This window comes from Vibrio sp. Vb1574 (assembly GCF_033338675.1).
Genome location: NZ_JAWOTC010000005.1, coordinates 173,015 through 230,685, shown reverse-complemented (window position 1 = coordinate 230,685; position 57,671 = coordinate 173,015). Strand labels below are relative to the sequence as shown.

The following is a 57,671-nucleotide window of genomic DNA, read 5'->3' as shown; positions in this document are numbered from 1 at the left end:
CGCCTTCTTGAATTTCGTATGGAATATCCATCGATTCAAGAGACTGCTTCAATGCTTCTTCAGATTGATCCCAGATTTCATCTGAACCTACACGTTTCTCTGGACGAGTAGACAGTTTCACTACGATGTTGTCGAAACCAAATGTTTGGTACGTATCGTACACCATCTTGATACAGTTTGTTACTTCTTCTTGAATTTGGCTCTCAGTACAGAAAATGTGAGCGTCATCCTGAGTAAAGCCACGTACACGCATAATACCGTGTAGTGCACCAGATGGTTCGTTACGGTGACATGAGCCAAACTCAGCCATACGTAGCGGTAAGTCGCGGTACGATTTTAGACCTTGGTTGAAGATCTGTACGTGACCTGGACAGTTCATTGGCTTAATCGCGTATTCACGGTTCTCAGAAGAAGTTGTGAACATTGCATCAGCGTATTTGTCCCAGTGCCCAGAGCGTTCCCAAAGAACACGGTCCATCATAAGTGGACCTTTCACTTCTTGGTAACCGTACTCATCTAGCTTAGCGCGGATGAATACTTCTAGATCACGGAAGATAGACCAACCATTGTGATGCCAGAACACCATACCCGGTGCTTCTTGCTGCATGTGGAATAGGTCGAGTTGCTTACCAATCTTACGGTGATCACGCTTCGCCGCTTCTTCTAGGCGAGTTAGGTGCGCTTTCAGTGCTTTCTTGTCGTGGAAAGCCGTACCGTAGATACGTTGAAGCATTTTGTTGTCGCTGTTACCACGCCAGTAAGCACCTGCAACATTCAGCAAAGTGAAGTGTTGACAGAAGCTCATGTTAGGAACGTGAGGACCACGACACATGTCGATGTATTCTTCATGGTGGTAAAGGCCTGGACGATCATCACGAGATACGTTTTCGTCTAGGATTTCCACTTTGTATGGTTCGCCACGTGATTCAAACGTATCACGCGCTTCCTGCCAGCTTACTTTTTTCTTAACCACTTCGTACTTGGTTTTCGCTAGCTCTTTCATACGCTTTTCAATCTTTTCAAGATCTTCTTGCGTTAGAGATTCGTCTAAGTCGATATCGTAGTAGAAGCCATTGTCGATGGTTGGACCGATCGCCATTTTAGCTTGAGGGTAAAGCTGCTTAAGAGCGTGACCAAGAAGGTGAGCACAAGAGTGACGAACGATTTCTAGACCGTCTACTTCATCTTTAACTGTGATGATTTCAAGGCTTGCGTCTTCTTCAATTAGATCACACGCATCAACGCGGTTACCGTTTACACGACCAGCGATAGTTGCTTTTGCAAGACCAGGACCGATCGATTGCGCAACTTCCATAGTAGAAACTGGGTTGTCAAATTGACGCTGACTGCCGTCAGGAAGAGTAATAATAGGCATGCTATGTCCTTTACAGTGGTGTTGCACACCAAGCAACACATGTTATTCAAATTAGAAGCTATTTGTTGAAAATAGTTGAGAGTCAATAAAGGCCTCTCGGTAACACGAATACCGGACCGTTATCGAAAATGGGATTGTACCTAGCTCACATTTAGAATGCAAAGCGCGATTTTGTTTTGTCATAAGAACTTAACCGCAGACCCGTCACGACAATCTGATCATGCTTTTTTAAGAGACCGCATAGCTGATGAATGGAATTGCCCCTCAATGAACTTACACAACAAATTACAATATCCCCTATTACGTGTGAACCGATACAAAGCCTAACACGCTGGGCGAGAGCTCAACGTGCGATTTAGGTATATAGTTGTTTTATAGAGTAGTTTGTATGTAGGTATTCATCATGGTCTATTTCAAATCGCGCTTTATGGTGCTTCTAAGCACCTCGATATGTTCTTTGCAAGCCTTCGCATCAAATGACTTATATGGCCCGCTGCGTTCTTACGCACAATCCCCAATGCAAGTGGTTAGTCACACCAACATACTGCGTTCAGGACATAGTCTGCCCTATGGTTTTGTCGAAGCCTATGGTTCAGGAACCGTGGCAAGTGTTTGGGCTCATACTGATGAATACGCACTGGATTATTACCACAATCAAATCGAATTAGGCAGCAAATGGCAAGTCAGCAACCGTTGGCAGTTGGAGCTCAACTATCGATGGGTCTTTGCCGCTGACAACCATTTAGATGGACTGACGAAAAGCTTCCATAAACTTTTCGGTATCGGACAAAATGGGCGGGATAAAGTAGACAGAGATCGTTTTTACATTTCAATGCCGCAATATGATGTGCTTGAAGATGATTTCGAAGGACAAACACTGGCCAATAACCTATCTACTTACTTACAGTATCAAGTGTTCCAAAATGAACATCACGGCCTATCGATTGGCGGCAGTTTGTATTTTAACGATGTGGCTCACGGCACTTTTCAAGGTAGCAGTTTCGAGCAAGGCTTCCAATTAAACTACAGCTACTTAAGTGATGCTCATGCATTTTATTCGATGATTGGCATGACTTTTCGCTCGGATGACCGTGCCTTGCTCGATCTGCCCTATCGACATAATACGATTGCCATTGCGGGTGGGTACCGTTATGCCTTAGAAGATAACCATCACCTGATGTTGGAATATCATTGGTATCAAGGGTCAACAGAAGGACCCACAGAGTTTGCTGATGCCTCTAATGAACTGGTATTGGGCTATCGATATCTAATGGAAAATTCAGCGCTTGAGTTTTTAGCCGTAGAGAACGCAAGAAACATGGATAACAGTACCGATATCGCTTTCACAATAGGATATCGGTACATATTTTCATCAAGGTGATGAGAGCTATAGATTTAGCGTTGGTGCAACTGCGGCTGCGACTTGAGCATCGGTTGCATTGATCGGCAACGTAAACGAGCGATATTGGTCACCAGCCAAGCTGAGCGAACGGTCAATCTCTGCCAAACAATGCATGACCTGCCCTTCCAGAATAAAAGAGAGCTCAATTTCTTTTGATGAGATAAAGCCGCTGTTACGGAACTCTAGCTCTTGATAAATACCAGAGCGAGAGGCAAACGAGCCACCGCGCAAAAAGCCTTTTTCAACATCGGCTTTAACCATAGTGAAGCCAGCTTGCTCGATCGCTTGAATAACCCGAGATGCTACTGGTAGTGGTTTCACTTCAATATAGTCACGGTCACGCGGATCAATTGCAAAATCAATATCTAACGTCGTCTCGACCCAAACATGACATTGATTCTTAAGTGCGCTAACCGCAGTAATTGGTGTTTCGTCATGCAGTTTTAGCTCAAACGGAACCTGCTTTTCTTCATTAGGTTGAATCACAAAAGGGTCAACTGCTTTCAATTGATCGATAGTGAAGGTTTGATAACTTACGCTATCATCCACTTCGACTTTCATTTCCGTGTTCAATTTAATCGTAATAGCATCAATTTGTTGTTCGACGTCTCCGCCTTTGACATGAACATGCCCTTTCAGCGTCGCTCCTTGAAACACGCTCATTTCGTCCAAAATGGTATCTACTTTTGCAGAGCCGATCCCCAGTGATGCTTTCAATTTTTTAAACATACTTTTCCTTTTTTAACGACTTTTCTTCTAATAATCGTTTGTTTACACAATTGTTTTCTGCTGTGCAAGCAATAGACCACAAGAAAATGTTTGAATTCAATCATCAATCCAAATAATGCTCAACAGCAAGAGTCATTCAGCTCTGCAATAGGATTGTTCGGTCACTAAGCGGTACATTCGTCGAGAAATGTTTGCAATTTGTACCTAAATTAAGCAGTATTTGTATAGTCAAATAAAGGGAAATCATTATGTCTGCACCACTCTACATTCAAATTAAACAATTTATCCTGGATAAAATTGATGCTGGAGAGTGGGTAGTTGGTCATCGCATCGCCACCGAGATTGAGCTTACCGAGCAATTTGGTGTCAGTAGAATGACAGTGAACAAAGCAATTCGGGATTTAGTAAATGAGGGCCGATTACAACGTCGCCCACGCTTAGGCACGTTCGTGTGTGATCCTGGTGAAAAGTCAGAATCTCCCCTGCTAGACATTCGAAACATTGCCGAAGAAGTCAGCGATAGAGGGCGAAAGTATGGCAGTAAAGTGCTCAAACAGATTGCCATAAAAGCAGATGACAACATTGCGATAAAACTCGGCGTTATGCTAGGCACGACAGTGTTTTACAGTGAAATTATTCACTATGAAGACCAAACGCCGATTCAATTGGAGCTCCGCTGGGTGAATAGCCAATATGCCCCGAGTTATTTAAATCAAGACTTCACACAAATCACTCCAAATCAATACCTGTCAGATAATTGCCCACTCAGCGCGATAGAACATACTGTAGAGGCAATTGTGCCTGAAAGCCGTATTAAGCAAGACTTAAAAATGCAAGCCAATGAGCCTTGCCTTCTCTTGAATCGCAGAACGTGGAGCCAAGATAAGTTAGTCAGTACCGCCCTACTTTATCACCCTGGTAACAAATATAAGCTGAGCTCAAAAGTGCTCATTTAAGGGCAAGATTGGTCCTCTAGATCTACGTTTTGATCACATTTTAGCAACATCAATCTTGTCAGTGTTCTTATTTTGCTCTATTTATTTGTATATACATTTAATGATACAAATAAACACAGGGACACAAACATGGATTTGCTGATTGAAAACGCACGTCTGGTCACCATGCAGTCGAGAGAGCGCGGTTATCTGCCAACGTCTCCTGCTCGTATTGGCATTCAATCTGGAAAAATCGTTGCGATCAGCACCTGTGCAATTGGTGAAGACGAACCGCAAACCGAGTCTCTGCTGTCTGCCCAACATTACGCTCAGAGTATCGACCTTCAAGGCAAGTTAGTTCTGCCAGGTTTGATCGACTGCCACACTCATCTTATTTACGCGGGCAATCGTGCCAACGAATTTGAAATGCGCTTAAGCGGCGTGCCATATCAAGAAATTTCCAAACAAGGCGGTGGGATACTTTCAACGGTGCATGCGACGCGTTCAGCAACCGAAGCGCAGTTAGTTGAGTTAGCGTTGCCACGTTTAGACGGGCTACTCGCGAGCGGCGTCACTTCTGTCGAAGTGAAATCAGGCTACGGATTGACACTGAATGATGAAGTAAAAATGCTCCGTGCAGCCAAAATGCTTGAACAAGAGCGCAAAGTTAAAATCACGACTACACTTCTCGCCGCTCACGCCATTCCGCCAGAGTTCCAAGGTCGTGCAGATGATTATATTGAGCACATTTGTCAGGACATAATCCCTGTTGTCGCAAAGGAAGAATTAGCTACGAGTGTCGATGTTTTTTGTGAATCGATTGGTTTCAATCTTGAACAAACAGAAAAAGTGTTTGTAGCTGCAAAACGCCACGGCTTAAAGGTTAAAGGGCATACTGAGCAACTTTCTAATCTCGGTGGTACAGCTCTCACTGCGCAATACAACGGTCTGTCAGCGGATCACATCGAGTTTTTAGATGAGCAAGGTGTTAAAGCACTTGCTCGATCAAACACCGTCGCCACTCTATTGCCTGGCGCTTTTTATTTTCTAAGAGAAACTCAGTTACCACCGATTGAGTTGTTGAGAGAGCATAACGTGCCGATGGCAATTGCTACGGACGTCAACCCAGGTACATCACCATTTTCTGATCTCACACTCATGCTGAATATGGCGTGCACGCTATTTCGCCTTACACCGCAAGAAGCACTGCGTGGTGTAACGCAACATGCAGCCAAAGCTCTGGGTTATCAAAACTCACGTGGCGAAATCAAAGTAGGGTTTGATGCGGACTTCTCTATATGGGATATCGAAAGCCCTGCGGATTTAAGCTATCAAGTCGGAGCAAAACGTCTGGTAGGTCGTATAGTAAATGGTGAATACATTTCACACGGAGGCCAATAATATGTCTCAATTCGACCTACACTCTCCCCTATTTCATTGGCAAGGCCGTCATGATGCCGAGGACGGCAAGCTTGGTCAGCGAATTCATCACGTTGTTCAACGCCAAAAAGCAGATGAGTTGAGTGCCGTTGCGCATGGCGTCTCATTACTCGGTTTTGCTACCGACGCTGGCGTTGCGAGAAACAAAGGACGCATTGGCGCGAAAAAAGCGCCAGACTTAATCCGACGAGCACTCGCTAATTTAGCATGGCACCAAGACGCCCCACTATATGACTTAGGTACTGTGGTGTGTGAAGACGACTTACTGGAAGAGAGCCAAGCTCTATGTGCAGCAACCATTTCAAGCGCACTGCCCCATACGCCAGTCATCGTGCTGGGTGGTGGGCATGAGATTGCATGGGCCTCCTTTTCCGGCTTAGCGGGGTATTTTAAAGAGCACTATCCAGAGAAGAAACCTAAAATCGGCATTATCAATTTCGATGCGCATTTCGATTTGCGCGCATTTGAGAGTAACCTCGCCGACATAAGACCGAGCTCTGGTACACCCTTCAACCAAATTCATCATTTTTGTCAACGTAACGATTGGGACTTTCATTACGCTTGTATTGGTGTAAGCCGTAGTAGCAACACTAAAGCGCTATTTGAAAAAGCAGATGCGTTAAATGTTTGGTATGTAGAGGACAATCAGCTCTGCTACTTAAACCACAGTTATCACTTAACTCAGCTTCAGCATTTTATTGACGACTGTGACTACCTCTATTTGACTATTGATCTGGATGTATTCCCTGCTGCAACCGCACCTGGAGTCAGCGCACCAGCAGCTCGGGGAGTGAGTTACGACACAATTGCCCCCTTTTTAGATCGAATTCTTCATTACAAAAATAAGTTAATGCTGGCTGATATCGCCGAATACAACCCAAATTATGACGTCGATAGTCAAACAGCACGATTAGCTGCCCGTTTGTGTTGGGATATCGCCAACGCAATGGCGGAAAAACAGCACAAACCATAATGCATCCCAGATGCCACTGATTATTACGACCAAGCAAGTACTTGGTCATCACGAGAAACTAAAGGAGTCTGAAATGACACAGCGCCAGGGACAAGATCCACGACTTGATACAAGCAGAACAATTCGTGCACCTCACGGAGATAAACTGCGCGCAAAATCTTGGCTAACCGAAGCCCCTCTTCGTATGCTGATGAACAACCTTGATCCTGATGTTGCAGAACATCCACATTCACTGGTTGTATATGGCGGCATTGGCCGAGCAGCGCGAAACTGGGAATGTTACGACAAGATTGTTGAAGTACTTGAAAGACTCGAAGATGACCAAACGCTTTTAGTTCAATCAGGCAAGCCTGTTGGTGTTTTCCCTACCCATAAAAACGCCCCACGCGTGCTTATCGCAAACTCAAACCTCGTTCCTCATTGGGCAAACTGGGAACACTTCAACGAGCTCGATAAACAAGGCTTGATGATGTACGGCCAAATGACCGCTGGCAGCTGGATATACATTGGCTCGCAAGGTATCGTACAAGGCACATACGAAACGTTCGTATCTGTTGCAAAAAAACACTTTGGCGGTGAAGCAAAGGGCCGTTGGATTCTAACAGGTGGTCTCGGTGGCATGGGTGGAGCTCAACCTCTCGCTGGTACAATGGCGGGCTTCTCCATGATTGCAGTAGAGTGTGATGAATCACGTATCGATTACCGCCTACGTACAGGCTATGTCGATAAGAAAGCGACTTCTTTAGATGAAGCGCTAGCTATCATTAAAGAGTCAGACATACCAGTATCGGTTGGTCTACTAGGTAATGCAGCAGACGTTTTCTCTGAGCTGGTAGAACGTAATATCACGCCTGATGTCGTAACAGACCAAACGTCTGCACACGACCCGCTCAATGGCTATTTACCACAAGGCTGGAGCATGTCTCACGCAGCGGAAATGCGTTTGCAAGATGAAGCAATGGTCGTAAAAGCAGCGAAAAAATCCATGGCTGTGCAAGTTCAAGCGATGTTAGAGCTGCAAAATCGCGGCGCCGCAACACTCGACTACGGTAACAACATCCGCCAGATGGCCTTGGAAGAAGGCGTAGAAAACGCATTCGATTTTCCTGGCTTCGTTCCAGCCTACATTCGTCCTCTATTCTGTGAAGGTATCGGTCCTTTCCGTTGGGCTGCTCTCTCTGGCGATCCTGAGGACATCTATAAAACCGACCAAAAAGTAAAAGAGCTAATTCCAGATAATCCGCACTTACATAACTGGCTAGATATGGCTCGCGAGCGCATCCAGTTCCAAGGTTTACCTGCGCGTATTTGCTGGGTTGGTCTTAAAGATCGTGAGCGTCTTGGTCAAGCATTCAACGAAATGGTGAAAAATGGCGAACTTAAGGCGCCCGTTGTCATTGGTCGAGACCACTTAGACTCTGGTTCTGTAGCAAGCCCGAACCGTGAAACCGAAGGTATGATGGACGGTTCTGACGCCGTATCAGACTGGCCATTATTAAACGCGCTACTCAACACGGCGGGCGGCGCAACTTGGGTTTCACTGCACCACGGTGGTGGCGTAGGAATGGGTTTCTCGCAACACTCAGGTATGGTTATCTGCTGTGACGGCAGCGAAGATGCCTCACAACGTATTGCCCGCGTGTTGCATAACGACCCAGCAACTGGTGTCATGCGTCATGCTGATGCGGGATACGATATCGCTAAACAATGTGCAGCAGAGCAAGGGCTAGATTTGCCAATGCTCAACGAAGAACTGAAGAAGCTCAAGTAAGGATGAAAGAGATGTTAAATTTAACGCTAAAGCCAGGTCATATTAGCTTAAACGAACTACGCCAAGTGAGCCGTTCACCAGTCAACCTTACTTTGGATCCTGAAGCCATTCCGGCCATTGAAGAAAGCACACAGGTCGTAGACCGAGTCATCGCGGAAGATAGAACGGTTTACGGAATTAACACTGGTTTTGGGCTATTGGCTAACACACGAATAGCACCAGAAGATTTAGAAACACTGCAACGCAGTATCGTTCTTTCTCATGCGGCAGGTATCGGTGAGTTTATGTCAGATGAAACGGTTCGTCTGATGATGGTATTAAAAATCAATAGTCTGTCTCGTGGCTTTTCTGGGATTCGCCTAAAAGTCATTAATATGCTGACCGACCTAGTCAACGCACAAGTTTACCCTTGTGTACCTAAAAAGGGCTCTGTTGGCGCATCAGGTGACTTAGCTCCTCTAGCCCATATGAGCACTGTATTACTGGGAGAAGGACAAGCTCGCCACAACGGTAAAATCATTTCCGGGCAAGAAGCATTAAAAATCGCAGGTCTAGAGCCTATCACTCTGGCGCCAAAAGAAGGCTTAGCGCTACTAAATGGGACTCAGGCATCCACAGCGTTCGCATTGGAAGGCCTGTTTATCGCGGAAGACCTTTTCGCGTCAGCAACCGTTTGTGGTGCAATGTCTGTTGAAGCCGCTCTCGGCAGCCGACGTCCATTCGATCCGCGCATTCACCGTGTACGTGGTCATCGCAGCCAGATGGACGCAGCACTCGCATACCGTCATTTGTTAGACACATCGAGTGAAATAGGTGATTCGCACACTAACTGTGAAAAAGTGCAAGACCCGTATTCTTTGCGCTGTCAGCCTCAAGTGATGGGCGCGTGTTTACAGCAAATCCGCAATGCGGCGGAAGTATTACAAGTAGAGGCGAATTCCGTATCAGATAATCCGTTGGTGTTTGCTGAAGATGGTGACATCATCTCTGGCGGTAACTTCCACGCGGAGCCTGTTGCAATGGCAGCCGACAACCTAGCACTTGCGATTGCCGAGATCGGCAGCTTGTCTGAACGTCGTATGGCATTACTTATCGATAGCGCGCTATCAAAACTGCCACCGTTCTTAGTCGACAATGGTGGTGTGAACTCTGGTTTCATGATTGCTCAGGTTACCTCCGCTGCGTTAGCAAGTGAAAACAAAACACTCGCTCACCCAGCGTCAGTAGACAGCTTGCCAACATCTGCAAACCAAGAAGATCACGTGTCAATGGCAACATTCGCGGCTCGCAGATTGAAAGAAATGGGCGAAAACACTCGCGGTATTCTGGCTGTCGAATACCTCTCAGCAGCACAAGGCCTAGACTTTAGAGCGCCAAACAAGTCCTCTGAGCGTATTGAGATTGCGAAACAAATGTTGCGTGAAAAAGTATCGTTCTACGATAAAGATCGCTACTTTGCTCCAGACATTGAACAGGCAAATACTCTGCTTAAGCTGGCTATCCACAACACGCTCATGCCAGAGAGCTTGTTACCAAGTGTTCAATAACCAAGCATAACTGGCATTTCATCGAATAAACAGATAATGACTTGAAGGCTCTACGTTCAGCGTGGAGCCTTTTTACATACGATTAAACATGTTGATGGCACTATTTATGAACGCCAGTCTACTTTGATGGCTATACTTTAAAAGATAGGCGAGCGAAAAGGTCGTTGTTTATTGTTTTCACAAATAAAAGCGTTGCTAAAGTATGCGTTTTTAACGGTTTATCCGCCGAAATAGTGTCTTATTGTTAGGATACGGTGAAGTTTTCACTGGATGGACCATTGCTACGCAGATATTCGCATATAATCCCACACAGTTTTGGTTACTACGTAAAAATTATGTTTCTAACACCTTATTTTTCAAACACTAATCACCAGTTTCAGTTCACTCGCGAACAAGCAAGCCACTTTGCAAAACGTGTCGCAGGTGACTACAACCCAATTCATGATGAAGACAACAAACGCTTTTGTGTCCCTGGAGATTTACTTTTCGCTGTGCTTCTTAGTAAAGAGGGCGTTAGCCAAAAGATGCGTTTTAACTTCTCTGGCATGGTAAACGATGGTGTAGCACTTCATATTGAAAATAAGTGTGACAAAGAAAGCGCTGTTGTTGACGAGGCAGGTAAAGAATACTTACACATGTCCCGTGAAGGTGAAACTAACCACGATCCGGCATTTATTGAGCATGTAGTGACAAATTACGTGCAATTTTCTGGTATGAACTTCCCTCACATCATGGTTCCTCTTATGGAAGAGAAGCAAATGATGATAAACTGCCAGCGTCCATTAGTTATTTATGAAAGCATGGAAGTCGAATTTTCACGCTTAGACCTTACGCATCCAGAGGTGGATTTCACTGGCGCAACATTCGACGTAGAAGGCAAACGAGGTGTAGTCACCTTAAACTTTGCGTTCAAAGAAGACGGTGAAGTCGTTGGTAAAGGTATTAAGCGCATGGTTGCAAGTGGCTTGAAGCCATATGACCAAGAAGCGGTTGACGACCTTGTACGCCGCTTTAATGAACGTAAGGATGCATTCCTAGCAAAGTTCGTTAAGGCAGCCTAGTCGACTGCCCTATCAGAAGCGCACAAAAAACGTGTTTACTAAAAGAAAGCCCAACGTCGACCGTTGGGCTTTCTTTTTATGTCTCATCCAAACAAAACTAAACGCAATGCTTAGAGCCAACGACGAACATGGTTTTTATAATCCACATACTCTTCACCAAACAATCGCTCTAAAACGCGTTCCTCAGGCTTGATTTGAAACCGATTCATATAACTGACAAATATCACGCCACAAAGCACCACACTCAAGTGCTGCCACCACAAACCAGTTGCTATGATTAGAAGCAATAATGCCGTGTACATAGGGTTGCGTGAAAAGGCAAACACACCAGTTCTTACAACAGAAGATGCCGCTTCAGGTTTTACTGGGTTCACTGTGGTTTTTACTTTGCGAAATTCATACACGCCAGCAATGCCCATGTAGCCAGACAACAAAGTTAATACACCTACTACAAATTCAACAAAGGGTACTCGAATGTTCATGCTCGGCGTCAAAACTTTAAGTCCGTACATCAAAAGTATGACTAACAAAAACACCGCAACAGGTGGGACTTTGAGTTCAAGTTTTCTCAAGATTCATATCCTTTGAAAGGGTCTAAGTACGGTTTCTAAAAAGCCCAGTAAAACTGGGCTTGATTTAGTCCGATTACAACAAAGTTAACAATGCCTGAACGGGATGCTTGGGCTTCGTTCCTTCAAAGCGTTTAACTTGGCTGCGGCAAGAATAGCCTGTAATCAAACATCTCTCGTTATCCAACTTATCTAAGCTTGGCTTCCAGCTTAAATTGTAAATATCTTTCGACATCGACAACTTATCAACCTCATGACCAAACGTACCCGCCATACCACAACAACCAACAGGTACCGTATTCAAAACTGCACCAAAGTGAGCAAAAATAGCGCCCCACTCTTTTTCCGCATTTGGCATTTTGGTTTTTTCAGTACAGTGCGCAAACAGATACCAAGGTTCCTGCGCCTTATGCTCTCCGCTTTCAAACGCTTCTAGTCTTGGGTAAAGCCATTCGTGGGCTGTTAGTACATCGAAATTACCTCGCTTACTGCCAAGCACTTCAGCGTATTCATCTCGATAACACAGCACCAAAGCAGGATCGACGCCAACTAATGGGATATCCAAATCCGCTACCATCGCCAAGAACTTCGCAGTGTCGGCTGCTGTGTCCTTAAACTGACGTAAAAACCCTTTAATGTGTTGTGCTTTACCATTCGGCTTAAACGGCAGAAGTACCGGATGCATACCCAGCTTTTTCAATAACTTAACGAAGTCTTCAACGACATCAGCGTCGTAGTAGCTAGTGAATGGGTCTTGAACAATTAAAACATGCTTGCTCTTTTCAGACGAAGACAAACCACTGAGCGCTTGCAGATCATAAGGCGTTGTCAGCGACTCTACTCGTTGTTTCAAGGTGGGTACTGATAACAACGGCGCATCGACATACCCGACCGTAGATGCCGTTAAACTTTTCACCCACGACTGCTTCAAAACACCATTTACGACACCTGGCGCTTTTGCCATCATCGGCAGCATAGTCTCAATGTTCGCAACCAGATAGTCTTTTGCAGGACGTTGATAACGAGAGTGATAGATGTTTAAAAAACGTGAGCGAAAGCTCGGAACATCGACTTTAATCGGACACTGACTCGCACACGCTTTACACGCCAAACAACCATTCATCGCTTCATACACTTCGTGAGAGAAGTCATACTCGTGACGACGATTGATAGAATGACGTACGCGGTCAATCATGGTTTTGATTGATGTTTTGTTTTCTAGTGTTTGCTTTTCTAAGTCAAGAATATCAATGCCTTGCTCAGTAAGCTGACGCAACCACTCGCGAACCAAACCCGCACGACCTTTCGGTGAATGACGACGATCGGCTGTTACTTTCATCGATGGACACATTGGCGAGCTGGTATCGTAGTTAAAACACAAACCGTTACCGTTACATTCCATCGCTTGTTTAAAGCTGTCACGTACTTGAACGTCAATCTGACGGTCATAGTAACCACGTTTGGTATCGGTAACTTTGACAAGCTCTGCATCACTATCCAGCGGTGTACAGATTTTGCCCGGGTTCATTTTGTTGTGTGGATCGAATGCCGCTTTCACACGTCTCAGTTCAGTAAACAACTCGTCGCCGAAAAACTCAGGGCCATATTCTGAACGGAAACCTTTGCCGTGTTCACCCCACATCAAACCGCCGTATTTCGCCACCAGCTTGACCACTTCATCAGAAACTTCGTGCATCAATGCTTCTTGGTGCGGGTCACACAAATCCAACGCAGGACGTACGTGAAGCACCCCAGCATCGACGTGACCAAACATGCCGTAATTCAGAGACTTGCTGTCTAACAGTTCTCGAAACTCTACAATGAAGTCCGCCAGGTTTTCTGGTGGCACACAGGTATCTTCAGCGAATGCGACCGGTTTAGCACGACCTTTTGCTGCGCCTAACAAACCCACCGCTTTTTTACGCATGTTGTAAATACGCCCAATGCTCGCTACATCGTTACAAACTTGGTAGCCGATAATGCCCGCTTCTTCTGTTTCCAACATGGTATCGAGCTTGGCGGTCAACGCTGCAACCTGAGCAGCAACTTCCTCTTCGTCCTGACCTGCGTATTCCACCATATTGATGCCAAGCATCTCTTTATTTGGAACATCGGTAAGTAAATCGCTCACGGTGTGCCAAACGATATCTTGCTTCGCGAGATTAAGCACTTTTGAGTCAACGGTTTCTACAGACAGCGCTTTCGCCTCTACCATAAACGGTGCATTACGCAGTGCAGAATCAAAGCTGTTGTATTTAACGTTAACCAACGTACGCGCTTTCGGAATTGGCGTCAGGTTCAGCTTTGCTTCGGTAATAAATGCCAATGAACCTTCCGCGCCGCAAAGTACTCGTGTGATATCGAAACGGTCACCGTCTTCATTCAAGGCATTTTTTAAATCGTAGCCCGTTAAAAATCGGTTAAGAGGAGGAAACTTATCTACGATCTGCTGGCGTTTTTCACGACATACGGATTCCGTTACACGTAGCGCCTTGGCAGCAAACTCGCCTTCTTTTGGGTAACCATGGGACAAGTCCGACTCTAAAATTGAACCATCAGCAAATACCGCTTGTAGCGACAAAACATGATCGGATGTTTTTCCGTATTTCAGAGAACCTTGACCAGAAGCATCGGTGTTGACCATGCCGCCAATCGTTGCACGGTTACTGGTAGATAAGTCTGGAGAGAAGAAGTAGCCATAAGGGCGAACAGCGTCATTTAACTGGTCTTTCACTACACCAGTTTGTACACGAACCCAGCCTTCTTTCTCATTAATCTCAAGCACTTTGTTCATGTGGCGAGACATATCCACCACAATACCTTTGGTTAGCGACTGACCATTGGTCCCTGTGCCGCCACCACGAGGTGAAAAGGTAATTCGTTCGTACTTTTCTTTATTGCTCAGTTTCCCGAGGAGAGAAACATCTTCTGTCGTTTTGGGATGAACGACAGACTGAGGAAGTTGCTGGTAAACACTGTTGTCAGTGGCAACCGCTAGTCGGCTTGAATATTGGCTTTCGATATCACCAGTGAATCCGGCGTGCTCAAGCTCTTTCAGAAAACTAAGAACAAGAGGATCGACATCAGTTTGCGAGTGTAATCTTGGTAACATTTGCTTCCTGCCCCTACGACGCTGATCCGATCAGCTGCGGGTTGTGTAATTATTTGCTCACTTCTCATACAAATTGGCGCTAAGCGAAAAAACACCACAAAAGAGTTAGTGAAGTAATATTCTTTGAATTTCGTCACTTTACAACATTTAAAAAGACGAGCAAATCAGAATCTCGATACAATAATTAAACTTATGCTTTATTTTTTCACGCTTGATGCCTACATTGGGGAACGAATCGCGTTTCTAGATGAGTTTTCAGAATGAAAAAAAATAAAATTGTGACCACTGAAGATATCCTTCTCAAACTTTGCCAGTCTGTTTCTGGCGTACTTACTTCGGCGACATCTTCTCAAGTAAATTATTCAGCAATGGTGCAAAAAATCCACAAGACTAGCCTCAAACCAGATTTTGGCTGTTTTGTTCTGTTTGATGGCGGATTTACCGGGCTAGTTGTGATTAATTTTACGGCAAAAGCCGCACTGGAGATCTACACCAACTACATGCGTAATATGGGCATGCCAGAAGAAGAACTGGCAATATCTCATACTTCTGACGAGGTAGGCGATGTTCTGGGTGAACTCATGAATCAACTGGTCGGAGACTTCACTAATAAAATTCGTAAAGACCTGCAAACGAACATCACACAAAACCAACCAAAAATGCTGGCGCTGAATAAGCAAGTTATCTTACAAGTTGATACCAACCTTGACCGCCCTCAAGCGCGCAGAGTGACGTTCTCCACCGAAAACAACAATATTTTCTATCTCGAACTAGCAATGGATAAAACTGAGTTCATCCAACTGGAAGAGTTTGAAGTTGCTGAAGACGAAAACCCAGACGACATTTTAGAGGCAACACGTAAACAGTTGGCTGAGAAAGAATCTAAATCGTCGGGATCAAACGATGATGCCGATGACTTGCTCAATCAGCTCGGGTTGTAATTCTAACGAATCTTAATGAAGAATGGCTTCTTAGACACAAGTACGACTTCATACTGATTACGACGAACTAAAACGCCAGCCTCGCTTAATGCGAGGCTTCTTTTTATGTGCAGAAATTATCTTCAGTCCCACCTTGTATTTCGTTTTTATGTCAAAAAAGGTAATATGTCTGACTTCATAAATTTTCTGCTTTCGTTACTGGTTGTCGATGGATAAACAAAAAGCTCTGAAAAAAATCGCCAAGTGCTTAGAACTGGGCAATTCCGCTAATGTTAATGAGGCTGCCAATGCTATCAAAATGGCACATCGCCTCATGCTTAAATATGGTCTCGATAAAGACGATATTGAGTTCATCAGAATGGGAAAAACACAATCTTCTCATCTGCTACCAGCGAACATCAGTTCTACCATATTGCGAGTGATTCGCGGCATTAACACAAAATTCGGTGTCGAAGCAGTATTGTTGAATCACAAAGGGCTCAAACGTGTCGAATTTATCGGTGAAGCAGATCGCGCTATTTTTGCTGCATTTGCTTTCGATATTGTTTATCGCGAGATGAACGAAAGTACCGGACAATTCCGAAACAGCTTTGCTGGCACCGGCACCTCTTCTCAGGAAGTGACTCGCCGTGTGAACTCATTTGTATCTGGCTGGGTGGAAGGCGCGATTGAAAAATTGCCAATTATTTCTCCAGATGAAGAGTCGGCCAATAAAATTAATGACTATATTGATAAAGAATTCCAAAACATTGACCGCGAAACGTTCAAGAAGCAATTGAAAGAAGCGATGAAAAACCTAACTGAAGACTACGAAGTGGGCTTAAAGAAAGGTAGAAAGGTTTCAGTTAACCGTGGAGTGGGCGGCGAACAAGCACGCAAAATGTTGGGCGATTCATCGAAATAGCCAGAATAGTAAAGGATTCACATAAGCAGCAATGACTTCGATGTCGATGGGGCTTACTTTGAGAGCTTTGGCAGTATTGATAGGAATTTTCTTACAGAAACTCTTATCAATCTTACTTTCTCATAACAAATATCAATGCTTGTTTATTCATAATTCGCATCCCATTATGAGGCATGGTTTCGCCTCAGTTTTATACGGAGATTTTCCCTTGAAAAAGATGCCTATTGCACTAGCTCTAGTGCTAGCTCTTACTGGCTGTCAAGCCACTCAACGCCAAAATGCAACAACGGGTGAATACGAAACTAACTCCACCACGCAAGGCGCGCTTATTGGTGCGATCGCTGGCGCAGCAATCGGCCTAGCAACGGGTGATGATGCTAAAGAACGTCGTCAGCATGCACTCATTGGTGCAGCCGCAGGCGGAGCGACTGGCGCTGGCGTTGGTTACTACTTTGACCAACAAGAAGCGGAATTACGTCGCGCTTTGCTAAACTCTGGCGTACAAGTTCAGCGTGTTGGTGAAAATCAGCTTTTACTGCGTATGGAAAACGGTATCGGCTTCTCTTCAAGCTCTTACCAGCTTGATGCTAGTATCCATAATACTCTACGCGGTGTTGCTCGCATCCTAGTTGAGTACCCAGATACCAGTCTCGTTATTGACGGTTACACGGATAGCACAGGTAGTGAGTCATACAACCAAACGTTGTCAGAGCGCCGTGCAGAGTCCGTACGTCAATTCCTAGTATCTCAAAACGTTGCACCTGGTCGTGCAATTGCACGCGGCTACGGCGAACGTAACCCAATTTGCTCAAACCAAACTTCTGAAGGTCGTGCGTGCAACCGTCGTGTTGAAATCCAGATCTTGCCACTGAAGTAATTTGGTTGCACCATAACGGTAATAATAAAAAATTACCGGAGCAGGCCTAACCATTATCGTTAGGCCTGACATATTAATGTCTGTCAAAACGTCTGCCCTACTCTGCTTATTTAGCCTCAGCTTTTCTGGCTACTCACTTGCCTCTCAAGCTCCAAATGACCCCATCGAACAATACGAGTACGCACAACAATTATTGGCATCAAACGAAGCTGAAGCCTCACCAGAAACGCGCTACTGGCTAGAGCAATCCGCCAACCAAGGTTACCTCCCTGCACAAAAACAGCTCGCGAACGACTTTGCTAAAGGGATAAATGGCGAAAAAAATGAAACACAAGCGTTATATTGGCTAACCTCTATCGCACTCAATGACCCAACCGATCGTGGCTTTCTTCTCGCCGATTTTATTCAGCGCAATCCAGGTAAGGTCACAACTTCTCAATTGACTGAAGCCTTGTATCAAATGGCTTCTCAGCATAATCCAGCAGCAGAACAAGCTTATAATCAACTGTTAGAGCTGCGCTTCAACCAACTACGAGCTAAACAAGTCTCGCAAATAAAGTCGCTCGATAAAAAAGCAGAGCAAACACAAGAAGAGAAAAGCACAGTTGCAACCCCCAAAGTAAAACACTCGCAGTTTCTATGGCTGATTTGGCTAGCGGCGATCCTCATCATCAGCGGCTTAAGTTTCCTCGCGATCAAAAAACTTAAGCAGAATAGAAAAGCGCGTGAAGCCAAAGAGGAAAGCCAAAATCAACGAATGGCGGAAAAAATAAAAGAGCTAGAGTTTACGAACAAGCAACTGAAGCGTCAGTTAGAGAAAGTATTCAGAGAATTTAAGAAATCCAAAACTCAGGCAGAAAACCATAAGCTAAGCGTCGCGTGTGCTATGTTTGGCTACACACCACAAACCATCCCTGATTTACAGGCAATCAAGCTACGCTATAGACAATTATCAAAGCTTTATCATCCTGACACAAGGGGCAGTGAAGAAGAAATGAAGCGACTCAATCATGCCTTTAAGCTCGTCTCACAAAATGTTACAAAACAGTAAAAATAGGTCAGGATACTTTGGCTGCCATGCTTTTATTCCCATATAATCAAGCACCGCAATCGATCTCCCTCTCAAAGAAATTAACAGACATTTAACTTAAGTCGCGCTTTTATGCCATAATGCCCGGCGCAAAATAACACCTAACGACTCAAATTAATCTAGGTGGGGAGAAAATCAATGTTCACTGAAGAAGGCACCTGTGATTGGTGTAAAAAACCTAGTCTTGTAACTCGTCACGATTATTTAGATGGCAAGCACCACTACTCATGTAAAGCTTGTTACGATATGGCGAAAATCGACGTGCGCCTATTTAACCAAGGCGAATTGCAAATGCGCGAACGTTTGCAACGAGCGAGCTAAGCAAGACGGAATCAATGGAACTGATTTTCAAAAGCGCCTTTTATAAGGCGCTTTTTTGATCGCCCAAGCCTATTTCCAATCTCTATCTCGTATTCCCTCCTATCCTACATAGCATGTCGCATCGGTTATCAGCCCTCTTCCACTGTATACAAACCACTGTCCGTGAAAAACACCTGTATATACAGTAGTAAACCCCTGTATGTCTCTCGTCCAACTTTCTACTCACCTCACATTTTTAAATTGATGTTAGACATATCAGAAATGAAAAATAAACAAATAAATTCAATTACTTAAAGTAAAATCCTTTTATTTCCTTTTCAAAAAACCGCAAATAACTTTTGAGAAACTGGTTGATCAGGTCGCCAAAACAAACTACTGTATACACATACAGCATGTATAAAGGAACAGTAAGATGCAGTTACAAAGTCAATCTCATACATACTCTCGCTACAACGTATTGGCACAAGCAACTAAGCCCATGGCCGTTTCGGATCAGCTTCTATCTAAGCTGGCTGTTTTATCGCAGCAGAAACAATGGATTTTGTTTACAGCAGACTGCCCTCGTCCAGACTTTGAACAACTCACTGCTTCTAATATTTGCTGTAAAAACGTTATTCAAATGAAGCCCTCTCAACAGCTTTCAGAAGTCGAGATCGTGATAAAAGCCATCCGATCAGGTAATGCCAGTGCTGTTGTCGCATCCAATAAAATTGCACTTATGAATCAATCTATGTTGAGCGACGTGGCGCAGCGCTATCAGTGTGAAGTCTTTTTCGTCGAAGGCAGAGTTAATAAGTACCACTAATAAGTTCGACGTTATCTATCCTGCATCTCGCCTCCTTTTTAAGGGGGCATTTTTTTGTATTAAAGAAAACAGGCAAACGTTTGCTTTTTCTCTGGCGAGTTAAAATAGTTCTGGTATGATGCCCACATTCGATTTATTCAGCGCCCACATTTTGCTGAATATCTTCTCTTTCTGACGTTTGATTAAGATGATAGGAATGTCGCAATGAGCCTTGCTAATCAAGTACTTGCCGTCAATGACGACCTGCCAATTCGCACCCATGAACCCGTTCATAGTGGAAAAGTTCGTTCAGTTTACTGGTTAACTGAAGAAGACAGCGCCCGACTGATCAAAGAAAAAGGATACAATGTCGCTCCAGATGCGCCTTTGGCTATCATGGTGATTAGCGACCGAATCTCTGCATTCGATTGTATTTGGCATGCTGAAGGTGGTCTTAATGGTGTCCCGGGTAAAGGGGCGGCGCTTAATGCGATTTCTAATCACTGGTTCAAACTGTTCAAAGAAAATGGCTTAGCAGATAGCCATATTCTAGACATTCCTCACCCTTTTGTTTGGATTGTACAAAAAGCCAAACCGGTAAAAATCGAAGCCATCTGCCGCAAATACATCACGGGTTCGATGTGGCGCGCTTACGCAAATGGCGAGCGAGAGTTTTGTGGAATCCAACTTCCTGAAGGGTTAGAAAAAGACAAAGCACTTCCAGAATTGCTAATGACCCCATCCACAAAAGGCATTCTAAAAGGCATTCCCGGTGTGCCAGAAGCGGATGACGTAAATATTACTCGTCAAAACATCGTAGACAACTACGAAGCATTTAACTTCTCAAGCGCTGACGATATCGCACTCTACGAAAAATTGCTGAAAGAAGGCTTTAACGTTATCAGCCAAGCATTAGAAGAAATCGACCAAATCTTTGTCGATACCAAATTCGAATTTGGTTATGTTCATGATGCTGCTGGCAATGAAAAGCTGATTTACATGGATGAAGTGGGTACACCAGACTCGTCTCGTATATGGGATGCTAAAGAGTACCAAGCAGGTCACATCGTAGAGAACTCAAAAGAAGGTTTCCGCCAGTTCCTACTTAACCACTTCCCTGACCCAGATATCTTGCTAAACAAAGAACGTATGCCAGAGCGCGAAGCACTCGCTCGTGATAATGCTTTACCCGTCGAATCTTTGATGGCGATTTCGAGCACTTACATTGGTATTGCCGAGAAGATTACAGGCAAGCCGATTCATTTGAGTGATAATCCGAAAGCGGAAATCATCGAAGTTCTGAGCAAAGAATACGGATTGATTGACTAGCACTGTCGCTAGATTGCTAAACGCTTTCCAATAAAAAGTCCGCATTAGCTTGCGGACTTTTTTCGTATTAGGCTCAGTTTAGCCGATATTTAACGTAGTGCCATCTGTTGTGGAGGCTGACTTGGTCGTCACCTGATATGTTTTGTCTTTAATCGTTGATACGAAATACCAGGTCGACTCTGCTTTGTCGGGCGTAAAAGTAACGCGCATAAAGCCACGCTGTTTGATGTCTGCCCACTGTAATTCTGACACTAAGTGCGGCAGCGTGTATTCCATTTGAGCGATCGCGACAGGGTCTAACGCGAGGTAGGCCTCTAACCCAGGGGAACTCACAGAGCTAGTCGCAAACTCTACCCCGATAGGATGCTTAGATATGTCTTTAAGCTCACTTGCCCATGCGTTGTGCGTATCTCCTGCCAAGCAGACAAAGTTACCACTGCTGGCTTTGGCCAGTTGATAAACTTTCTCTCGCTCAACGTAGTAACCATCCCATGCATCTAGGTTATATGGCAAAGCAATGGTATCTAAACTTGGGTCAGAGAGATAACCCGTAATCGCAGAGTTTACCGCTAATAACGCCTCTGTTTTTTGTTCTTCAGTGGCAGTAAACAATTGAAACATCGCGGTCATAACCGAACTTGGCAACTCCATACGAGACATTAACACTTGTTGCCCTAGCACATTCCAAGTTGCGTCGTGCGTACTGAACGCATCCATCAGCCAAGCGAGTTGGTCACCGCCTAACAGCTCTCGGTCTTGACTGCGCGACTGAGCAACTAAACCGCCAATAGCTTCCATCGTTGGTGAGCTGAGCGAGAAATAATCCAACGGTTTATCACGCCCCACAAGTCGCGTGTCGAGCATCATCAAATTGACTAAACTTCCAAACGAAAACTGACGGTAAATCAGCATGTTTGAGAAAGTGTTTTCACGAACGGGCAACCATTCTGTCCACGCGGCAGCCGCAGATGCACGACGATCATTAAAACTGCCTTCCTCTTCTTGATGGTTTTCCGCACCATTTTTCCAAGTATCATTTGCAAGCTCATGGTCATCCCAGACAGCAATCATTGGTAGGCTCGCATGTAACGCTTGCAGATCAGCATCTTGGCGATATTGCGCATACCGTTTTCGGTAATCATCTAAGGTAATACATTCAGTGCCTTTGCTTGGCTCTCGCCCTAGTGCCTCAGCATCTTCACTAGCGTAGCCACCAGCACCATACTCATAAATGTAATCACCGAGATGAAGCACCACATCAAACGGGTCTTGCTCATGTTGATTTAAAATCTCTCGATACACATGGAAATAGCCAGCAGGATAGTTTGCACAAGAAACAACCGCCATGGATGCCTTTTCTACACCATCCTCTGGTAATGTTTGAGTTTGCCCGACTTCGCTAGTGACATCTCCAACCATGAATCGATAGTAGTAGCGAGAATTTGCGTTGAGATTTTGAACATCGACTTTTACCGTGAAATCTCGGCTCGTGTCTGTGGCAAAAGTGCCACTTTGCACGATATCAGTAAAATTTTCGTTAGATGAAACTTGCCAGCTTACATCTGCGTAGCTCGCTGAGGTTGTAACACGAGTCCAAATGATTACTTGTGTTTGAGTAGGATCTCCACTCGCCACTCCGTGCTCAAAGGTAACCGCAGCAGATTCACTAGCATCGCTACCACAGCCCACCAGCCCGGTAACAATCGCCGTTGAAGAGGCAGCTTTCATAAAGTCTCGACGAGACAAAGACATATTGACTTCCTTTCTTATTGTGTTTGTTTTTATGCCCAAATGACGTGGTGACTCGATCATCCTTGTATGCCAATAAGGGACGTTAATTCGAACTTACAGTACCAACCACTTAGTCGGTAATTTGTCCTAAAAACACAAAGTTAGAAGCTAGTTATGACAATTGCATTTCCAAACGTTACATTTTTGTTAATTTAAGTGCAAATACTCTATATTCATCACATTTCCTAAGACCTGTGACAAAAACCTCAAAATAAAAAGCGACCTACTTTGAGGTCGCTTTTCATTGCACTATTGTTAAGTAGTACATCGATGAAGTGGAAATACTCAGCCTAAAACTTGATGTTAAGGACATCTTGTTCTGACGTATCCACCTTCAACTGACTGCGAGATTCTATGTACTCGATTTGCTGAACATCGAGCGAATATGGCATAACGACTCGCAATTCATTGATCCCTTCATGTTTAGCTAGCTGGGTTAAGCGGACCAAATTGGATTCATCACTTTTACGAGAAGACATCGATTTTAATGCGGCATCCCACAACCGATCTTCAGGCTTGCTCAATTCCGCAATGTTCTGTTTCCACATCAAACCGAAAATAGGCGCGATGGTGGCAAATGCCTCTAAAAAGGTCCATTTCTTACTACCTGTCGCTCCTAAAAAGCTAGTGTAGTCGAATTCAATGCACGTCTTTCCTTGTTGATCCATTCTATGCCCCCGACACTCGAAAATGAGATATACCAAATATCGTTCAACTGTTTTGATATAGCAATGGGATATAAAACATTCGTCTTTTATGCCCTAATATACATACAAAAGGAAATATTAAAACCAGCTTTGTAACAACTGATGTACAGCTTCGCCATATATAAGCATTCAATTGATTAATATTTCAATTAAGAAACTAAAAACAACACACAAGTAACGCTATCAATATGAAATCATTATAGATTCACCAAGAAAATATCAATTCTTGTCACAACGTCATCCGCCGACCTACTTCACATCAATCACTCGACTGGCCTTTTTATACTGTATCTTCCAACCAGCCCAGCGTGGCAGCTCCCAACGCTTCGGGTCTCCCTTACGGTTTCCCTCTCGATAAACGACCTGTACCAGCTTGCGAGACGCGTAATACTCGACATCTAGTTGGAGTTCTGGCAGCGAAAGTTCTAAAGGGTACTGCTCCGTGAAATCGTCGTATTCCCATTCTGGAACACCGTTAAATGTTAAGTCTTCTGGTTCAAACAACGCCATATCATCGATATTTTCAACGCCTAGTGTTTCCAACTGATCCTTTAACCAGCTAGAAAATGTCAAGGAGGCCAAGCCGTTAACCTCTTCTCCTTCGGCATTAAGGCCCAATGCGTTATAGAGCTTCCAGTGTTGTATTTGCTGTTTTCTTTGAGAAGCAAAACCTGGTAACAGTGTCTCGTCTTCTATCATTTCGACAATAGACTGAACTGCCACATCACCTTTTAACGCTTGATGTTCAGTACAGATTATTCGCCCGGCGTAGACCAAGTGCATCGTTGCTCTTGGGGTCTCTTCTTCATAATTCGTCTCACCTTGTTGCCACTCCCCTAGCTCAAGTTCGCGTAATAACGTCAGCGGGATAGGCATCATAACCGATGCGAGGTTTAGTGTTTGCTTAACACCTCGTCCTGGCACGCTATGGCTATCTAGCACGATGGCCGCTTCTTCTTTATCAGGAAAGCGGCTGTTACGCCCAACCAGCATCTCGACTACGCCATTTCCTAGAGCATCCCTTCGACGAGCTCGTCGGACAAACACAAGCTCAGGGTGCAATGAGGCGATGGAGAAAAAGAGCGCTTCACGTTTATATCGAGAGGCAACGTCAAGTTCCGGCAATTCAAACACTTCTCGCATTTGTTTCGCTAAACCTTGTGCCTCTTCGAGCGCGCTAGCATCAATGATAATGCCTGAGAGTTGCTCCCCCCGAACCAAACGGATCAACAAAGAGACATCACATCCGTATGGCTCCTCTTGAGATAGAAGCTCAGCAACTTCACCACTTTGTCGCTGATAGAGCTGCGCAGGCACAGATAAGGCGGCAGCCAAATCAATCATTGCTTCCTTCTCTGGCTTCGCTTGAATTCTGGTAACGAGATCGGCAAACAGTGCATCAATGGGTAGTGGATATACTTTTCTACCATGCTGCGTGACATTGCCATCCTCATCAATCGCTTCCATAGATAACAACGTCGAATGAGATGCCTCTAGCGACTTTGGAGGAATTGAGTCGAGAAAATCGAGTGTTGAAAGACGGTACCCACAACAAGCCGCTGCCAGCATGGGCTCGACGAGCTCTTCTCTGTGTAATTCTGGAGGTGTCACCAACTCTAAAGGCGCGTGCTCACCATATAGACGAATACAAGCCCCTTCGGTAACGCGACCTGCTCGCCCCATTCGCTGCGCGGCACTGGCCTTAGAAATGTTGGTTAATGTCAGTGCTGTACGTCCATTTCGTTGTACAGTTCTGCGCTCTAAACCACTATCGATTACCACACGGATATTAGGAATGGTCAGAGAGGTTTCCGCGACGTTGGTTGCCAATACGACTTTCCGTTGCTTTTGTACCGTCAGCGCACGATGTCGTTCTTCATCACTGACCGAGGCATGAAGTTTAACCACCATGACATCACTGCTGCTTTGTAGCATCTGCGCGCATTGGGCGATCTCTTTACGTCCTGGGAGAAAAACAAGAATATCGCCATCTTCATCTTCCAGTGCTTCTTTTACCGCTCCGACAACCTCCTGTTCACATCCCTTTTTGTTCGGTAAATAGCGGCTGTCTGTAGAACGATGTGTCACCGTGACTGGAAAGCAACGTCCCTCCGAACTCAGGCGCTTAGCATTCAGGTAACGAGCAAGCTTTTCGCCTTCTAAGGTAGCGGAAGTGACGATCAATCGATGTTGATTTTCTTGCTTCAAAATGGCGGTTAATAGATCAATATCCCAGCGTCGCTCGTGAAATTCGTCCACTATCACGACATCAAAGTCTGCTAGCTTGTTTTCCGAAAACCAACGCAGTGCAACCCCCGGAGTCACAAATACAACTTCGGTTTTTTCATCAAAGTAGGCATGAAGCTTGACCGCGTAACCGACTTTGCGACCTATTGGCTCTCCAGATTGCTCCGCAAGAAATTCAGCCAGCGAGGTACAAGCAATTCGACGTGGTTCAATAACCAGAACGCGTCCGTGTTTTGCCGCCCACATGGGCAAGCGGGTAGATTTACCCGACCCGGTTTCGGCTTCCACCACAAGATGGTTAAGGCTTACATGATGGTCAAACTCGGCTTGCAGGCTGTCGATAGGTAGTTGAAACATAGAAATTGGATTTGATTTGATGATGCAAAACATTATACCCAAGTAAAAAAATCCTGCTTTAGGTATCTCTAAACAACCAATATTGCCGATATTTTCGTCGGTATCTGAATTTTTTTGCGACATTACATTGATGTGCATCAACGCATGTTTACAACTAAATAGTGAACCCGTTAAAATTTGGTGCGCATCCTTCAACCCTACATAAGGCACCCAATGAACAACGATAAACGCCCACTATATATTCCATATGCGGGTCCGGCTCTTTTAGCAACCCCTCTTTTGAACAAAGGCAGTGCATTCTCTGCTGAAGAACGTAGTTCATTCAACTTAGAAGGTCTGCTTCCAGAGTCGACCGAAACTATCCAAGAGCAGGTGGAACGTGCCTACCAGCAATACAAAAGTTTCGAAAGCGATATGGATAAGCACATTTATCTGCGTAACATCCAAGACACCAACGAAACATTGTATTACCGCCTAGTGCAAAATCACATTTCTGAGATGATGCCTATCATCTACACGCCGACTGTTGGCGCAGCATGTGAAAACTTCTCTAACATTTACCGTCGTGGTCGCGGTCTGTTCATTTCATACCCGAACCGTGATCGTATTGACGACTTGCTGAACAACGCAGCAAACCACAACGTTAAAGTGATTGTTGTGACAGATGGCGAACGTATCCTTGGCTTGGGTGACCAAGGTATCGGCGGCATGGGTATTCCTATCGGTAAACTGTCACTATATACCGCGTGTGGTGGTATCAGCCCTGCTTACACGCTACCAATCGTGCTTGATGTGGGTACCAATAACCCGCAACGCTTAGCTGATCCGATGTACATGGGTTGGCGTCATCCTCGTATTACGGGTGCAGAATACGATGCATTTGTAGAAGAGTTTATCCAAGCGGTACAGCGCCGTTGGCCTGATGCTTTGATCCAGTTCGAAGACTTTGCTCAGAAAAATGCGATGCCTCTTCTAGAGCGTTACAAAGACCGCGTGTGTTGCTTCAATGATGATATTCAGGGTACTGCAGCTGTTACTGTTGGTTCTCTACTTGCAGCTTGTAAAGCAGCAGGAACTCAGCTTTCTAAACAACGTATTACCTTCCTAGGCGCAGGTTCTGCTGGTTGTGGTATCGCAGAAGCGATCATCGCACAAATGGTATCGGAAGGAATTTCTGACGAGCAAGCTCGCTCACAAGTTTACATGGTTGACCGTTGGGGTCTGTTACAAGAAGGCATGCCTAACCTTCTTGATTTCCAACAACGCTTGGTGCAAAAGCATACCAATACGAAAGAATGGGAAAATGAAGGAAATGGCTTCTCACTACTCGATGTAATGCGTAACGCGAAGCCAACGGTACTAATTGGTGTTTCTGGTGCTCCTGGCCTATTTAGCCAAGAAGTCATCGAAGAAATGCATAAACACTGTAAGCGTCCGATTGTCTTCCCACTGTCGAACCCAACAAGCCGCGTGGAAGCGACACCGAACGACATCATTCGTTGGACAAATGGTGAAGCACTGGTTGCAACAGGTAGCCCATTTGAGCCAGTGGTTCATGAAGGTCGCACTTACCCTATTGCACAATGTAACAACAGCTACATCTTCCCAGGCATTGGCCTTGGTGTACTTGCTGTCAATGCAAAACGTGTCACTGACGAGATGCTAATGGAATCAAGCCGCGCGCTCGCAACATGTTCTCCTCTAGCAATCAACGGTCGTGGGGCTCTACTTCCACCACTGGAAGAAATCCACTTAGTGTCGAAAAAAATCGCATTCGCCGTTGGTAAAAAGGCAATTGAACAAGGTGTCGCATTAGAAATTACTGATGAAGCATTGAACGTGGCGATTGAACAGTCGTTCTGGCAACCTGTTTACCGCCGTTACAAACGCACTGCGTTCTAAGCTTGAGACAATTCGTTTAATAATTAGCCCCTACCATGTAGGGGCTTTTATTTTTTTATCATCCTAACCAGATTTTGGCATAAATGGGCTTCTCTCTTTTTGTTTCTATCAGATATGATGAGAACTACATTTTTAGTTAAGGATATAAAACGTTTTGTTGTTTTCTCGCATAAGATCAAAGTGGAAGCTGAAATTTTCCTGGAAGCGATTTGCTTTGATTTTGTCGATCTCTGCACTTAGTCTGCTTGTTTCTGTTATAGCCATCGACCGGTGGGTGGTTTTACAAGCCAAAGAGAGCATTTTCACTGAATACGAGCAAATCCCTCAACATGAGGTTGCCGTAGTTCTTGGTACCAGTAAATACATCGGAAAGATCCTCAACACTTACTACACTCATCGCATTAATGCGGCGATTGAGCTTTACAACCAAGGCAAAGTAAAACAGTTTTTATTGAGTGGTGATAACGCCCACCGTTCATACAACGAACCGTGGACAATGAAACGCGACTTACTTAAAGCAGGCGTGCCTGAAGAAGTGATTCACCTTGATTATGCTGGCTTTCGTACCTTAGATTCGATTGTACGAGCAAAAAAAATTTTTGCTTCGGAGCGATTTCTGATTGTGACTCAACGCTTTCACTGCGAACGCGCACTGTTCATCGCTGATGCTTACAGCATTGATGCGCAGTGTCTCGCGGTAGCAGGGCCGACGGCCAACAAGCAAAAAACATCGATGCGTGTTCGAGAACTGCTAGCCCGTGTGAAAGCGTTTTTAGACCTGTACATTATCAATACGCAGCCTAAGTTTCTTGGCCCTCAAGAACCTATCGTCGCAGTAAAAGAGCCAAATAAAGCAGCTAACGAGCCTCTTCAAGTCCCCGTCGAATAGAGGAATAACGTGGCTCACAAGCCTAGTAACATTTCTATAAAACAAATGGGTAGTTTTCTACCCATTTCCAATTCTCAACATCACACTTTCTAATTTGCTCTACGATTCAGGCAAAACTCTTTTTCGCATTCAAAGTAACATTTCATCAATAAATAACTACAAGTCAGTTACTTTGCCATAAAAAAACCGACAAAAGGCAATGCAAAAGGAGCACTACCCATGACCGCACTCGCTGTGACATTGAAGAATTGGTTCTTCACTCGCAACAGCATGATTTTGAACGCGAATATCCTATTGTTCATTATCTTGTTTAATACCTTACCCTTTGAACCACAAGTAGTAACCGGCCTGAGCATCTTAGTTTTTGTTGCTATTTTGTGGCTAACCGAAGCGATTCACGTCAGCATTACTGCGCTGCTCATACCACTACTTGCGGTATTTTTGGGTGTGTTCAACACTCAAGCCGCACTGAATAACTTTTCCAACTCCATCATTTTTCTATTTTTGGGTGGTTTTGCACTAGCTGCGGCTCTACATAAACAAAAGTTAGATCAAGCTATTGCAGATAAAGTACTATTGCTGGCAAGAGGAAAAATGTCTGTCGCTGTATTCATGCTATTTGGTGTGAGTGCTGGCCTGTCAATGTGGATTTCAAACACCGCCACCGCCGCGATGATGTTACCGCTTGTGCTGGGTGTGATGACAAAGCTAGACGCCAAGAAAAACCACAACACCTTTTTGTTTGTTCTACTCGGTATCGCTTACAGTGCTTCAATTGGTGGTATTGCAACACTGGTTGGTAGCCCACCAAACGCAATTGCAGCAGCTGAAGTTGGCCTTAGCTTCACTGAATGGATGAAGTTTGGTGTACCTATTTCCCTAGTATTAATGCCAATCGCTATCCTCGTATTGTACACGATGACTAAGCCTGACCTTAGCCACAAGTTTGACCTTGACCATCAACCAGTCGAATGGACAAACGGCAAAATGATTACGTTGGCGATTTTCTTACTGACCGTAACTTTGTGGATATTCAGTAAGCCTATTAACGCTATGCTGGGTGGCTTCGCGAAGTTCGATACTCTTGTAGCCATTGGCGCCATCCTTCTACTTGGTGCTTCTCGCGCCGTCGAGTGGAAAGATATTGAGAAAACAACCGACTGGGGTGTGTTAATCCTATTTGGTGGTGGTATCTGTCTGAGTAACGTCCTAAAAGCAACCGGAACAAGCGTATTTTTGGCTCATAGCTTGTCAGGCTTCCTTGAGCAAGCCGGTATTCTCTTAACGATTCTTGCAGTGGTTGCTTTTGTTGTCTTCTTAACTGAGTTTGCGAGTAACACCGCCAGTGCTGCGCTACTTGTCCCTGTATTTGCGACCATTGCAGAAGCCTTAGGCATGTCTCCGGTTATTCTCTCTGCACTGATTGCCGTCGCTGCATCTTGTGCATTTATGTTACCTGTTGCAACACCTCCAAACGCGATTGTGTTCGGTACGGGTCATATCAAGCAAAAAGAAATGATGCGAATTGGTTTCGTATTAAACATTGCCTGTATTGCTGCACTAACGCTTTTCGCTTGGTTGTTCTGGTAAAAATAGCAAGTTCGATTAGCACTACACTGCTGCTCACGGTAATCGTATCGATAACCCAAACTTCCCCCCTAAGTGGTGTTCAGCAGTTTCCCTCTTGGTGGCCAGTTGGCCACCTTTTTTCTTTCCTTTTAGTGAACGGCTATCAGGCTTGCTTCTTTTCGCAAGCAAGTAAACCATAATGAGCTTCCACTCGGTTGCGACCATTGCGCTTCGCCTGATACAGCACTTCGTCAGCTCTCGCCATGGTTTCTGAGACGCGTTCATTCTGCATTTGGGCAACGCCAATACTGCAAGTTAATGATTCACCGTGCACCCACAAATGATCCTCCACATTTTTGCGAATCATTTCTGCCTTCTCTAACGCTTGTTCAATATTGGTATCAGGGCAAAATACGACAAACTCTTCGCCGCCCCAACGAACGAGTCGATCGTCTGAGTAAATAGAAGTCGCTACCACCATGACAAATTCGCGCAATATGTCATCCCCCATTTGGTGCCCAAATTTGTCGTTCACCTTTTTAAACTTATCCAAGTCCAAATAGAGAATACTGAAGGTGTTATGCCCCCAGCGAACCTGACGAGATTGTTGTTCCAGCCAGTGTTGCACAGCATATCGGTTCATCGCGCCCGTCAAAGCATCTCGATGCGCTAGCTCTGCAAACTCATAGTTTTGAGCTCGCAAAGTATCATTCACCTTTTCCAAATGACGGTGACGCTTTTGCGCTTTTTCATAAGCCACTCTATTTTTTCGTAACTCATGCAGTGAAAAAGCCAGTCCAAGCGCCATCCAAGAGAGTAATAATGCATACAACAATGTTTCTTGCGCAAGGTAAGCGCCTTCAAACTCAATTTTATCAATCACAATTCTATGTTTACCAAGTGCCGCACCAGACCCAGTTGCAATATCAATACGTGTGATGTTTGAAAATTCAGGTGCAGAGTGCTCAATCGCGACTCCGTTATCTGCTAACCACCAGGTCATCACCTGAAGATTTTTAATCGGAATTTCGACAATATCGCTCGAACCCGACGGAGAAAACTGCATGCCATTATATTTAATGGTGTACTCGTCGTCCGGCTTGGAATACTCAGAATTATAATTGCGAAGATACAAACGTAGGTCGTGGCTAGGGTTAGCCCCTATTCCTGCCTCTTCATATCGCACCTTCAATCGAATCGTATGGTAGTTGGAAAGGTCAATACCCTGTGTTGGCGTTGCTGAATCGGTATAAACCGAGATTCCGCAGTAAGGCCAAGCATACGAGCTCTGCTTTAGTTCACAGCTAAGGACTAGGCTTTGCCGATCGTATGTGATATCTGCCTCACTCACACCTCCTTCACTGGCATCTTTAGTTGCATAGATATTGAAATGCTCAGGTGTAATGGTCAGCTTTCGCGTATCGCCAAGCACACTATAAAGGGCAACCAAACTGATAGTGCAAATAGAAAGAGCAAAGATAAAGTTATGGATCCACTTCATGGGCAAGTGACCTGCTGAGATTATACAATACGTGGGGTTCAATAATTTCAAAAATGAAATCAAGATGATTTATCAAGAAATAAAATCGCTTTTTCATTCAATTCTTAGTTTCGACACATGGTAACGGATTTTGAACCGTTATCACGTTTTAAAATTTCTAAAAAGTGCAGCCCAACTTCTATTTGCGAAGCATTTCACAGCCATAATTTTTAGAAAATAAAACACGATGCATAATAATTTAGTGCAAGACATTTACTTTAAAGCTCCTGTCAACCCTGCATCTCTTCTCCACTTCAGTATATACTGTGCAAAAACACAATAATGAGTAATGTCATGTCATTAATTGCAACTGGCACGCTAAACAAAATGCGTGCTTCTCTGGACGGTGCCGTCAACTACCGTCTTCCTGTCGGTGAGGAAGAAATCGACTTAACTCCTTTTCTGGGTAAAACGCTCACACTGATTCACACTGGCAATATTTTTTGTTGCTCATGTGGAAAGAAAACGAAAAAGAGTTATTCGCAAGGCCACTGTTTTGTATGCATGAAAAAGCTAGCAAGCTGCGACATGTGTATCATGAAGCCAGAGACCTGCCACTACGATCAAGGGACTTGTCGCGAACCACAATGGGGTGAAGAGAATTGCATGGTGGATCACTTTGTCTACCTGTCCAACACATCCAGCTTAAAAGTTGGTATTACTCGTCATACTCAAATCCCGACTCGTTGGATTGACCAAGGCGCGACTCAGGGCTTGCCAATTTTTAAAGTAAAAACTCGCCATATCTCCGGTTTAATTGAAGTTGAACTGGCGAAACATATCGCAGACAAGACCAATTGGCGCACACTGCTAAAAGGTGACGGTGAACCTATGGCATTGCAGGACCGTTTTGCTGAGCTATTGCCTTTAGTCGAAGAGAAAATTGCCGAGATAAAACAGCAATTCGGCGAAGATGCCATTGAAGTATTAAACGAAAGCATTACCGACCTTAGCTACCCGGTACAACAGCACCCAACGAAGATCACTTCGCATAACTTCGATAAAAACCCGGTTGTTACTGGCACTTTGCAAGGCATCAAAGGTCAATACCTCATCTTTGATACCGGCGTTATTAATGTAAGAAAATTCACTTCCTATGAAGTTGAAGTTAGTGAGTAATCGCTTGCAGAACGCGTTGATTCAAATAAAAATGAAAAAAGCTCGATTTTGACTCGAGCTTTTGTTTTTCTATTAGGAAGAAATCGTTAGTTATGCGTCAAGGATGCTTTCTAGCACATCGAATAACATATCGACTTCTTCTATTGTGTTGTAATGCATACAACCAATTCGCACTACACCACCCGATTCTTCTAAACCAAGTTGACGAACTAAGCCCAACGCATAAAAGTGACCATTCCATACACAAATGTTATGTTCACCCAGTGTTTTCGCGATGAACTCTGGAGAATATCGGTCAAACGTTAGCGCAAAAGTTGGCGTGCGGAGTTGGCTATCTTCCTTTGCGATACCGAATAGATTGACACCATCTAATGCATTCAAACGCTGCAAGAAACGCTCACTCAAGCGCTGCTCATGTTGTTCATACAGTTGGTAGCTTTGCTCCAACCGTTGGCGAAGAGGTAAACCGACTTCACCAAATTGAGCCAGATACTCAACCGCAGAAACGACACCAGCAAGACCTTCAAAACTTTGCGTTCCTGTTTCAAATCGACCAGGGCCTATATTAGTGGCAGGCTCGACTTTGTAAGGGCGAATACTGTGGAGCCACTGATCGGCTATGTAAGCAATACCAACGTGCGGTCCGAAAAACTTGTAAGCTGAGCAAGCTAAAAAGTCACAACCTAACGCTTGAACATCAACCAAATGATGAGGCGCATAATGGACGGCATCCACATAAACTTGTGCCCCAACATTGTGCGCCATGCTGACTACTTGCTGTACATCCACAATAGAACCCGTCGTGTTCGATGCATAAGTCACAGCGACAAGGCGCGTTTTATCAGAAAGAAGGCGGCTTAAATGCTCCATATCCAGCGTACAATCTTCTTCGTTGATACGAACTTGATGAACCGTAACGCCTTTATCTTCTGCCGCTTGCTGCCAGCTGGATACATTTGAATAGTGATCCAAAGCGGAGACAATGATCTCATCTCCTGCTTGCCAATCTCGACTAATCGCGCGACTAAGCTGAAAGGTTAGTGAGGTCATATTGGCACCGAAGACAATATTGCCAGATGAAGGGGCATTAAGTAGCGCCTGAGCCGACTCACGCGCATTTTGCATTACGTCAACGGTCACTTGGCTAGAAAAATAATGCCCGCCTAAGTTAGCGTTGAAACGACCTAAATACCCAACCATGCTGTCTAGTACTGGTTGAGGCACTTGTGAGCCACCTGGACCATCAAAAAACGTCACGGGCTTGTCGTTGTGGTATTGAGCCAACGCCGGAAATTGCTCTCTGATCTGATTAAGATTGAAGTTCATTACGCTTATCCGTAGCAGTAAGTACAAATACATCCATATGGCCCGCTTCGTCATCAATAACAGAGCGGATTGGGCACGCGTTATGCCACAGCTTGCTATCAGCCAAGATTGCGACCTCTCCGGTTTCTAGCACTTTACGGAAAAATGGGGCTTGGTTATGGCTGCTGTACAGCATGATGTCGCCACCGATGATGTTATGGCGTCCCACACCAACCATTGCAATGTGATCAAAACCGTCTTGGTGCACACCTTCAGGTGCTACTTGGGTTTCTTCTTCCAGTGCCCTGATACGGATTTGGTGAATTTCTATTTCTTGACCGTTTGGCAGATGATTCACATTGACAAACAATTCACACATTTCCCGAAAGCCATCGCTGGTAAGAATATCCTTCTCAATTGGCTCGAATTGTCTTACTACATCACCTTGAAATCGGTTGATATCAGAGGATTGAACAAAGCTATTTTTATTTAAGTCGATGACTTTGCCGTTATCAAAACCAACCACAGAATAACGTCGTAGTCGATACTGACCATCTGCATGTTCGGTACGAGGCAGTTCTTCAAACGATGGGGAAAGCTGCTCAATTGCTGCCATGCTGAGCTGTGTTAAATGTAGAGTATTCTCACGTGAATGTAACATCATTTGCTCCTTTAATGAGGTACATTAATTAACATTTAATTTACACACTAGGTTACGCAAATATTCTGCAATTACCAGCTTTTAACGTTGATAGCTTCAACAAAACGACGAAAACAACACAACAAACCAAGTCAAACCGCAAAAACAGAGCCATGTTTCAGTTTTACGCTTTGACAACATTTGAAACTAGACTTCTCTACTACGAATAGAATTTTATGCTAGAAGTCAACGTTCTCTATCAATATTTAGTGGGTTCTAATCTATAACCAATTATTCGATCACAATCGTTGTTTATGCTTTTAAAGCACTAAGAATTTCCATACAATCGAGGGAAATGTTACGCCCTTTTTGGAGCCATAATGAGCGACGTAAAACACTGTAAATTATTAATTCTTGGTTCTGGTCCTGCAGGATACACAGCTGCCGTCTACGCAGCGCGTGCAAACTTAAACCCTGTGCTTGTGACGGGAATGCAACAAGGTGGTCAGCTAACCACCACAACTGAAGTTGAAAACTGGCCAGGCGATGCTGAGGGACTGACAGGTCCAGCATTGATGGATCGCATGAAAGAACACGCCGAGCGTTTTGAAACTGAAATCGTATTTGATCACATCAATGACGTAGAGCTATCACAACGCCCATTTCGTTTAAAAGGCGACTCAGGTGAGTACACTTGTGATGCCTTAATCATATCTACCGGCGCATCAGCAAAATACCTTGGCCTTGAGTCTGAAGAAGCATTTAAAGGTCGCGGCGTTTCTGCTTGTGCAACCTGTGACGGTTTCTTCTACCGTAATCAGAAAGTTGCAGTTGTGGGCGGTGGTAACACGGCTGTTGAAGAAGCGCTATACCTATCTAACATTGCGTCAGAAGTTCACCTGATCCACCGCCGCGATTCATTCCGCGCAGAGAAGATCCTTGTGAAACGTCTGATGGATAAAGTTGAAAGCGGTAATATCGTTCTTCATACCGATCGCACTCTCGATGAAGTACTGGGCGACGATATGGGCGTAACGGGCGTCCGCATTAAAGACGTGAACAGCGGTGCGACAGAAGATATCGATGTAATGGGTGCATTCATCGCAATTGGCCACCAGCCAAACACACAAATCTTTGAAGGCCAAGTAGACATGAAAGATGGCTACATCATCGTTCAATCAGGTATTGAAGGCAACGCAACACAAACTAGTATCGAAGGTGTATTTGCAGCTGGCGACGTAATGGACCACAACTACCGTCAAGCGATCACCTCTGCAGGTACAGGTTGTATGGCTGCATTAGATGCTGAACGTTTCTTAGACTCACTTGGTGACAAATAACTTTTCACATTTGTGTCATATCCTTAAAGCCCAGCGGTATTCCCGCTGGGTTTTCTTTTGTATACTACCGCCTCATTAAAACAATTATCATTAAGCCTTCACGATGGATAAGAAAAAGCAAAGCAGCTTGAATAAGTGGCTGAAGCAACAAAGTAAGTTAGCCAAGCGCTGGCTTATGATTGCGATAGGCCTAGGCGTACTTTCAAGCGTGTTTTTATTGGCTCAAGCAGCCCTGCTCGCCTCCATTCTGCACCAGTTAATCATTGACCAAGTCGACAAAGCCGACCTCATTTGGCATTTTGTTGGGCTCGGTGGCACGGTTATCGGTCGAGCTGCTTGTACCTGGGGTCGAGAGCTTGCCGGTTACCGTTGCGGGGAGCAAATTCGAGTTTATATTCGCCAACTCATTTTAGATAAAGTTCATAAACTTGGGCCAGCTTACATCAAAGGCAAACCTGCTGGCAGTTGGGCAACGCTCATCTTAGAGCAGGTAGAAGATATGCAAGATTTCTTCTCACGCTACTTGCCTCAAATGTCATTATCGGTACTAGTGCCTTTCATCATTTTGGTTGTCGTATTCCCAGTAAACTGGGCAGCAGGCTTGATCTTCCTGGTCACTGCACCACTAGTGCCTATTTTCATGGCACTGGTTGGGATGAAAGCCGCAGAAGCAAACCGTAAAAACTTTAAAGCAATGCAGCGTTTGTCGGGTCACTTTTATGACCGCTTGCAAGCAATGACGACCATTCGCTTATTCGATAGAACAAAATCTGAAACTGAAACTCTTAAGGGTGCTTCGGAAGTCTTTCGTACTCGTACCATGGACGTTCTGAAAATCGCGTTTCTGTCTTCTGCGGTGTTAGAGTTTTTCACTTCTATTTCTATCGCAATTACCGCTGTCTACTTTGGCTTTAGTTATATCGGGGAGCTCGATTTCGGCTACTACGGCGCAGGTGTTACGCTCTTTGCTGGTTTGTTCATTCTGATTCTTGCTCCAGAGTTTTATCAGCCATTACGTGATTTGGGCACGTTCTATCATGCGAAACAGCAAGCGGTTGGCGCAGCAGAAAGCATTGTCGAGTTTCTGGATTTGGAAGTCGATCAAATCAAAGATGGTACCCAAGCGTTAGATAAAAACAGCCCTATCCATATTGAAGCGGACCAGTTAACCATTTTTAGTCCGGAAGGTAAGCAGCTCGCAGGTCCCCTATCCTTCTCTCTTGAAGCCAACAAAAGTACAGCGTTGGTTGGACCAAGTGGCGCAGGTAAAACAAGTTTAGTAAACACCATCCTCGGTTTCATGCCTTATCAAGGTAGCTTGAAGATTAATGGTTGTGAATTGTCGCAACTGGATCTAGCCACATGGCGAGAGGCAGTAAGCTGGATTGGTCAAAACCCGATGCTATTACACGGTAGCATTCGAGATAACATCACACTAGGTAAGCACAATATTAAGGATGCAGACGTACATTCTGTGTTGAATGACTCTCACGCTGCTGAATTTGTTGAAATGCATGGGTTGGATTATCCGATATCTGATCGTTCTGGTGGTTTATCTGTCGGCCAAGCGCAGCGTTTAGCACTGGCTCGCGCCATGCTACAAAATGGTCGTTTTTGGTTATTAGATGAACCAACCGCAAGCTTAGATGCTCGCAGTGAAAAACTCGTGATGGAAGGCATTAACAAGTATGCGCATGCCACAACGAATTTGATGATTACTCACCAACTTGCGCCTTTACAAAACGTATCGCAAATTCTTGTTATGCAGGACGGCCAGATTGTTCAACGTGGTGATTACGCCACACTGTCGACAGAAGATGGCTTATTTAAAGACATGTTGGAAGCGAACCTCGCACAACGTGAAACAGACAAGGGGAACTTAGATGCGTGATTTACTCCCTTATCTAAAACTCTATAAAAAACACTGGTTTGGTCTTTCGCTAGGTATGCTACTGGCATTTCTGACCTTAGCGGCGTCTATTGGCTTATTAACGCTATCAGGTTGGTTTATTTCAGCCGCAGCGGTGGCAGGCTTGACGGTTGCTCGTGAGACCTTCAACTACATGTTACCAGGTGCCGGGGTACGCGGCGCTGCAATGGCTCGAACCGCAGGTCGATGGGGAGAACGTGTCGTTAGCCACAATGCAACGTTCAAGCTGCTTACCGATCTACGCATCTTCTTCTTTAAGAAACTTGCACCACTGATTCCGGGTCGTGTTTCTACGATGCGTGATGCCGATCTGCTCAACCGCCTAGTAGCGGACGTAGATGCGATGGATCACGTATACCTTCGACTTATCAGCCCTGTCGTGATTGGTATTTTTGGCATATTGAGTTTAACGGCTGTCCTGGCGTTCTTTGATTGGCATCTCGCCCTACTGCTTGGCTCGATTCTTACCGTCATGTTGTTTGTATGGCCAGTGCTGTTCTATAAACTGGGTAAAAATAATGGCGAGAATCTCACTCATCATAAAGCGCAATTGCGAGTGGCGACACTGGACTGGCTTCAAGGCTACAGTGAACTGAGTATCTTTGGAGCAGAAGAACGTTATCGTAATCTCATTCTAGAGAAGCAGAAGCAGTTGCTGTCTAACCAATTTGTGAACGCGAATTTAACGGGCATGGCTTCAGGCCTGCTTATGCTGGTGAACGGCCTTACACTGGTTGTGATGCTTTGGTTTGCTGCAGACGGCGTAGGTGGTCGTGCTCCTGATCCTTGGATTGCGCTGTTTGCGTTTGCAACCATGGCGAGCTTTGAGATTCTGATGCCTATCGCGGGCGCATTCCAGTATCTCGGTCAAACGTTGACCTCTGCTCGTCGTTTAAATGAAGTAATTTTGGCTGAACCTGACGTTGTCTTCCCTGAGCAGTCGAAACATAAAGACACAACGTTAGACATTGAATTCGACAACATAGATTTTACTTACCCTGACGGTCAGCAAAAGGTACTGAAAGACTTGTCACTCTCACTACCGTTGGGCACTAAAACTGCAATTGTAGGTCAAACAGGTTCAGGTAAATCAACACTGATTCAGCTTCTTTGCCGCTACTGGGATGTTAACCAAGGTGAAGTTCGAATCGGTGGTGCAAAACTGCAAGATTGGAGCGAGTCGGACCTGCGAGCAGCAATGACTGTGGTCAGTCAACGCGTAGATGTACTAAACGGGACACTACGTGACAACTTACTCATGGCCGCTCCGGATGCAAGTGATGAGCAACTGTCTACTATTTTACAAAAAGTCGAGCTTGGCGGACTTCTTGAAGAACCGGGGTTAGACGCTTGGTTAGGCGATGGCGGCCGTCAGTTATCTGGTGGTGAGAAACGCCGAATCGGTATTGCTCGAGCATTGCTACGTGATGCCCCAATCCTACTCTTAGATGAACCGACTGAAGGCCTCGATAAGCGTACGGAACAAAAAGTGATGGCGCTTTTCAATGAACACTTTGCTAATAAGACAGTAGTATTCATTACACACCGACTGATAGAGCTAGAAAGTATGGATAGCATCTGTTTGATGGAACAAGGTGAGATCATCGAGCAAGGCGACCATCCAACGCTACTCGCTCAAAAAGGTCGTTACTACCAGCTATTACAATCTCTATAATTCGATTTTCAGTGACGAGAAGGGCTCATCAAACGATGAGCCCTTTTGTTATTCCTGTATTATTAGTTACCTAATTAAGCACGTATACAGTGCTGATTTACCGACCAGATTTTTTGAGATAAGCCGCCATTTCATCTTCCGGAACCATGCCCCCACCTGTTGCCCAAACAAGATGTGTTGCGTTTTTGAGTTTTTCTTCGTCAAATTTCATTCGAGACTGATAAGCATGGTTATTCGAGACGTGCACTGCCCCAATCATACCGGCTAATGCAGAAGGCTCTAGATTAATACCTTCCAGTTCACTTAACTCACCCAAGTGGTGATACATACGAGCGTCATCAATGGTGTAAAAACCATCAAGTAGCCTTTCCATCGCTCTTCCGACAAATCCCGAGGCACGCCCGACTGCCAAGCCATCAGCGGCGGTGATGTTATCGATACCCAAATCTTGTACCGAAATATCGTCATGCAAGCCTGTATGTACGCCCAACAGCATGCACGGGGAGTGCGTTGGCTCCGCGAAAATACAATGGACATGCTCGCCAAACGCTACCTTCAAGCCAAATGCCACGCCACCAGGCCCGCCGCCAACACCACAAGGAAGATAAACAAACAATGGATGATGCTCATCAACCACGATTCCCAAGTCATCAAACTGCTGCTTAAGACGCTCACCCGCAACAGAGTAACCTAGAAACAGCGTCCGTGAGTTTTCATCATCGATAAAGAAACAGTTGGGATCTTTTTCTGCCTCTTTACGACCTTGCTCGACAGCAATACCATAATCTTCTTGGTGCTCTACGACATTAACACCATGTGACCGGAGCTTATTTTTCTTCCATTCCCGCGCATCCGCAGACATGTGGACTGAAACTGAAAAACCCAGCTTCGCACTCATGATGCCGATGGACATACCAAGATTGCCGGTTGAGCCAACCGCAATACTGTACTGCTTAAAAAACTGCCGAAACTCATTGCTGAACAATTTGCTGTAATCATCGCTTTCACAGAGCAAGCCGGCTTCAAACGCCAACTTTTCTGCATGAGTGAGCACTTCATAAATACCACCTCTCGCTTTGATCGAACCAGAAATTGGCAAATGACTGTCTTTTTTGAGCATTAAATGGCCCAATATTGGTGTGTCGTATTGCTGCTCCAAACGCACTTTCATATTGGGAATATCCACCACTGCGGACTCAATAACGCCACGCGACGTTTCCGTTTCGGGAAACGCTTTCATCAAATAAGGCGCAAATCGTGCTAGCCGTTCACTCGCCGCTTGAATATCTTTTTCATCTAACCCGACATGAGGTAAGCCTTCCTCCAAGGAAGTGATATGGGGGTTAAACCAACAAACCTCTTCAAGATCAATAAGTGCTGCCAAGATTGGGAACTGCTTAGTCAGCGCTTCAATATTTGCCTTGGTCATTTTACCTTCCTGGAATGATGTGAGTTGAGATAAACAAAAGCGCCGCAATAGCGACGCTTTGGAGAACAAATATCAGTTATCAGTTTGAGCTTACGCGTAGTTTTTCTCAAACTCTTGCATGAAGTCTACTAACGCTTGAACGCCTTCAAGCGGCATTGCGTTATAAATGGATGCTCGCATACCACCAACTGCTCGGTGACCTTTTAGCGCTTTCAGCCCTTTAGAGTCTGCTAGCTCAAGGAAGGTTGCATCCAGTTCAGGCTTAGCAAGTTGAAATGGCACGTTCATCAAAGAACGGTTTGCTGAGTGCACGCCATTACGGTAGAAATCAGACTGATCGATGTAATCATACAGTAGCGCGGCTTTAGCGCGGTTCACTTGCTCAATCGCTTTTACTCCGCCCTGTGCCTTCAGCCATTTGAAAACAAGACCAGACAGGTACCATGCAAAGGTTGGTGGCGTGTTGAACATTGATTCTTTTTCGGCCAAAACAGTGTAATCCAAAATACTTGGTAGTACCTGCTTCGCCATACCTAATAAATCATCGCGCACGATAGCAATAGCAATGCCGGAAGGACCAATATTTTTCTGAGCGCCCGCGTAAATCACACCGTATTTCGACACATCAATTTCACGAGAAAGAATTGTCGAAGACATGTCAGCAACAATCGGTTTGTCGGTGATAGGAAGATCGTTAATCTCAATACCATCAATGGTCTCATTTGGACAGAAGTGAACGTAAGCCGCTTCTGGAGCAATTTTCCATTCACTTGCAGGTAGAACCGCGACTTTCCCGTTGATTTCTGTTTTTGCATCAAACACGTCTGGTTCGCAGTATTTTTTCGCTTCAGCTACCGCGCTTTCAGCCCAATAACCACCATCGATGTAAGTTGCCGTATCGGCATCACCAAGTAAGTTTAGAGGAACAGCAGCAAACTGAGCACGAGCACCACCTTGGCAGAACAGCACTTTATAGTTGTCCGGAATATTCAGAAGATCACGTAAATCCTGCTCGGCTTCTTCTGCAACTTTGATGAACTCTTTGCTTCGGTGGCTGATTTCCATGACCGAAGTGCCAAGACCTTGCCAATCGATTAGTTCCTTTTGTGCTTGCTGCATAACTGCTTTAGGCAGACCTGCTGGCCCTGCACTGAAGTTAAATACGTTGTCCGTATTTTGTTCCATGATGCTCATTGCTCCTGCTATGTAAATATTAAGAAATTAATATCACGTTTTCTCAGTGATAAAAACAAGAAAAGAGGTCTTACGACCTCTTTTTAAAGACTAAGCGTTGAATTGGAACAAATTCGCAACAACACGAATTACTGTTGTTGCATCAAAGCAGGCATAAGTAGAGCCACCAATGGGAACTCATGCCCATTTTCGAACTTCAATTTGCCTTCACCAATTTCTGCTTTTAATTGATAACCGCCCTCTACTTTTTCGATCAACTCCATAATAAGGAGCTCATCAATCCCTTCTTGAATAAATGGGTAATGCGTTACTAATTCATCAGAGAAGTAAGTGCTAAGTTCACCAGTAGTGGCCGTCACCAACTTCATTGGATCTTGAGTAATATGCTCAGTACCTTCAGGGATGGATAGTTGCCACTCGTTGTGGAACTTGCCGTCACCGAACGCGAGTGAAAGCTCGTTCACGGATAAATCAAAACCTTTGCTAAACAGCGTATCGACATGCGGCAATAAATTCGCAATTTCCTGCTCATCTAGCATAGGAGAGCCTTGATAGATAGACATAATTTGATCAAAAGACTGGCTATCCACATCTGCAATTGAGAAATCCAACTTAAAGTTATCGACATCCGTCCCATCAGTTAAACGTAGTTTCTTAGCATCTAGGTTTAATTGACTGTTCAGCTTATCACCAGACTCACTCATCGTAGTGTTACCACGGTAGCTCGCATTTTCAATCAAAAAGACAGGCGTTAAGTTCGCATCAACCACATCTAGCTTCTCTAGAGAGAAAGATTGCTCGCCTAACCAGTAGCCTTTTGCTTGCTTTCCTTTACCTTGCCCTGTCAATGCATTCAGATGAAGCTCTTCACCGTTTTCAAAATCCACTTGAACAGAAGGAACGGAAACTTGGTAATTGAGATCACCCAATACCGTCACATCACCTGTTACTTTTGCAGGGCTTGTAGAAACAGAAACGCCTTGCGCTTCGTTACGATAATGCCAACTGTCTAGGTCGAGGATAAATGCTGTATTGCCATTTAGTTGAGTCTGGCTATGCATCGTGAGAGGCAAAAAGTCATTGTCCACCAATTTTGAATCTGCTGTTAGGCTTGTTAGACCGTGGCTAACATCACTGGTTACGTCAAACGTCGTTGGCATACCATCACGCTCTAACTGCGTTTTAAGCTCAGGATCAACAACTGAATAACGAGTCAGCACGACTGAAGACAAATAGCCACGCTGATACTCGACCACTTCGCCTTTAATCATTTCATCATTCATATTGGTAATACCATCTTCAATGATGGACTGACCAATTTGTCCGACAGCCAATGGCCAACACAGTGCTAATGAGATAGCACCACCAATGGCGCCGATTTTTTTAAGATTTTGCATAACGTCACTTATTAGATATTTTCGGTCAGTCTACCCCAAACCACCTGCGGAGAAAACATTGAGACAAATCAGACTATTGATGCTTATTCTAGTCCATTAATCAGGAATCATACTTGGCTCCCACTCATCATGTCCTTTTATTGTTAAAGTTTGCGTGGCGAAGTTTTAACCGGAGCTAAAACATCTGTGAATCGTTATGCTGTGTTGTGTCTCGACAACAACCCAATCAGTGCTGAACAGTTTCGATTGGAGCTGTCTGCCTTCTCAAGTAAGTTTGATATTTTTTCTGTCGAATCGATAGAAGAGGCTCAAAGCGCTTTAGAGTATCTAGAAGAAAGAGAACAGACTGTTGCTTTAGTTATAGCGAGCCATCACGCTCATTTTAACGGCGTGGATTTTCTTATTGGTTTAGACCGGATGCCACATACCGAGCAAGCAAGAAAAATTCTTATTAGCTGCTCGTCTGATATAGAGGCAATTCTCACTGCCGTTAATGAGGGCAGGCTCGACCACTGCCTCACTAAACCTTTGCCAGATCACGTCTTATTTAACACAGTGCAAAAAGAGCTGACCCAATTTATCTTGCGAAATGGCAAAGAAGACCTGCTAAGTTACAGTCAGATATTGGATCATCACAGCTTGTTGCGAGCGCACATCAATAACCAGATGAGCCATTATCAAGCCGGATTCTTACACGACTACCACTCGATGTCTGATGCCGAGTTAGCCGAGCAAGTGATCTCCGCTCTCCAGCAATTTTTCAAAGATAATGACGAAACAAGAGCTTGCCGTACATACTCACCTGAACACTTATTAACCGTGGAAGGCGAGCCAAATTGCTTTTTGTGGTTTATCACCGAAGGTGAAGTGGCTCTGTACAAGCGCGATGAGCAAGGCATGCAGCGAGAGGTTGTACGCCATAACAAAGGGAATATTGTCGGAGGCATGTCGTTTGTTACTGGGGAATGTTCTTTCTCGACAGCTCTAACACTAACCAAAACAGAAGTTATCAAACTCGATCGCAACGTATTCAATAAAGTGATGCAAAGCGACTCAAACTTACTGCCTCTTTTTACAAACTTGCTTTTACGCCACTTCAACCGCCGATTGCAAAGAAGCATCAACACCAAACTGCAACTTCAAAAAACGCTCGAATCTTTAGAATCAGCCCACCAGCAGCTCATTGAAAGAGAAAAAATGGCGATGCTTGGTCAATTGGTTGCTGGAGTGGCCCACGAACTAAACAATCCAGTAGCCGCGATATTAAGGGGCGTAGAGAATTTAACGCATACACTAGAACGATTACTTAACGATGCGCCCAGTTCCGATATACAAAGCAAAGGCATTGAATTACTGAGCAAAGCGCAAACCTCAAAACCCGCTTCAACCGCCGAGCTCAGATCACGCGTAAAAGCGCTTAGCCATATACTTCCAGACAGAGCATTAGCAAAGAAAGTGGTGAGCCTTGGTTTAGAATCCGATCACGAGCTACTTACCCAACTAACGAGAAAGCAGCAAGCGTCTTATCATGCCCTCAATACACTTGAGCAATACCACAAAGCAGGTTCTACACTTCGCTCAATTAATGTCTGTGCAGCACGAATTGCTGATATGGTAAAAAGCCTGAAAGGATATGCTCGGTCAGATGATGAGACCCTGCACTATGCCGATATTCATGAGGGCATTGAAGACACCTTGGTGATTTTCGAGAACAAATTAAAAATGCACCAAGTTTCAACCGACTATGCAAACTTGCCTTCCATCCTTTGTCAACCGATCGCACTCCAACAGGTGTGGACGAACTTGGTCTCTAACGCCATTGACGCATTTCCAGAGAAAGGTGTGTTAAACATACAAACACGCCTTGTAGAAAAAGAGCACACACATTATGCCGTTATCTCATTTGAAGATAATGGATGTGGCATTCCTGAATCGCAAAGAGACGCCATTTTCGAGCTGAACTTCACCACAAAAAAAGAAGGTAATTTTGGCTTAGGTATCGGGCTGTCCATCTGCCAGCAAATCGTAACAGCACACAGAGGGTGGATTGACGTCGAATCAGAGATCGGCCAGTTCACACGAATGACCGTCTGGTTACCAGTCATCGAAGAAGGAGATGAAACATGACCAAGTATTTAATTTTATGTGTCGATGACGAACGAGAAGTCTTGGATAGCGTGCTCCAGGATCTCGCTCCCTTTGAGGAACATTTTATTGTCGAGGGAGCGGAATCAGTCACTGAAGCAAGGCAAGTGATCGAGGAAATGGCGGAAGAAGAAGTTCAGCTTGCGCTCATTTTATGTGACCACATTATGCCGGAACAAACTGGGATCAGCTTCTTAATCGAACTCAGTCAAAATGGTGACACAAAAGCAGCGCGCAAAGTTTTACTCACAGGACAAGCCGGTTTGGAAGACACCGTAGAAGCCGTAAATAACGCGAGTCTCGATTATTACATTGCCAAACCTTGGAAAGGCGAAGCATTGAGAAAGGCAATCGTGTCTCAGCTTACCGCGTTTGTGATTGAGAATGATGATAACCTGCTATCCTGGACTCAAACCCTTGATTCTGAGGCAATCCTCAACGCCATGGCAGAAAGAAGAGCAAGCTTTGGCGAGTAATAAAGTGTTTGGTTCTAACTTGAACTCAACGATGCTCATTGCACCACCTAACCTCGCATAGTCGAACGAGGTTAGAAAAACATCGTTACTTGTCCGAGTGAAATTCTCGGACACTACGTATATGGCGTAGTTTTTGCTTAAACCAAGGAACTATTAAGTTAATTGACAAAACATCGACACATTTTTGTTGGTCGTCGACCTTCCTTTTTATTATGATGTCGGACAAATCAGATTACGGTTCAAGTGGTTGCTTGAATCCATGGAAATAATGAACAAGGTTTATCGTTAGTTATGCGTAAAACACTATTAGCCGCTGCCTTACTAGTGGCATCAAGCCATGCCCTAGCTGCAAACGATCGCAATGCGCCAGCAACTATGAGCAACTTTAGCTACGACTATTTCGAAGCACGTATTGGCGCAAGTCCTGTGACATTTGGTGCTGGATTCAGCAAATCAATTCACCCGAACGCGCATGTGATTGCTCGTATTGACTCTGAGTTTGAAAGTGATTTTGACTCAGCTGCAGGCTTTGGCTTCCATTCTCCGCTAAACAACTGGGCAGATCTTACTGGTGAAATGCTAATGCGCGTTGTGCAACCTTCGAATGAGAGCAGCACAGATGTTGGTATGGAGCTTAACTTAGGTGTTCGTCAATGGTTGGGCCCTCAATTAGAAGTAGGCGGCAAAGTCGGCTACGTTTCTATCGATAACGATGACGATTGGACTGGCTCTGCCTACGCTCGATTCCACTCAACAGAGCTTTTCTCTTTGGGTGCTGAAGCACGTATCAACGATTTTTACGGTGATCAGGTAATGTTCACTACGCGTTTTAAGTTTTAAGATTTGTGCTGTAAGAAAAGAGCAAATTAAAAAAACAAAAACCGAGGTCTCTGCCTCGGTTTTTTTGTCTAATTTAATGACTAACTCAATGAAGTGGTAAAAAACTTCAACGTCCTTTTTCCGCTTTTCACACTTGCCTTTACGACCCGCTAACTCCATCGAAACGAGTCAATCATTGTGCGATCAGCTTCGCTTAGTCACACAGTGCCAATAACTGTTTTTTACGCGGCTCTTGGATCAGTTTCCAATGTACGCCATCAGTTGCACCAGCAAATTTCCACAGTAGCTTTACATCAACATCATTACCGTAAGCCGTTTTAACTTTGTTGAAGACTTTTACAGGTCCAAGTTCTAAAAAGGTTTCTACGTCATCAACACCGGCTTTCTTGACCATACGTTCAAGGGTTAGTTGCATGTTGGGTAAGTCTCTTAAGCGTCTACTGGCAGAGGACTTTTGATATTTCCGTTCCTTAATTGAGTATTCAATTGATTTCTGTACCAGTTCATCAAGCCCTACATATCCGGATTCGAATAAATCGGTTACATCATAATAATTTACGGTTGCCGTCGTCTGTTTTTTGACGTGCTTATACTTCTCACAGCTCAGTTGAGTAAACACTTCATCTAGCCCATTACCACCACGTAAGTAGCAGCAATCATTGCTGACAAGCGCAAACATAGCATCATCGGTGAATAAACCAATACCACCGAACATAGAACGTTTTTGGTACTCACTGAAGGTGCGTACATATTTAAAAAAGCTTGGTCTGTCATGTCCATTGACCTCTTTAATCTGAATAAATTACCCCGATTAGCGATGTCACCAGATAAACAGCAGCTTATAGCGAATTATAAATGTCGATTTGTTGGCGATATTTTTGTGAGTTGTGCTCACCAACTTGCTTAATCATACTTAACGTTGAAAAATAAGTTAGGACATAGGTCACATATAAAAAAGTATAAATTCTGCATACGTGATTAGTTTCACACTTATTGTTCGTGTGGTGATATTTTTTTGACGCATAGCATGCCTAAAACGCGCCATCATTATGATCTCGCTGGCAATTACGGGCACATAATACGCATTTAATTGATAAAGAATACGCTGTAAGGGTACACTGTACGAAAGATCTCAAGTACAGCGTCACAATGGAACATTTATCATTTTTTTGGCTGCCAAATAATAAAGATAAGCTTATAAACGCACTGGAATCCGAGTTTGCTCAGCTGGTAGAACAGTCCATCTCCACGGGTAAGATTTCGTTACCTCCTATTCCTGATGTCGTGCTTAAAATTCAGCAGTTATGTGTCGAAGAACACACCACGATTGCCGATGTTGCTAACTGTTTATTGGAAGATCCCGGATTAGCAGCGGTCGTTTTACGAGTCGCTAACTCTGTGATTTTCAATCGCAGAAATATCACCTGCAACGACTTAACTACAGCGGTATCTCGTCTCGGAATACTTCGTGTACGTGATATTGTTACCGCACAAGCGATCGAGCAACTTAAACACTCAGTTAATCTCACTAAAGAATGCAATGCCATCTTGGTGAAGAGTGCCGCGATATCTCGTGAGCTCGGTGCCGTCATGGTGATGTTGGTTCAATCGTTTCGTAGCCACGAGCCAGGCACTTATGGTCATCTAGAGCAAGAAAAGGCGTTATTGGTCGGTCTATTAGCCGATATAGGGTTATTTTGCCTAATTAATGAGTACCACTTGTACTTAGATAGGGGTAATTACTTAGACCCAGATATTGCATTGCAGATCTTCCAAACACGTTGTTCTGCCACAAGTAAACTGGTACTTGAGCGTTGGGGGTTTGACAACGACTTCAGAGAAGTATCCTCAAATGAAAAATACGAGCTAACGCGACCAGAAGTGAGTTATCTCGACATCGCTAGAATTGCGCATCATTTATTGATGTTCCGCAATCACGATGAACGCATTGACGAACATGAAGTTGAATTCAACTTAACTGGTGCAGAAGTCTTGTATGAACTTAGTAACATGAGTGATACTGACTTCAATGATCAAATCCGTGCTGTACTCAATGCTAGCGGTTTGTAATTTATCGCTTTCTGATAATACCTTATCCGTGATAAAACGATTCGCTCAAGGCTGAGCTGTGTGTGGTGAAATGTCTTTAATTTCAACCGATAGATAATTTGATTTATGCGTGTTGATGTTATCTCAAAAAGGAATCATTGAGCTTTATGTTTTCAGGGATGCTATTTATTTTCGCTCCGCTTGTGGTGGGGTATCTAATTCCTATATCTCGATCTTCGTTATTGGAGAAGATCAATCAGTCAACGTCCTACCTTATTTACGTCATTTTGTCGTTGATGGGTCTTAGCTTAGCGGCGCTCGATAATTTAAGTAGCAACTTACAAAGTATTCTCCTCTATGCGAGTACGTTTTTTTTGTGTCTAAGTGCCTGCAACCTGTTGGCTCTGCCTATTATTGATAAAATTATTCCACTCCAGACCAATCAGAATCAAAAGAAACTACCGTTATCTTCGATGGCTTTAGAGTCTGTTAAGCTTATCGTGGTCGTTGGCGGAGGGTTAGTGGTTGGCCTGCTGTTACCCATTGATTTGAGTTGGGTAGATACAGCAAGCGAATGGATACTCTTTCTACTTCTATTTTTTATTGGTATTCAGCTGCGCAATAGTGGACTTACTCTGCGTCAAATCCTATTAAATAAACAAGGAATGGCCATTGCGGCTGTTGTCATCGCAACATGTATGCTTGGTGGCGTTCTTGCAGCGGTGCTTTTGGATCTTCCTCTTTATCAAGCACTCGCAATGGCTTCAGGTTTTGGCTGGTATTCCCTCGCAGGTATTTTAATGGGTGACGCTTTTGGTCCGGTATTTGGTGGCGCGTCGTTCTTGATTGAATTGATGAGAGAGCTAGTCGCACTGGTTGCCATTCCTCTCTTTATTCGTAGCTATCCGTGCACCGCAATTGGTTATGCCGGTGCAACAGCAATGGACTTCACCCTACCCGTTATTCAAACCACCGGTGGTGTGCGTTGCGTTCCTGTTGCTATCGTTAGCGGCTTTATTTTGAGTTTATTGGTACCAGTTATGATGCTTTTCTTTGTATCACTTGCTAGCTAGATCTCAGGTTTTCGTTTTAACATCCATTACAATACGGCAAAAATTTAAATACCCAGTTAACGTCAAAGTGGTCAATATTTTTTGGCAAGACCCCTCTTTCTTTTCGTCATTCAGCCCAACGATTTGTCACGACCAAATAGAAAGAAGGGAGAAACATCAACTGATGTGCATTGCGTTAATAAAGGGATAACAACCAGCCAGAAGGAAGAAGAATGAAACGCTTTGTCGTTGCAGCGCTCCTCGCTACAAGCTCAACTTTTACGCTTGCCGCAGATCAACAATGTCTTGCTAGCAAATACGATGGCTACGTCGATGCCTCACTACAGTGGTATCAAGATCTTGTTGATTTGACGGTTACCCAATATCCAGATCTGAAAGAAGTTAGTCAATGGTTCTTGGATGGACGTAAACATCACTTTGAATTAAACCGCGAAGCGGTTCACTACTTTCTAGAGAACGACCCTAGCCGCGTTGCGACGGAACAGCCAATCGAAGCATGGTTAAAACTAGAGCAACATGACGTTAAGCAGTTAGCGACCCGAAGCGATAAGTTAGGTGAAGTTGCAAAACAGACATTTAGCGACCGTCAATCAACTAACCATCCAAAAAACTACGAGCTTCGTTCAGCATTCGCTGATCTGCTTAGTCATCCCCAACAAATTGATACCGCACTTAATAAGTACAATCAGTCAATAGAAAAGATTGAAAAGCAGAAATGTGACTAAGATTGCTCGCATTAGTCGTTGATTAGCATTCGAAAACACTAGAATGTTTTAACGTACTCAATCTAGAATTTTTTAATGTGAATATCGTAACCTTCACCTAAAATTTTCATTTCTACAACTTGGGTTTCAACAATTAAAACGGGACTTTGCGCCCGTTTTAGTTTAGATTGTGCCGCTCGCATTACCAAAATAACTACAAAGATTCTTTGCTATGGTTAAGGAACAAAAAACCGCTGATGTTAGCTTTGAGAGCTTGCTAAAGATCTTCACTGTCCCAGAAGGTCCGGACTCAACGTTAACTAAAATTGACGAGAGCCTCTCGCGAAATCTAAATCAATTTCTTCGTGAACACATCGTGGCAGAAGAAAAGCCTTTACGCGAAATCGAAAAAGACTTTTCTTCTGCTCAGATTCCTGAGCAGCCAGAGTTCGTGTCAGATCATACAGAGCACTTACTCGACACTTTGGTGTCGCACTCAGTTCACACATCTTCACCAAGCTTCATTGGTCATATGACATCGGCACTGCCTTATTTCTTGATGCCACTGTCAAAGATCATGATCGCCTTAAACCAAAACCTGGTAAAAATAGAGACTTCCAAAGCCTTTACGCCACTTGAGCGTCAAGTTTTGGGTATGCTGCATCGCTTGATATATGGTCAGAATGATACTTTTTACAATCAGTGGATGCACAGTGCAAACCACTCATTAGGCGCATTTTGTTCCGGCGGCACCATTGCCAATATCACTGCGCTTTGGGTAGCACGTAACAAAGCGTTAAGAGCCAATGGCTCATTTAAAGGCGTTGAGAAGGAAGGCCTTTTTAAAGCCATGAAGCACTATGGCTATGATGGCTTAGCGGTGCTAGTGTCTGAGCGTGGTCACTACTCCCTTAAGAAAGCAGCCGATGTATTAGGGCTAGGCCAAGAGGGCTTGGTTGCGGTTAAAACCGATGCCAACAACCGTATTATTGTCAACGACCTGAAAGCGAAAATTGTTGAGCTCGAAAAACAAAATATCAAGCCTATTGCTGTTATTGGTGTGGCAGGCACAACAGAGACAGGTAATGTTGATCCATTGCCTGAAATCGCTGAAGTCTGCCAAGCCCACGGCTGTCACTTCCATGTGGATGCCGCATGGGGTGGCGCAACACTTATGTCTAACCATCACCGTCATCTTCTTAAAGGTGTGGAAATGGCAGACTCAGTAACTATTGATGCACACAAGCAGCTCTATATCCCGATGGGCGCTGGTATGGTTCTGTTCAAAGACCCTGACGCAATGAAATCCATAGAGCATCACGCTCAATATATATTGCGCAAAGGTTCAAAAGACCTAGGCAGCCATACACTAGAAGGCTCACGTTCGGGCATGGCGATGTTGGTCTACGCCGCAATGCACATCATAAGTCGCCCAGGTTACGAGCTTCTGATTGACCAAAGCATTGAAAAAGCTCGATACTTTGCGGATTTAATCAAACAGCAAGATGATTTCGAGTTAGTTTCTGAACCAGAGCTTTGTCTGCTCACATACCGTTATTTGCCGCCATTCATCCGTGAAGCATTAGCACAAGCAGAAGGCTCACAAAAAGAACAACTGAATGAGCTGATCAATGAGTTAACACAGTTTATTCAAAAGCGTCAGCGCGAAACGGGCAAATCGTTCGTTTCACGTACAAGACTGAACCCAGACCAATGGCAACGCATGAATACGATAGTGTTTCGAGTGGTTTTGGCAAATCCACTGACCACAAAAGAAATTTTGAGCTCAGTGCTTGATGAACAACGCGAAATCGCCAAGCAAGCACCAAATTTGATGAAAAGAATTCAACAGCTGGTTGTTGATATTCAATCGTCTTAACGGCCAGATCGAGTTACATCAATTTGAAATTTTTTTTCGTTTTGATGTAACTCAAACATCATTATCGTGCGACTAGCGCAACAAAACTTCGTTTACACATCCAATTCTGTAGTTTTTACAACATTTTGTTTGAGGCCTGTCAAATTCTCACTAAATAGTACCCGTTATTGGTTTAGACTGATTGAAGATCAGGTTTATACTGATTCTATGGCGCTGGTTGTTTTCGTTAACGCCCCACTCTACTCCGGAATCTTCGTGTTTCCTTTCGTTAGCAGAGCCAGCGAGTTGTTCTCTATACCCTCGTGAACACTATGAATACATTAGAAAAAATTCAAAAAAACCTGGAGAATTTCAGTAAGTCAGAGCGCAAAGTTGCGGAAGTAATTATGGCGTCTCCACAAACTGCAATTCATTCAAGCATTGCAACGCTGGCTAAAATGGCCGACGTTAGTGAGCCCACTGTAAACCGCTTCTGTCGTCGTCTGGACACCAAGGGCTTTCCAGATTTTAAGCTTCACTTGGCACAGAGCCTAGCCAACGGCACCCCTTACGTTAACCGTAATGTGGAAGAAGACGATGGCCCAGACGCGTACACCCATAAGATTTTCGAATCGACGATGGCGTGTTTAGATGTCGCGAAAAATAGCCTAGATCCAATGCAAGTGAACCGTGCGGTCGATTTGCTAACGCAAGCGAAGCGCATTTCATTCTTTGGCCTTGGTGCATCATCTTCTGTTGCCCGAGACGCACAAAACAAGTTTATTCGCTTTAATATTCCAATTACTTGTTTTGAAGATATTGTTATGCAGCGCATGAGTTGTATCAACTGCAGTGATAATGATGTTGTGGTTCTTATTTCTCATACCGGTCGAACAAAGAGTCAGGTAGAAATAGCGAACCTTGCTCGTGAAAATGGCGCAACGGTTATTGCGATTACAGCGAAGGATTCTCCTCTAGAAAAGGCAAGCTCGCTGGCCATCACGCTCGATATTCCAGAAGATACCGACGTTTACATGCCAATGGCAAGCCGAGTTGTACAAATGACAGTGATTGATGTGCTAGCAACTGGCTTCACTCTTCGCCGTGGTACAGGTTTCCGTGAGAACCTAAAACGCGTAAAAGATGCGTTGAAAGACAGTCGCTATGACAAACTAAGCCAGTACTAAGCACTAAAGCTTAGTCAATACTTTATCTAGGGGAGCTCAAGGCTCCCCTTTTGTTTTAATGCTGCTAAGGGAGCAATCACCCTAAGTCGTTGACACTCGATAAGTCCGTTCTTGATTCCAGTACTTCAACAGAACTGACATGTTGTGCACTCTCAGCTGCGCACTCTCCGCTACAATCACAGACTTGCTGTAATATGTGTATCAAACGTTCCTGATTAAGAGGTAAAGGATTCCCTTTGATTGCCATTGATTTAAGCGCATCATTCGCCACTTGCTCAAAAGAGGTTTGGCATACTCCAAATTGAGCCAGTAGCGGTAACGCTAACTTATCTAGCACCATATTTACCCAAAGAATTCCATCGTGTTCGTTAGCATTTACTCGCTCAGTGACTAATTGGGCCAGCTTGCGATAACGACTTATCACATCATTCCTACCCGCGAGTTTAGCGGCGTTAATGTTCTCCTGCATCACGTGCGGAGCTAGGCGAGCCGTAATAACGCTATGGGGGGCGTCTAACTTGCCTCCTAACGCCGATGCTAACCCATGAGCGGCACCTAATTTGGCATTAGTAATCGCCATACCACCAAGCAATGCAGCGAACGATAAATCAGAGCGCGCCTTATGATTATCTTGCTTACAAGCGGCAATCACTGAACGGCTTAAACGGCGTAGCCCCTCTTCGCAGACCATATCAGTAAGAGGGTTTGGCTCACCACACACATACGCTTCCATTAAATGAGTGAACGCATCCATTGCGCCACGTCCAGATGTGTATTGGTCGGTCCCGTAAGTAAGTGTCGGGTCTACAATGGCAACGTCTGCGAGCATATCAGGGCTTCGAAGACTCACTTTCACTTTATCTTGTCCAGATTTCAGCACAGCATTTCTGGTCACTTCTGAACCGGTGCTTGCTGTCGTAGGAATTGCAATAAAATGAAGAGGCTTTGCTTTTAAAGGGACGCTTCTTCCTACCACTTCTACGTAATCGTAAACATTGCCTTGATTGGGAATAATGGCAGCTAAGGCTTTGCCCATATCGATGACGCTGCCACCACCTATCGCAACCACCATATCAGGTTGGAATTTTCTACCGAGCACTGCGGTCTCTTCTACCATCGTGATGTATGGTTCACCAACGATAGCTACGTGCTGGTAACGCATATTTTGAGCTTTAAGATATTGGATAATGGGGGCGGCTCGTTGGGTATCCTGCCCAGTAACCAGCAAAACACTGTAGCCAAATTGGTTAATAACGGATAATGAAGATTGAAGTGCACCTTCACCAAATATAATCCTTGTTGCAGTCATAAACTGAAACATACACACCCTCCCAAAAGAATATACCCAAATAACCTCTCGCCCTCTGATTTAACACTTATGTAAGAGTTGAAGTTATTTGCGTATAGCCAAAATAGATTGCTATTTTTTTAAACAAAAAAAATTGACCAATTCCACCTTGCCATCATTAACCCTTTAGAATGTATGTTTTTTATGCGTCACTTCACATACTTCAGAGCCGTAAAATAAGAACGCGCGTTTAGTTTTTATTCGATAGATTTCACCTATAGAACCAAGAGGTAATTGCCGCTTTATTTCCGTATCTGGATCGGGCATAGTTACTCCAACAAAAGAAAGCGCACTCAGCCGCTATGTTTTGTACGCTTTCAAAAAAGAATAGATTTAGGAGAAATAAGATTATGTTCGTTGTTATCTTTGGTCGCCCTGCATGTCCTTTCTGTGTTCGTGCAAAAGAGCACGCAGAAACGCTAAAAGCAAAACGTGATGACTTCAACTACCGTTACGTTGATATTCACGCTGAAGGTATTTCTAAAGCAGATCTTGAGAAAACAGTTGGTAAACCAGTTGAAACCGTTCCTCAGATCTTTATCGACCAAGAGCACATCGGTGGCTGCGACGAGTTCGAAGCATACGCGAAAGAGCACCTAGGTCTATTTGACGAGTAATAAAGACTGTTTTCAAAAAAGCCGCTTCATGCGGCTTTTTTATTATTTTTCAGCTGGTTATTACGTTAAGTCAACTAATGGTAAAACCTAAAAAAATTCACTTATCTTTTTGCTATATTTAGTTACAATTCACAGTTCTTAATCTTTTTTGGCACACACTCTACCGAGCCACACAGTGAACATAGACGTCGTATACCTTCTCGAGCAAAACCCTATCCTTCTAATCTTCGTCGTATTAGCCATTGGCCTTGCCATCGGAAAAATTCGATTTGGCAAATTACAACTAGGTAACTCTATTGGCGTTCTTATTACCTCTTTGGTAATGGGCCACCTTGGTTTCTCATTTAATGCAGAAGCTTTAACCATTGGCTTTATGCTGTTTATCTACTGCGTTGGCATTGAAGCTGGACCAAACTTTTTTGGTATATTCTTCAGAGATGGTAAGCATTATTTTATTTTAAGCATGACTGTTCTCGTGTCTGCGGTCAGCTTAACGTATGGCTTGAGTCACTATTTCGGCCTCGATTTTGGCTTATCCGCCGGTATGATGGCAGGCGCATTGACCGCAACGCCAGTACTGGTTGGTGCACAAGATGCTCTTAACTCTGGCCTTGCGACTATACCGCGGAATATGGAATTTTCTCTGGTATTAGAAAATCTATCCGTAGGCTACGCGATGGCTTATCTGGTCGGCTTAATTAGCATGATCATGTTTGCTAAATTGTTGCCAAAACTGCAAAAACAAAACCTTTCTGATTCCGCGCAGCAAATCGCACAAGAGCGTGGCCTTGGAAATTCAAGCCAGAGAAAAGTGTATTTACCCATTATTCGAGCTTACCGAGTGGGCCCAGAGCTAATTGACTGGACTGATGGTAAAAACTTGCGAGAACTGGGTATTTATCGTCAAACTGGCTGTTACATTGAACGAATCCGTCGCAATGGTATTCTCGCCCACCCAGATGGTGATGCTATCTTGCAAGAGGGAGATGAAATTGCACTGGTTGGCTTCCCTGACAGCCATGCTCGCTTAGATCCTAGCTTCCGTAATGGTAAAGAAGTATTCGACCGTAACTTGCTTGATTTGCGCATCGTTGAAGAAGAAATCGTCGTAAAAAGTGACGCTATCGCTGGTAAGCGTTTATCGGATTTGAATTTGTCTGAGTTTGGCTGTTTCTTAAACCGC

Annotated in this window: 45 protein-coding genes and 1 pseudogene (2 of these 46 running past the window's edge); 31 read left to right on the top strand and 15 right to left on the bottom strand. The window is 44.3% G+C overall.

Annotated elements, in window-relative coordinates; genetic code table 11:
* Positions 1 to 1,375, bottom strand: the 5' portion of a protein-coding gene (gene thrS, locus R7O12_RS06245) for a threonine--tRNA ligase (protein ID WP_005395892.1). The gene continues 554 nt to the left of window position 1, outside the view; the window shows 1,375 of its 1,929 coding nt (coding positions 1-1,375); it begins with the start codon at positions 1,373 to 1,375; its stop codon lies off the left edge, out of view.
* 403 nt (positions 1,376 to 1,778) lie between these two features.
* On the opposite strand from thrS, the gene R7O12_RS06240 reads away from it, so the two are divergent.
* Positions 1,779 to 2,756 (top strand): DUF3187 family protein, encoded by a 978-nt coding sequence (locus R7O12_RS06240; protein ID WP_053303168.1) that lies wholly within the window; start codon positions 1,779 to 1,781, stop codon positions 2,754 to 2,756.
* A gap of 6 nt (positions 2,757 to 2,762) precedes the next feature.
* On the opposite strand, the gene R7O12_RS06235 is transcribed toward R7O12_RS06240, so the two are convergent.
* Positions 2,763 to 3,506 (bottom strand): sporulation protein, encoded by a 744-nt coding sequence (locus R7O12_RS06235; RefSeq protein WP_042521960.1) that lies wholly within the window; start codon positions 3,504 to 3,506, stop codon positions 2,763 to 2,765.
* A gap of 248 nt (positions 3,507 to 3,754) precedes the next feature.
* On the opposite strand from R7O12_RS06235, the gene hutC reads away from it, so the two are divergent.
* From hutC to R7O12_RS06205, 6 genes are all read left to right on the top strand, one after another.
* On the top strand, positions 3,755 to 4,462 hold the full coding sequence (gene hutC, locus R7O12_RS06230; RefSeq protein ID WP_042521962.1) for a histidine utilization repressor: 708 nt from the start codon (positions 3,755 to 3,757) through the stop codon (positions 4,460 to 4,462).
* Between the two features lie 129 nt (positions 4,463 to 4,591).
* A complete protein-coding gene (hutI, locus tag R7O12_RS06225; RefSeq protein WP_318125691.1) occupies positions 4,592 to 5,842 on the top strand; it encodes an imidazolonepropionase in 1,251 nt (416 codons plus the stop codon).
* 1 nt (position 5,843) lies between these two features.
* Positions 5,844 to 6,854: a formimidoylglutamase gene (gene hutG / locus R7O12_RS06220; protein ID WP_042521966.1), complete on the top strand. Its 1,011-nt coding sequence runs from the start codon at positions 5,844 to 5,846 to the stop codon at positions 6,852 to 6,854.
* Positions 6,855 to 6,927: 73 nt separating this feature from the next.
* A complete protein-coding gene (gene hutU / locus R7O12_RS06215; protein ID WP_115386398.1) occupies positions 6,928 to 8,625 on the top strand; it encodes a urocanate hydratase in 1,698 nt (565 codons plus the stop codon).
* Positions 8,626 to 8,636: 11 nt separating this feature from the next.
* Complete coding sequence (gene hutH / locus R7O12_RS06210) at positions 8,637 to 10,172, top strand: histidine ammonia-lyase (RefSeq protein WP_017821814.1); 1,536 nt, start codon at positions 8,637 to 8,639, stop codon at positions 10,170 to 10,172.
* Positions 10,173 to 10,507: 335 nt separating this feature from the next.
* The gene (locus R7O12_RS06205; protein WP_017821813.1) at positions 10,508 to 11,233 is read left to right on the top strand and encodes a DUF3581 domain-containing protein; all 726 of its coding nucleotides are present in this window, start codon (positions 10,508 to 10,510) and stop codon (positions 11,231 to 11,233) included.
* A gap of 110 nt (positions 11,234 to 11,343) precedes the next feature.
* Here the strand turns inward: R7O12_RS06205 and R7O12_RS06200 are convergent, their stop codons facing one another.
* Both R7O12_RS06200 and R7O12_RS06195 read right to left on the bottom strand, forming a co-directional pair.
* Positions 11,344 to 11,805, bottom strand: a complete 462-nt coding sequence (locus R7O12_RS06200) for a methyltransferase family protein (RefSeq protein ID WP_033905135.1) — start codon at positions 11,803 to 11,805, stop codon at positions 11,344 to 11,346.
* A 73-nt stretch (positions 11,806 to 11,878) separates the two neighbouring features.
* Positions 11,879 to 14,914, bottom strand: coding sequence for an FAD-binding and (Fe-S)-binding domain-containing protein (locus R7O12_RS06195; RefSeq protein ID WP_318105195.1), 3,036 nt, complete (start codon positions 14,912 to 14,914; stop codon positions 11,879 to 11,881).
* 260 nt (positions 14,915 to 15,174) lie between these two features.
* On the opposite strand from R7O12_RS06195, the gene R7O12_RS06190 reads away from it, so the two are divergent.
* The 7 genes from R7O12_RS06190 (at position 15,175) to R7O12_RS06160 (ending at position 21,160) form a co-directional block, all read left to right on the top strand.
* On the top strand, positions 15,175 to 15,855 hold the full coding sequence (locus R7O12_RS06190) for a DUF3334 family protein (RefSeq protein WP_005388843.1): 681 nt from the start codon (positions 15,175 to 15,177) through the stop codon (positions 15,853 to 15,855).
* A 208-nt stretch (positions 15,856 to 16,063) separates the two neighbouring features.
* Positions 16,064 to 16,759, top strand: a complete 696-nt coding sequence (locus R7O12_RS06185; protein WP_005377954.1) for a DUF2786 domain-containing protein — start codon at positions 16,064 to 16,066, stop codon at positions 16,757 to 16,759.
* Positions 16,760 to 16,976: 217 nt separating this feature from the next.
* Positions 16,977 to 17,636 (top strand): OmpA family protein, encoded by a 660-nt coding sequence (locus tag R7O12_RS06180; protein WP_005377956.1) that lies wholly within the window; start codon positions 16,977 to 16,979, stop codon positions 17,634 to 17,636.
* Positions 17,637 to 17,712: 76 nt separating this feature from the next.
* Positions 17,713 to 18,687 carry a J domain-containing protein gene (locus R7O12_RS06175; protein ID WP_005388848.1) on the top strand — a complete coding sequence of 325 codons (975 nt, stop codon included), beginning with the start codon at positions 17,713 to 17,715 and terminating at the stop codon, positions 18,685 to 18,687.
* 177 nt (positions 18,688 to 18,864) lie between these two features.
* Positions 18,865 to 19,047, top strand: coding sequence for a hypothetical protein (locus R7O12_RS06170; protein WP_005377960.1), 183 nt, complete (start codon positions 18,865 to 18,867; stop codon positions 19,045 to 19,047).
* Between the two features lie 412 nt (positions 19,048 to 19,459).
* On the top strand, positions 19,460 to 19,852 hold the full coding sequence (locus R7O12_RS06165; RefSeq protein WP_318105196.1) for a SulA-like leucine-rich domain-containing protein: 393 nt from the start codon (positions 19,460 to 19,462) through the stop codon (positions 19,850 to 19,852).
* A gap of 204 nt (positions 19,853 to 20,056) precedes the next feature.
* The gene (locus R7O12_RS06160) at positions 20,057 to 21,160 is read left to right on the top strand and encodes a phosphoribosylaminoimidazolesuccinocarboxamide synthase (protein WP_318105198.1); all 1,104 of its coding nucleotides are present in this window, start codon (positions 20,057 to 20,059) and stop codon (positions 21,158 to 21,160) included.
* Positions 21,161 to 21,238: 78 nt separating this feature from the next.
* Here the strand turns inward: R7O12_RS06160 and R7O12_RS06155 are convergent, their stop codons facing one another.
* The 3 genes from R7O12_RS06155 to R7O12_RS06145 all read right to left on the bottom strand — a co-directional run bounded on the left by R7O12_RS06155 (position 21,239) and on the right by R7O12_RS06145 (position 26,262).
* A complete protein-coding gene (locus tag R7O12_RS06155; RefSeq protein ID WP_318056239.1) occupies positions 21,239 to 22,912 on the bottom strand; it encodes an alkaline phosphatase D family protein in 1,674 nt (557 codons plus the stop codon).
* A 329-nt stretch (positions 22,913 to 23,241) separates the two neighbouring features.
* Positions 23,242 to 23,619, bottom strand: a complete 378-nt coding sequence (locus tag R7O12_RS06150; RefSeq protein ID WP_005377965.1) for a hypothetical protein — start codon at positions 23,617 to 23,619, stop codon at positions 23,242 to 23,244.
* A gap of 288 nt (positions 23,620 to 23,907) precedes the next feature.
* Positions 23,908 to 26,262 carry a helicase-related protein gene (locus R7O12_RS06145; protein WP_318104694.1) on the bottom strand — a complete coding sequence of 785 codons (2,355 nt, stop codon included), beginning with the start codon at positions 26,260 to 26,262 and terminating at the stop codon, positions 23,908 to 23,910.
* Between the two features lie 213 nt (positions 26,263 to 26,475).
* Between R7O12_RS06145 and R7O12_RS06140 the strand changes: the two genes are divergently transcribed.
* The 3 genes from R7O12_RS06140 to R7O12_RS06130 all read left to right on the top strand — a co-directional run bounded on the left by R7O12_RS06140 (position 26,476) and on the right by R7O12_RS06130 (position 30,643).
* Entirely contained in the window at positions 26,476 to 28,164 is a 1,689-nt protein-coding gene (locus tag R7O12_RS06140) for an NAD-dependent malic enzyme (RefSeq protein ID WP_005377977.1), read from the top strand.
* Between the two features lie 154 nt (positions 28,165 to 28,318).
* Entirely contained in the window at positions 28,319 to 29,053 is a 735-nt protein-coding gene (locus tag R7O12_RS06135; protein WP_005388862.1) for a vancomycin high temperature exclusion protein, read from the top strand.
* Between the two features lie 219 nt (positions 29,054 to 29,272).
* On the top strand, positions 29,273 to 30,643 hold the full coding sequence (locus tag R7O12_RS06130) for an SLC13 family permease (protein ID WP_017634863.1): 1,371 nt from the start codon (positions 29,273 to 29,275) through the stop codon (positions 30,641 to 30,643).
* Between the two features lie 142 nt (positions 30,644 to 30,785).
* On the opposite strand, the gene R7O12_RS06125 is transcribed toward R7O12_RS06130, so the two are convergent.
* Entirely contained in the window at positions 30,786 to 32,123 is a 1,338-nt protein-coding gene (locus R7O12_RS06125; protein ID WP_031781257.1) for a GGDEF domain-containing protein, read from the bottom strand.
* A gap of 333 nt (positions 32,124 to 32,456) precedes the next feature.
* Between R7O12_RS06125 and R7O12_RS06120 the strand changes: the two genes are divergently transcribed.
* A complete protein-coding gene (locus tag R7O12_RS06120; protein WP_318104689.1) occupies positions 32,457 to 33,281 on the top strand; it encodes a DUF2797 domain-containing protein in 825 nt (274 codons plus the stop codon).
* Between the two features lie 90 nt (positions 33,282 to 33,371).
* On the opposite strand, the gene R7O12_RS06115 is transcribed toward R7O12_RS06120, so the two are convergent.
* Together R7O12_RS06115 and R7O12_RS06110 are read right to left on the bottom strand one after the other, a co-directional pair.
* Entirely contained in the window at positions 33,372 to 34,607 is a 1,236-nt protein-coding gene (locus tag R7O12_RS06115) for a cysteine desulfurase-like protein (RefSeq protein ID WP_005377986.1), read from the bottom strand.
* Complete coding sequence (locus tag R7O12_RS06110; RefSeq protein WP_193837436.1) at positions 34,591 to 35,247, bottom strand: 2OG-Fe dioxygenase family protein; 657 nt, start codon at positions 35,245 to 35,247, stop codon at positions 34,591 to 34,593. The genes R7O12_RS06115 and R7O12_RS06110 overlap by 17 nt, the downstream gene beginning before the upstream one ends.
* Before the next feature lie 359 nt (positions 35,248 to 35,606).
* On the opposite strand from R7O12_RS06110, the gene trxB reads away from it, so the two are divergent.
* From trxB to cydC, 3 genes are all read left to right on the top strand, one after another.
* Positions 35,607 to 36,566, top strand: a complete 960-nt coding sequence (gene trxB / locus R7O12_RS06105) for a thioredoxin-disulfide reductase (RefSeq protein ID WP_318104687.1) — start codon at positions 35,607 to 35,609, stop codon at positions 36,564 to 36,566.
* Positions 36,567 to 36,669: 103 nt separating this feature from the next.
* Positions 36,670 to 38,457 carry a heme ABC transporter permease/ATP-binding protein CydD gene (gene cydD / locus R7O12_RS06100; protein WP_318104684.1) on the top strand — a complete coding sequence of 596 codons (1,788 nt, stop codon included), beginning with the start codon at positions 36,670 to 36,672 and terminating at the stop codon, positions 38,455 to 38,457.
* Entirely contained in the window at positions 38,450 to 40,171 is a 1,722-nt protein-coding gene (gene cydC / locus R7O12_RS06095; protein ID WP_285334930.1) for a heme ABC transporter ATP-binding protein/permease CydC, read from the top strand. Before cydD ends, cydC begins: the two co-directional genes overlap by 8 nt.
* Before the next feature lie 97 nt (positions 40,172 to 40,268).
* Here the strand turns inward: cydC and R7O12_RS06090 are convergent, their stop codons facing one another.
* From R7O12_RS06090 to R7O12_RS06080, 3 genes are all read right to left on the bottom strand, one after another.
* The gene (locus tag R7O12_RS06090) at positions 40,269 to 41,600 is read right to left on the bottom strand and encodes a D-serine ammonia-lyase (RefSeq protein ID WP_318125690.1); all 1,332 of its coding nucleotides are present in this window, start codon (positions 41,598 to 41,600) and stop codon (positions 40,269 to 40,271) included.
* 90 nt (positions 41,601 to 41,690) lie between these two features.
* Positions 41,691 to 42,785 (bottom strand): 3-phosphoserine/phosphohydroxythreonine transaminase, encoded by a 1,095-nt coding sequence (serC, locus tag R7O12_RS06085; protein WP_031781349.1) that lies wholly within the window; start codon positions 42,783 to 42,785, stop codon positions 41,691 to 41,693.
* A gap of 137 nt (positions 42,786 to 42,922) precedes the next feature.
* On the bottom strand, positions 42,923 to 44,191 hold the full coding sequence (locus R7O12_RS06080; RefSeq protein ID WP_064368075.1) for a DUF945 family protein: 1,269 nt from the start codon (positions 44,189 to 44,191) through the stop codon (positions 42,923 to 42,925).
* A 186-nt stretch (positions 44,192 to 44,377) separates the two neighbouring features.
* On the opposite strand from R7O12_RS06080, the gene R7O12_RS06075 reads away from it, so the two are divergent.
* The 3 genes from R7O12_RS06075 to R7O12_RS06065 all read left to right on the top strand — a co-directional run bounded on the left by R7O12_RS06075 (position 44,378) and on the right by R7O12_RS06065 (position 47,652).
* Positions 44,378 to 46,318: an ATP-binding protein gene (locus R7O12_RS06075; RefSeq protein WP_318125689.1), complete on the top strand. Its 1,941-nt coding sequence runs from the start codon at positions 44,378 to 44,380 to the stop codon at positions 46,316 to 46,318.
* Positions 46,315 to 46,812 carry a response regulator gene (locus R7O12_RS06070; RefSeq protein ID WP_047100727.1) on the top strand — a complete coding sequence of 166 codons (498 nt, stop codon included), beginning with the start codon at positions 46,315 to 46,317 and terminating at the stop codon, positions 46,810 to 46,812. Before R7O12_RS06075 ends, R7O12_RS06070 begins: the two co-directional genes overlap by 4 nt.
* 291 nt (positions 46,813 to 47,103) lie before the next feature.
* Complete coding sequence (locus R7O12_RS06065; protein ID WP_005378006.1) at positions 47,104 to 47,652, top strand: hypothetical protein; 549 nt, start codon at positions 47,104 to 47,106, stop codon at positions 47,650 to 47,652.
* 193 nt (positions 47,653 to 47,845) lie between these two features.
* On the opposite strand, the pseudogene R7O12_RS06060 reads toward R7O12_RS06065, so the two are convergent.
* Positions 47,846 to 48,432 (bottom strand): annotated as a pseudogene (locus R7O12_RS06060) (TfoX/Sxy family DNA transformation protein).
* A gap of 369 nt (positions 48,433 to 48,801) precedes the next feature.
* Between R7O12_RS06060 and R7O12_RS06055 the strand changes: the two are divergent.
* From R7O12_RS06055 to R7O12_RS06035, 5 genes are all read left to right on the top strand, one after another.
* The gene (locus R7O12_RS06055; RefSeq protein ID WP_025766846.1) at positions 48,802 to 49,722 is read left to right on the top strand and encodes an HDOD domain-containing protein; all 921 of its coding nucleotides are present in this window, start codon (positions 48,802 to 48,804) and stop codon (positions 49,720 to 49,722) included.
* A gap of 146 nt (positions 49,723 to 49,868) precedes the next feature.
* A complete protein-coding gene (locus R7O12_RS06050; protein WP_005378011.1) occupies positions 49,869 to 50,774 on the top strand; it encodes a lysine exporter LysO family protein in 906 nt (301 codons plus the stop codon).
* A 212-nt stretch (positions 50,775 to 50,986) separates the two neighbouring features.
* Positions 50,987 to 51,499: a hypothetical protein gene (locus R7O12_RS06045; RefSeq protein WP_017634875.1), complete on the top strand. Its 513-nt coding sequence runs from the start codon at positions 50,987 to 50,989 to the stop codon at positions 51,497 to 51,499.
* Positions 51,500 to 51,710: 211 nt separating this feature from the next.
* Positions 51,711 to 53,357: a pyridoxal-dependent aspartate 1-decarboxylase PanP gene (gene panP, locus R7O12_RS06040; RefSeq protein ID WP_005378019.1), complete on the top strand. Its 1,647-nt coding sequence runs from the start codon at positions 51,711 to 51,713 to the stop codon at positions 53,355 to 53,357.
* Positions 53,358 to 53,668: 311 nt separating this feature from the next.
* The gene (locus R7O12_RS06035) at positions 53,669 to 54,523 is read left to right on the top strand and encodes a MurR/RpiR family transcriptional regulator (RefSeq protein ID WP_005378021.1); all 855 of its coding nucleotides are present in this window, start codon (positions 53,669 to 53,671) and stop codon (positions 54,521 to 54,523) included.
* A gap of 76 nt (positions 54,524 to 54,599) precedes the next feature.
* Here R7O12_RS06035 and R7O12_RS06030 read toward each other — a convergent pair whose 3' ends face one another.
* On the bottom strand, positions 54,600 to 55,844 hold the full coding sequence (locus R7O12_RS06030) for an iron-containing alcohol dehydrogenase (protein ID WP_017820842.1): 1,245 nt from the start codon (positions 55,842 to 55,844) through the stop codon (positions 54,600 to 54,602).
* A 377-nt stretch (positions 55,845 to 56,221) separates the two neighbouring features.
* Between R7O12_RS06030 and R7O12_RS06025 the strand changes: the two genes are divergently transcribed.
* Both R7O12_RS06025 and R7O12_RS06020 read left to right on the top strand, forming a co-directional pair.
* Positions 56,222 to 56,488 (top strand): GrxA family glutaredoxin, encoded by a 267-nt coding sequence (locus R7O12_RS06025; protein ID WP_005378026.1) that lies wholly within the window; start codon positions 56,222 to 56,224, stop codon positions 56,486 to 56,488.
* 175 nt (positions 56,489 to 56,663) lie between these two features.
* Positions 56,664 to 57,671: the 5' portion of an aspartate:alanine antiporter gene (locus tag R7O12_RS06020; protein ID WP_005378028.1), read on the top strand. Its footprint extends 675 nt past the window's final position; the window shows 1,008 of its 1,683 coding nt (coding positions 1-1,008); it begins with the start codon at positions 56,664 to 56,666; its stop codon lies beyond the right edge, outside the window.

Bases quoted from the DNA above. Each gene is read 5' to 3' on its own strand.
- R7O12_RS06150 (WP_005377965.1), bottom strand. From the start codon at position 23,619: ATGGATCAACAAGGAAAGACGTGCATTGAATTCGACTACACTAGCTTT.
- R7O12_RS06045 (WP_017634875.1), top strand. From the start codon at position 50,987: ATGAAACGCTTTGTCGTTGCAGCGCTCCTCGCTACAAGCTCAACTTTT.
- R7O12_RS06055 (WP_025766846.1), top strand. From the start codon at position 48,802: ATGGAACATTTATCATTTTTTTGGCTGCCAAATAATAAAGATAAGCTT.
- panP (WP_005378019.1), top strand. From the start codon at position 51,711: ATGGTTAAGGAACAAAAAACCGCTGATGTTAGCTTTGAGAGCTTGCTA.
- R7O12_RS06125 (WP_031781257.1), bottom strand. From the start codon at position 32,123: ATGAAGTGGATCCATAACTTTATCTTTGCTCTTTCTATTTGCACTATC.
- hutI (WP_318125691.1), top strand. From the start codon at position 4,592: ATGGATTTGCTGATTGAAAACGCACGTCTGGTCACCATGCAGTCGAGA.
- R7O12_RS06030 (WP_017820842.1), bottom strand. From the start codon at position 55,844: ATGTTTCAGTTTATGACTGCAACAAGGATTATATTTGGTGAAGGTGCA.
- R7O12_RS06195 (WP_318105195.1), bottom strand. From the start codon at position 14,914: ATGTTACCAAGATTACACTCGCAAACTGATGTCGATCCTCTTGTTCTT.
- R7O12_RS06065 (WP_005378006.1), top strand. From the start codon at position 47,104: ATGCGTAAAACACTATTAGCCGCTGCCTTACTAGTGGCATCAAGCCAT.
- R7O12_RS06155 (WP_318056239.1), bottom strand. From the start codon at position 22,912: ATGTCTTTGTCTCGTCGAGACTTTATGAAAGCTGCCTCTTCAACGGCG.
- R7O12_RS06110 (WP_193837436.1), bottom strand. From the start codon at position 35,247: ATGTTACATTCACGTGAGAATACTCTACATTTAACACAGCTCAGCATG.
- R7O12_RS06090 (WP_318125690.1), bottom strand. From the start codon at position 41,600: ATGACCAAGGCAAATATTGAAGCGCTGACTAAGCAGTTCCCAATCTTG.
- trxB (WP_318104687.1), top strand. From the start codon at position 35,607: ATGAGCGACGTAAAACACTGTAAATTATTAATTCTTGGTTCTGGTCCT.
- R7O12_RS06180 (WP_005377956.1), top strand. From the start codon at position 16,977: ATGCCTATTGCACTAGCTCTAGTGCTAGCTCTTACTGGCTGTCAAGCC.
- hutH (WP_017821814.1), top strand. From the start codon at position 8,637: ATGTTAAATTTAACGCTAAAGCCAGGTCATATTAGCTTAAACGAACTA.
- R7O12_RS06190 (WP_005388843.1), top strand. From the start codon at position 15,175: ATGAAAAAAAATAAAATTGTGACCACTGAAGATATCCTTCTCAAACTT.
- R7O12_RS06035 (WP_005378021.1), top strand. From the start codon at position 53,669: ATGAATACATTAGAAAAAATTCAAAAAAACCTGGAGAATTTCAGTAAG.
- R7O12_RS06205 (WP_017821813.1), top strand. From the start codon at position 10,508: ATGTTTCTAACACCTTATTTTTCAAACACTAATCACCAGTTTCAGTTC.
- cydD (WP_318104684.1), top strand. From the start codon at position 36,670: ATGGATAAGAAAAAGCAAAGCAGCTTGAATAAGTGGCTGAAGCAACAA.
- R7O12_RS06185 (WP_005377954.1), top strand. From the start codon at position 16,064: ATGGATAAACAAAAAGCTCTGAAAAAAATCGCCAAGTGCTTAGAACTG.
- R7O12_RS06050 (WP_005378011.1), top strand. From the start codon at position 49,869: ATGTTTTCAGGGATGCTATTTATTTTCGCTCCGCTTGTGGTGGGGTAT.
- R7O12_RS06240 (WP_053303168.1), top strand. From the start codon at position 1,779: ATGGTCTATTTCAAATCGCGCTTTATGGTGCTTCTAAGCACCTCGATA.
- hutG (WP_042521966.1), top strand. From the start codon at position 5,844: ATGTCTCAATTCGACCTACACTCTCCCCTATTTCATTGGCAAGGCCGT.
- R7O12_RS06160 (WP_318105198.1), top strand. From the start codon at position 20,057: ATGAGCCTTGCTAATCAAGTACTTGCCGTCAATGACGACCTGCCAATT.
- R7O12_RS06130 (WP_017634863.1), top strand. From the start codon at position 29,273: ATGACCGCACTCGCTGTGACATTGAAGAATTGGTTCTTCACTCGCAAC.
- R7O12_RS06025 (WP_005378026.1), top strand. From the start codon at position 56,222: ATGTTCGTTGTTATCTTTGGTCGCCCTGCATGTCCTTTCTGTGTTCGT.
- R7O12_RS06175 (WP_005388848.1), top strand. From the start codon at position 17,713: ATGTCTGTCAAAACGTCTGCCCTACTCTGCTTATTTAGCCTCAGCTTT.
- hutC (WP_042521962.1), top strand. From the start codon at position 3,755: ATGTCTGCACCACTCTACATTCAAATTAAACAATTTATCCTGGATAAA.
- R7O12_RS06235 (WP_042521960.1), bottom strand. From the start codon at position 3,506: ATGTTTAAAAAATTGAAAGCATCACTGGGGATCGGCTCTGCAAAAGTA.
- R7O12_RS06120 (WP_318104689.1), top strand. From the start codon at position 32,457: ATGTCATTAATTGCAACTGGCACGCTAAACAAAATGCGTGCTTCTCTG.
- R7O12_RS06170 (WP_005377960.1), top strand. From the start codon at position 18,865: ATGTTCACTGAAGAAGGCACCTGTGATTGGTGTAAAAAACCTAGTCTT.
- R7O12_RS06165 (WP_318105196.1), top strand. From the start codon at position 19,460: ATGCAGTTACAAAGTCAATCTCATACATACTCTCGCTACAACGTATTG.
- cydC (WP_285334930.1), top strand. From the start codon at position 38,450: ATGCGTGATTTACTCCCTTATCTAAAACTCTATAAAAAACACTGGTTT.
- serC (WP_031781349.1), bottom strand. From the start codon at position 42,785: ATGGAACAAAATACGGACAACGTATTTAACTTCAGTGCAGGGCCAGCA.
- R7O12_RS06145 (WP_318104694.1), bottom strand. From the start codon at position 26,262: ATGTTTCAACTACCTATCGACAGCCTGCAAGCCGAGTTTGACCATCAT.
- R7O12_RS06080 (WP_064368075.1), bottom strand. From the start codon at position 44,191: ATGCAAAATCTTAAAAAAATCGGCGCCATTGGTGGTGCTATCTCATTA.
- R7O12_RS06070 (WP_047100727.1), top strand. From the start codon at position 46,315: ATGACCAAGTATTTAATTTTATGTGTCGATGACGAACGAGAAGTCTTG.
- R7O12_RS06140 (WP_005377977.1), top strand. From the start codon at position 26,476: ATGAACAACGATAAACGCCCACTATATATTCCATATGCGGGTCCGGCT.
- hutU (WP_115386398.1), top strand. From the start codon at position 6,928: ATGACACAGCGCCAGGGACAAGATCCACGACTTGATACAAGCAGAACA.
- R7O12_RS06115 (WP_005377986.1), bottom strand. From the start codon at position 34,607: ATGAACTTCAATCTTAATCAGATCAGAGAGCAATTTCCGGCGTTGGCT.